We start from the raw sequence: 48,772 nt of genomic DNA on the forward strand, positions 1-48,772 counted from the left end.
GCCGGATCGCCGTGCTGCTGCCCGCGCACTGGCAGACCGCCGCGGTGCTGCTGGGGACCTGGTACATCGGCGCCGAGTTCGTCGCGAAGGAGGTTGGCGGTCTTGGCCGCCCAGTTGGCCAGCGTCACTGTCGACAGCTCGATCCGCTCGCCGGTCGCGTCGTCGTAGTAGGTGATCCGTGGGCCGACCGGATCCCTATTCAACAGTGGATCCAGCAGCGCTTCGCTCAGCGTGGACGAGCGCTCGCCGCGAGGACTGTCGGGTGAGGTCAATTCACGCAGTCGGGGTTGTCCGAGCCCGCCGTGATGATCGGCGACGGCGCCGGGGGAGCGTCTTGCCCGGTTTCTCCTGAGTTGCTGGCGGCAGGGTCGGCCGTCGCCGACAACGTGGTGTCGCTGCCGTCCAGGCCGGACCCGGGACCGGTGTAGTCGTTGCCGAGCACGACGCGCACATTCCCGGAGGGCACCGACGGATCGGCAGCCACCGGCAGGCCACCGAGGTCTTTGGCAACGGCTTGCGCGCCAAGGTCGTCGGCCTTGTCGGCCAGCACCTGGCTGGTGTCCAGCTCGCCGGCATCGTGGTTACCGACCGGCCCTGGCGCAAAACCCTTTTCGGTCAGCACGGCCGACACCGACGCGGCCAGGCCGTTGATGTCGGTGGCGTTGACCACCTCCGCGGCGGTCTTGCTCGGTGTGTAGGAGAGCTCCTCGGTCTTGCCCTGATCCTGGTCGGACAGCAGGCCGTCGACCCATTCGTGCACCTCGTTGGGATCGATCCGTACGACGCTCTGCATGCCGTCGTCGCTCCAGCCGTTCTCGTCGAGCACCGGGATGGTGGCGAACGCGACGTTGCCCGCCGCCAGTTTCTGCAGCTGTTCGGCGAATTGCATGACGTCCCAGCCGTCGGACAACACCACCGACCGCTGCACCGCCTCCTGCAGCCGATTCAGAGTGGCCGGGCTCGACAGTGTCTTACCCGAAATGACTTGGTGGGCAAGCGAAGCCATGACCACCTGCTGGCGCACGACGCGGTCGAGGTCGCCGCGCGGCAGATCATGGCGCTGACGCACGAAGCTCAAAGCCTGTGGGCCGTCGAGCTTCTGCCAGCCTGCGGGAAAGTCTGCACCCGAAAGAGGTTCGTACACAGCATCTCTCAGGCAGACGTTGACGCCGCCGAGTGCGTCGGTGATCAGCGCGAAGCCGAGCAGGCCGATCTCGGCGTAGTGGTCGACGGTGACACCGGTGAGGTTGGCCACCGTCTTGATCAATGCCTCGCGGCCCGCCTCGGTCGCTTCGTGTTCGGCGACCGACGGGTCGACGCCCTGTTGCTCGACCAGCTGCTTCAACTTCTCCAGGTGCACCGAGCCGTAAACGCCGTTGATCTTCATCTTCCCAACGCCCGGCGCCTCGACGTAGGAGTCACGCGGTATCGAGATCGCGGTAGCGGACTTCCCGTTGTTGGGGATGCGCACCAGGATGATCGTGTCGGTGTTGGTCGACTCGTCGTCGCCGGCCCGCAGCGTGGCCAGTTCCTCCTGCGACAGCGGGTTGCCGTGGGCATCGGTGCGGCTGTCCAGACCGACCAGCAGGATGTCGATCGCGCCGTCCTCGCCGCCCCCGCCCAGCGCCGCCGACGTGATGTGGTTGATGCCGGATTCGAACGAGCGGATCTTGCTCCAGGCCACCCCGGTGCCGATGACGATCGTCGACGCAACCACGACGGCGAGAATCCGGAGTAGGCGTGGAGGCATCAGCCCAGGTTACTTGTGGCGGGGGTGCAGACCGGGTAGCTGCTGCCCGGCGTGCCAGACTCGGCTCGTGGGCAATCGGATCGTAATCACGGGTGCGGGCGGACAGCTCGGGCGCTTTCTGACCGCGGAAACGGGGCGACGCAACCGCGATGCCCTGGCCATGACCTCCGCGCAATGGGACATCACCGATGCCGACGCGGCCGAGCGCATCGTCTCGTCGGGCGACATCGTGATCAACTGCGCCGCCTATACCGCCGTGGATGCCGCCGAGAGCGATCCGGAGCGGGCGTACGCCGTCAACGCGACCGGACCGGCAATTCTGGCGCGGGCGTGCGCGAAAGCGGGCGCACGGCTGATCCACGTTTCGACCGATTACGTTTTCGACGGCGTGTTCGACGACGCACCGCGGCCCTACGAAGTGGATGACGCCGCCGCGCCGTTGAATGTCTACGGCAAGTCAAAGCTTGCGGGGGAGCGGGCGGTGCACGACGAACTGCCTGCCGCCCACGTGGTGCGCACGTCGTGGGTCTATACGGGTGTGGGTTCCGATTTTGTCGGCGTCATGCGGCGGCTCGCGGCGGGCGACGGGCCGGTAGCGGTGGTGGCCGATCAAGTGGGCTCGCCCACCTATGTGGCGGACCTGGGGCTGGCGTTGCTGCAGATCGCCGAGCGTGAGTCGGCGCCGCCACTGTTGCATGTCGCCGATGAGGGTGCGGCCAGCCGATTCGAACAGGCGCGGGCGGTGTTCGAAGATGTCGGCGCCGACCCCCATCGGGTGCAGCCCGTCACGACCGAGGACGTGCCGAGGCCCGCGCCGCGTCCCCCGTACAGTGCGCTGTCGAATAGCGCTGCCGTCGCAGCGGGCCTGACGCCGCTGCGGCCCTGGCGCGATGCGCTGGCCGCGGCGTTGGCCGCAGCCGACGGAAATTGACCCTGCCGCTACCCTCAACGCCGTGAGCGACGAGATGGTGGCTGTCGCGTGAGCGACGAATTGGTGGCTGTCGCGTGAGCGACGAATTAGTGGTCGTGACGGTGACCTTTTCACCGGGTCCTCACCTGGCCCGATTTCTCGCAACGCTGTCGCACGCCACCGAGCGTCCCGTGACGGTCGTCATGGCCGATAACGGTTCGACCGACGGCAGCCCGGAGGAGGCCCTCGAGCGTTTTCCCAACACCCGATTGCTGCGTACGGGCGGCAACCCCGGCTACGGCACCGCGGTCAACCGTGCCGTCGCCAGGCTCCGCAAGGACGGCGGCGGCGACCTCGACCTCTTCATCGTCGCCAACCCCGACATCCAGTGGGGTCCGGGAAGCATCGACGCGCTGCTCGATGCCGCGGGCCGGTGGCCGAAAGCGGCCAGCCTCGGTCCGCTGATCCGGGAGCCGGACGGTTCGGTGTATCCATCGGCGCGCCATCAGCCGAGCCTCATCCGCGGCGGCATGCACGCCGTAGTGGGCCCGCTGTGGCGGTCCAACCCGTGGACGGCCGCCTACCGCCAGGACCGGCTCGAGCCCAGCGAACGCCCGGTCGGCTGGCTGTCGGGTGCGTGCCTGTTGCTGCGCGGCGCGGCATTCGATGAGGTCGGGGGCTTCGATGAGCGCTACTTCATGTACATGGAAGACGTCGACCTTGGGGATCGGTTCGGCAAGGCAGGCTGGCAGAACGTGTACGTGCCTGCGTCTGAGGTGTTGCACGACAAGGGCCACTCCACTGGCCGCGATCCCGCCCGCAACTTGGCCGCCCATCACACCAGCACCTACACTTTTTTGGCCGATCGGCACAATAAGCCGTGGCAGGCGCCGCTGCGGTGGACGATGAGGGGCGCACTGGAGGTTCGCTCGCGGCTCGTGGTCAGGAGCAGCCGGCGCCAGGGGAAAGGACGGCGGCGTGGCGGGGGCTAGTAATCCAGCGCAAGCCAGTGATCCAGCGGAAGTGGATGCCGTCATCCTTGTCGGCGGGCAGGGCACGAGACTGCGGCCGCTCACGCTGTCGGCGCCGAAACCGATGCTGCCGACCGCCGGGCTGCCGTTTCTGACCCATCTGCTGTCGCGGATCGCCGCCGCCGGTATCGAGCACGTGGTGCTGGGGACGTCGTACAAGGCGGGCGTCTTCGAATCCGAATTCGGTGACGGCTCCAAGCTGGGCCTGCAGATCGAATACGTCGTTGAAGAGGAGGCGCTGGGCACCGGCGGGGGTATCGCCAACGTGGCGCACAAGCTGCGACGCGACACAGCAGTGGTATTCAACGGCGACGTGCTGTCGGGGGCCGACCTGGGAGCGCTGCTGGCGACCCACCGCGACCACGACGCCGATGTGACGCTGCATCTGGTCCGCGTCGGTGACCCGCGGGCGTTCGGCTGCGTGCCGACCGACGCCGACGGCACCGTCACCGCGTTCCTCGAGAAAACCGCGGATCCGCCGACCGACCAGATCAACGCCGGCTGCTATGTGTTCAAGCGCGAGATCATCGACCGGCTGCCCAAGGGCAGGGCGCTGTCGGTCGAACGTGAGGTGTTCCCGCAACTGCTGGCCGACGGCTACAAGGTGTGCGGATACGTCGACGCCTCCTATTGGCGCGACATGGGTACGCCGGAGGACTTCGTGCGCGGCTCGTCGGACCTGGTTCGCGGCATCGCGCCATCACCGGCACTGCACGGCCACCGCGGTGAGTCGCTGGTGCACGACGGCGCCGCCGTCGCCCCTGGTGCCCTGCTGATCGGCGGCACGGTCGTTGGCAGGGGAGCCGAAATCGGCCCTGGCGCAAGGCTAGACGGCGCAGTGATCTTCGACGGCGTGCGCGTCGAGGCGGGATCGGTGATCGAGCGGTCGATCATCGGCTTCGGCGCCCGAATCGGTCCGCGCGCGCTGATCCGCGATGGCGTCATCGGCGATGGCGCCGACATCGGTGCACGGTGTGAACTTCTGCGCGGCGCGCGGGTGTGGCCCGGAGTAGCGATCCCCGACGGTGGCATCCGTTACTCAACCGACGTCTGACCCCGATTCTCGTCGCTCACCGCGAGCGCTGTGCGGCGGCCGCCAATTGGGCCAGACCGTAGTCCGTGTCGTGCGGCAACGCGTCGAGCGGCCACCACCGCAAATCCAATGATTCTTCGCTGCAGACGATTTCGGCGTCGGCGGGCGCGTGCACGATGAACTGCAGATCGAGGTGACGAGTGGGCACGCCCAACGAGCATGTCACCGGGTGCACGTGCAGCGCCGCGAGGTCGCGGTCGATCGTCAGCCCCGCGATGCCGGACTCTTCGGTGGCTTCGCGCAGTGCGGCAGCGACGATATCGGCGTCGCCTTGCTCGCAGTGCCCGCCGAGCTGCAGCCAGCGCCCGATCCGCGGATGCAGCGTCAGCAGCGCCTGCGTTCCGGTGGCGTCGAGCACTAGCGCCGACGCCGTCACGTGGCCGGGCACACACTCCCGCAGGCACGCGTCCTCCCGCGCCACCACGAACGACAGCACCGCATGCCGCAGTGTGTCTTGGGCCGGGTCGGGCGCGACCCAGTCGATCAGCGCCGCAATCGTCGACTCGCGCAGGTTGCTCACTTGCGCACCAGAAGTCCTTCGGTCGGTGCGGGGTCGCGCGGACCCGACGGTTCGTCGGGGTAGCCGATCGCGATGGCGCCCAACGGTTCCCAGTCGTCGGGCAGTTCTAGCTCGGAGCGGACAAGGTCGGCGGCGAAAATCGTCGAGCCGACCCAGCAGCTGCCGACACCCCGCACGGCCAGTGCGACGAGGAGCGCTTGGACGGCGGCGCCCACCGCAACGGTGAACATGGTGCGTTCGGCAGCGCTGCGCGCCGCATCGGGGTAGCTGTGTGCGCCGTCGGGTACCAAAAAGGGGATGACGAGTTCGGGTGCGTCGTACAGAATCTGGCCGCGCTCAACGCGGCGTTCGACCGCCTGCGGATCCCTGCCGTCGCCGGCGAGATCGGATCGCCACTTGTCCTTCATACGGTCCAAGAGAGCCACCCTGGTGTCGGAGTCGGCCATCCACACGAAGCGCACCGGCCGGGTGTGGTGCGGGGCGGGCGCTGTCAGCGCCTCGGCGACGGCGGCCTCGATGATGTCCGGCGGCACGGGCTCGGAGCTGAAGCGCCGCACCGACCGACGCATCAGCTGTGCCTGCGTGCGGCCCAGTGCCAGCGCCTCCTCGGTGCCCAGCCAGAACAAATCCTCCTCGCCGGGCCGCAGCAGAGCGCGAGCCGTCGATCCGTCCTCCCGCAGGGTCAGCCCGCGCACCACGGCGACCGGAACGCCGGTCAGCTTGCCCTTGACCAAATCGGCGGCGGCCGCGATCTCGTCGGCGACTGCGACCTCGGTGACGACCAGCTCGTTGCCGTGCACATCGTGCTCGCCCGCATAGCCGTGCAACACGGTCAGGCCGGCAGCGCCGATGGCGGCGTCGATCTGACCGTTGCGCCAGGCTCGGCCCATGGTGTCGGTGACGACGACGCCGACGGTCACGCCGAGCCTCTCGCGCAGACTCGCACGCAATGCGGCGGCGCTGCGGTCAGGATTTACGGGCAGCAGCGCCAATTCGGTTGCGCCGACATTGGACCCGTCCACGCCCGCCGCGGCCTGCACGATGCCGAGATCGTTCTCGGTGATCAAGGTGCGGCCCTTGCGCGCCAACACGCGCACGGCTTGCTGGTCGATCAGTTTGCGCCGCAAAGTATCCCGCTCATCAGGGTCTTCCGGTGCAGACACGATGCGGCCCTCGCACTTGGACAACACCTTGCTGGTGACCACCACGACGTCACCGTCGTGCAGCCACGGAGCAGCGGCGGCCAGCGCTTCACCCAGATCGTCGCCGGGGCGGAACTCCGGCAGGCCGGTCACCGGAAGAATCTCGATGGCGGCCGCCGAGCCGTGCTCGGTCATGGTTTGACCCCCGCGAGATCCATTCCCGCACGGACCATCTCGGCCGTCGCCGCCGGATCGGTCATCAGCAGGGGCAGCGAGCGCACCTCGACACCCGCGATCTCGGCGTGATCGCCCTCGTGCACCAGCCACCCGTCGAGAATTCCAACTCCTGAGCGGGTACCGTAGTACCCGCCGACCGCCTCCGATGTGCTGTCCACACCGATCACCGAAAGGCACTCGTCGGCCATGCCGCGCAACGGTTTTCCCGCGATGATGGGCGAGTAGCCGATCACCCGGGCCGATGTTGATCGCAACGCGCCCCGAATGCCCGGTATCGCGAGGATCGAACCGATGCTCACCACGGGGTTGGACGGCGCCACCAGCACCACGTCCGCGGAGGCAATTGCGTCGGTGACGCCAGGAGCCGCGGTGGCCTTGTCCGCCCCGACGAACGCGAAGCTGTGTGTGGGAACCTGGGCTCGGTGGCGCACCCACCACTCCTGGAAGTGAATCGCCTTGCGGTCACCGGTATCCGGATCGGTGATGACGACATGGGTTTCACTGCGGTCATCACTCGCCGGCAGCAGTCGCGCGCCGGGGGACCAACGCTTGCACAACGCCTCGGTGACATCCGACAGTGGATAGCCGGCTCGCAGCATCTGACTGCGCACCAGATGCGTGGCCAGGTCGCGGTCGCCCAGCCCGAACCAGTCCGGCTGGACCCCGTAGGCGGCGAGTTCCTCTTTGGCATGCCAGGTTTCGTTGCGGTGGCCCCAGCCCCGCTCGGGGTCGATGCCGCCGCCGAGTGTGTACATGCACGTGTCGAGATCGGGACAGATCCGTACACCGAACATCCAGGCGTCATCGCCGATGTTGACGACCGCGGTCAGCGAATGATCCGTGCCGTGATCACCGGCGAACTGGCCGAGGCCGAGCAGGTGTTGCACCCCCAAAAGGAACCGCGCACCGCCGACTCCTCCGACCAGAACCGTGACCTTCACATCAATCGACACTAGGCCCTTGGTCACGAGGCGGTCTCGGCAGCCAGACGGTATGAGGTTGTGACAGACACGCCGGAGCAGCGACGCGCCGATTTGAGATAACGAGATGGTATGAAAATCGGTTCAATCGCTTGACCGCGACAGCTAACGCGTGTGTAATCACACCAGTGTCATTTTTCGGTTGGCCGGCCGGTTCCGGTGTCGCAGACCGAGATTCGATCACTTGTTCGAATTGAGATGGCCGCACAGCGTCATCGTGGGGCTCCATAGCGGATCAGCGATACCAAGGTGAGGAGGGGGAAGATGTCTTTTGAGCAGGCCGATTTCGGCCATCACACTCGGTTCGACAATCGGGTCTTCGGCTCCGTAGGCAACATCCCGCAAGTCAATGCCGGGCCGGCGCCCATGAACTCTCTCGGCCGGCCCCAATTGAGTCTGGTGCCAGATCGTCCGGAGCTCGACGCGATTGCGCCGCTAACTCCGGACGACGAGCTGTGGCAGGAGAAGGCTCTCTGCGCACAGACCGACCCGGAGGCGTTCTTCCCCGAGAAGGGCGGCTCCACCCGCGAGGCCAAGCGCATCTGCCAGGGCTGCGAGGTGCGCGACGCGTGCCTCGAATACGCGCTGGCGCATGACGAGCGCTTCGGCATCTGGGGCGGGCTCTCCGAGCGTGAGCGCCGCCGCCTCAAGCGCGGCATTATCTGAACGCTCGCCTCACTCGTCGTCGATCGAAGGGTCGATGACCGACGGTTCGACGCCCAGATACGTCGCCACCTGGGCCACCAGAACCTCATGCAGCAGCTCGGCGAGATCGTCGGTGTCTTTAGCCCGACGCTCGATCGGCTTGCGGAACAACACAATTCGCGCACGAGTGGAATTGCCCCGGACATCTACGCCGGCAGGAATCAGCCGGGCCAGGGGGACAGGACCGTCGGCCACCACTTCAGGGGGCCACTGCACACTCTCCGGATCCTTAGGCGACATCCGCGGTATCTCGTCGACGGCGACGTCAAGCGCGCTCACCCTGTCGTGCCACCGCCGCTCGATCGGCTCATAGGCCTCCAGAACCGCCATGTCGAACCGCTCGGCGCGGCTGCGCCAGCCGGGCACGGTGGGGGGAAGCAATGGGCCGCGCATCTCGCGGCCTCGGCGTGATCGCCGGAGATTCCGCTGGGCCACTTGAGAACTGTACTGCGGAGGTGAGGAGCGAAATTATCACGGTTGGAAGTCGGCGGCCGGACCGCTGCGTGTCCCACACGGCCGCGGGGGCTCTCCCGCGATAGCCTTCCGATCGTGAATGTTCCCCGTCGCTGCTGCAGGCCCGGGTGTCCTCACTATGCGGTCGCGACGCTGACGTTCGTTTACTCCGATTCGACGGCGGTGGTGGGTCCGCTGGCCACGGTGTCGGAGCCGCACTCCTGGGATCTGTGCGTCGGCCATGCCAGCCGGATAACCGCGCCGCGAGGCTGGGAGCTGGTGCGTCACGCCGGGCCGTTGCCGACCCACCCGGACGAAGACGATCTGATCGCGCTCGCCGAAGCCGTCCGCGAGGGCCGCGAGGCCCCGGTCGGGGGCGGAATCGCCGCCGGTTTCACCGATCCCGTCACCGGTGCTCACGGGGGCGCGCTGATGGCGCCGCCGGCGGTGCGGCCCGAGGCAGGTGGCCGCAGACGCGGCCACCTGCGGGTGTTACCCGACCCTTCCGATTAGCCTGCGGGGGCCGGATAGGCTGGCGCCAGCAGTCCCGTCGTGCGAGGAGTTGTAGAACAGCCATGTCCCGGCCCGCCGCGTCAGTCCAGCGCGTCATCAAGGCGTATGACGTGCGCGGCCTCGTCGGTGAAGAGCTCGACGAGGACTTCGTCACCGACGTCGGGTCGGCGTTCGCGCGTCTGGTCCGCGACGAGGGCGCGAGCCAGACCGTGATAGGCCATGACATGCGGGCCAGCTCGCCGTCGCTGGCCAACGCGTTCGCCGACGGGGTCGTCTCGCAGGGCCTCGACGTCGTGCGGATCGGCCTCGCCTCGACCGACCAGCTTTACTTCGCGTCAGGCCTGCTGGATTGCCCGGGCGCGATGTTCACCGCGAGCCACAATCCGGCGGCTTACAACGGGATCAAGCTGTGCCGCGCCGGCGCCAAACCCGTCGGCAAGGACACCGGGCTCACGACCATCAGCGACGAGGTGATCGCCGGCATCCCGCCGTACCAGGGTGCCGCAGGCACGGTGTCCGACCGCGATGTGTTGGCCGACTACGGCGAGTTCCTGCGGTCGGTTGTCGACCTGGCAGATCTGCGCCCGCTGCGGGTCGCGGTGGATGCGGGCAACGGCATGGCCGGCCACACCGCGCCTGCGGTGCTCGGTGCGATCGACGCGCTGGAGATCCTGCCGCTGTACTTCGAACTCGACGGCACCTTTCCCAACCACGAGGCCAACCCGCTGGATCCGGCCAACCTCGTTGATCTGCAGAGGTACGTCGTTGACACCGGTGCCGACATCGGCCTGGCCTTCGACGGTGACGCCGACCGGTGTTTCGTGGTTGACGAATCGGGGCATCCGGTATCGCCGTCAGCGGTGACCGCCCTGGTCGCCGCGCGCGAATTGAGCAGGGAGATCGGCGCAACGGTGATCCACAACCTGATCACCTCACGGGCAGTACCCGAACTGGTCGTCGAGCGGGGGGGCACGCCGGTGCGGTCTCGTGTCGGCCACTCATACATCAAGGCGTTGATGGCCGAGACCGGCGCGATCTTCGGCGGTGAGCACTCGGCGCACTACTACTTCCGCGACTTCTGGGGTGCGGACTCCGGCATGCTGGCGGCGCTGCACGTCCTCTCCGCGCTCGGTGAGCAGCGCAGGCCGTTGTCCGAACTGATGGCCGACTACCAGCGCTATGAGTCCTCCGGCGAAATCAACTACACCGTCGCGGATTCGCGCAAGTGCGTGGACAGCGTGCTAAAGGCGTTCAGCGATCGCATCCAGGCCATCGACCACCTCGACGGCGTGACCGTGGATCTGGGCGACGGCAACTGGTTCAACCTGCGTACTTCCAACACCGAGCCGCTGCTGCGGCTCAACGTCGAGGGGCGCACCCTCGAGGAAGTCGACGAGGTAGTCGGCCGGGTTTCGGCCGAAATCGCCTCGCACACCGGGGCATCGGCATCGCCATGATCGCGCCGGCCACGATCGATCTCGACGACGCCGAGGGACTACTTGCCGCCGACCGCGGTGGGCTGCTGCGCGGTGCGTCGATGGCCGGGGCACAGGTACGCGCCACCGCCGCGGCGGTCGCCGAAGGTGTCTTGGAATCGGTCGCAGGCGATGCACCGCGCACGCTGATCTGGGTCGCCGGACGGGGCAACGCCGAAACCGCCGGCACAATCCTGGCTGCGGCACGGGGTGGTTCGACCACGTCGCCGATCGTCGTATGCGCTGAAGCGCCGCCCTGGATCGGCGCGTTGGACGTGCTGGTCGTCGCGGGCGATGATCCCGGCGACCCCGCACTGGTCAGTGCCGCGGCCACCGCGGTGCGCCGCGGAGCCAGGGTGGTCGTCGTTGCGCCCTACGAGGGGCCACTGCGCGACGCCACGGCAGGACGTTCGGCCCTGCTGGAACCGCGAGTATGGGTGCCCGACGACTTCACGTTGGCGCGCTATCTCGCTGCGGGGCTTGCGGTCGTGCACGTCGTCGATCCCAGCCTGCGCAACGACCTCGACGCGCTCGCCGACGAGCTCGACGCAGAAGCGTTGCGCAACAGCGCTAACCGCGAACTGTTCACTAATGCAGCCAAGACGATGGCCGACCGGATGGCCGGCCGCTCCGTGGTTTTCGCCGGCGACAACGCCGCGACACTGGCGTTGGCGCGCCACGTTGGGGCTGTCATGCTGCGGATCGCGCACCAGCCGGTGGCCACCGTCGGCCTCGCCGACGCCATCGTGGCGGCACGGACCGGCTTGGGTGTGCAATCGGACGCTCAGCGCGAGGCCGCGCTATTTCATGATGACGAGATCGACGGCCCGGCACCGGATCACGTCCGCACCATCGCACTGACATTGGATGACGAGCGCGCCGTAGTCGCGGCGCGGGTGGCCGGGCTCAGCGATGTCGACATCGTCGGAGCAGAAGATGTGCCCGACGCCGGCGACTCACCCGTGCAGTCAGGACGTGCGGAGCAGCAATTGGCGGTGCTGGCAGTGCGGCTCGAGATGGCGGCCACCTACCTGCGACTGGTTCGAGGTTAGGCGAGTGAACCTGTTAAAGGGAGCGCTGCGGACTTATGCCTGGGGATCGCGCACGGCTATCGCCGAGTTCACCGGGAGACCAAGTCCGACAGCACATCCCGAAGCCGAACTCTGGTTCGGTGCTCACCCAGGCGACCCCGCTTATCTTGAGTCCGACGCTGGGGAGACCTCGCTTCTGCAAGCCGTGCGCGACGACCCCGAGGGACAGCTGGGCCCAGCGGTCCGGAACAGCTTCGGGGATGCACTGCCGTTCCTGATGAAGGTGCTGGCCGCAGACGAGCCGCTGTCCCTGCAGGCACACCCGAGCGCCGAGCAGGCTGCCGAGGGTTTCGCGCGAGAGGACAAACTCGGTATCCCGGTGTCGTCGCCGATCCGCAACTATCGCGACCGGAGCCACAAACCCGAGCTCCTGGTGGCGTTGGAGACGTTCGACGTGCTGGCCGGGTTCCGGCCCGCGCCGGAGTCGGTCGATCTGATGAGGGCCCTTGCGGTTTCCGACCTCGACCCGTATGTCAACCTGCTGGCCGGCCAGCCCGACGCCGACGGCCTGCGCGCGTTGTTCACCACGTGGATCACCGCGCCGCAGCCCGATCTCGATGTGCTGGTGCCGGCCGTGATCGACGGCGCGATCGAATATGTCCGTTCGGGCCGAAAGCAATTCGCAGCCGAAGCCAAGACGGTGCTGGAACTGGGTGAGCGTTACCCCGGAGATGCCGGCGTGCTGGCCGCCCTGCTGCTGAACCGATTTACCCTTCGCCCCGGCGAGGGTATCTATCTGCCCGCGGGAAACCTGCACACCTATCTGCGCGGCGTCGGCATCGAGGTAATGGCCAATTCGGACAACGTGCTCCGTGGCGGCCTGACCCCCAAGCATGTCGACGTGCCGGAGTTGTTGCGGGTGCTGGATTTCACGCCCGCCAGCGAGGCGAGTTTGCGACCGAAGACGTCGACCGACGGGATGGAAACCGTGTATGAGACTGCGGCGCCAGAGTTCTCGGTGTCAGTGCTGGGGCTCGACGGCGACCGGCTCGGCCACGAAGTGGATGCCCCGTCGCGCCACGACGGCCCGCAGATCCTGTTGTGCACGCAGGGTTCGGCGGCCGTGCACGCCAAATCCGGTGTCGTGACGCTGGAACGGGGCGCAGCGGCATGGGTGCCCGCCGACGACGGCCCGATTCGACTGGTCGCGCAGCGCCCGACGAAGCTGTTCCGCGCAACCGTAGGAATCTAAAATGTCATCCGAGGGCAGCACCAGGGCGATCCTGGCGGCTCTGTTGGCCAACGCGGGTATCGCCGTGGCGAAGTTCGTCGGCTTCCTGATCACCGGCAGTTCGTCCATGCTGGCGGAGTCGGTGCACTCGGTCGCCGACACCAGTAACCAAGGCCTGCTGTTGTTGGGGCAGCGGGCATCACGCAAGCGGCCCGACCCGCTGCATCAGTTCGGCTACGGCCGCAGCCGCTTCTTCTACTCGTTTGTCGTGGCGCTGGTCTTGTTTACGCTCGGTTCGGTCTTCGCGATATACGAGGGTTACCACAAGATCTCGCACCCGGAGGAGCTGACCTCACCGACCGTGGCGATCGCAATTCTGATTGTCGCGATTTGCTTGGAGGGCTACAGCTTTCGCACTGCGGTGAAGGAGTCGCGGCCGCTAAAGGGCCGGCGCAGCTGGTGGTGGTTCATCCGGGTATCGCGTAACCCGGAGCTGCCCGTGGTATTGCTGGAGGACTCCGGTGCGCTCGTCGGTCTGCTGTTCGCGCTCATCGGTGTCGGGTTGACGATCCTGACGGGAAATCCGGCATGGGACGGTGTCGGCTCCATCGGTATCGGACTGCTGCTCGGCGTCATCGCGGTGGTGTTGATGATCGAGACGCACAGTCTGCTGATCGGCGAGGGCGCCACCGGTGACGAGGAACGGGCGATCCGGGCGGCGCTGGAGCAGACCGACAACATCGACCGGGTGATCCATTTGCGTACCCAGTATCTGGGTCCCGAACAGATGCTGGTCGGCGCCAAGATCGCGGTGCCACCGTCGACCGGACTGGCCACCGTCGCGGCCACGATTGACGCGGCCGAGGCGGCCATCCGGGAGGCGGTGCCCACCGCCGATCTCATCTACCTCGAACCCGATCTCGATCGGGCGTCGCGGACCTAGCGCGCTTGTCCGCGATGAACAGCCGCAGATTGTGCCGGATCGTGCGGCCGACCAGTCGCGCCGAAGGCACCATATAGAGGCTGTCGAGCAGGCTGAACCGACGCAGAAACCATTCGGCGAGAACGGGATCGGTCTCGGCAGCTCCGAGAAACTGATCGAAGAGGCGGCCGACCGGCGGGTACCACCACGGCGTCGGCCCGGTGGCGCCGTGCAGGACGAGGTCGCCGATGGCATTCATGGTCCACACCGGGAAGGTGGATTTCGCGACGGCGCTGTTGAATTGCGACTCCAGGTCGGTGTTCGGCGAGGCGAGCGCCCGTCGCAGATGGCCGGCGTGCAGCGAGGTCATCGACATGCCCTGTCCGAAGGTCGGGTTGAAGCTCGCGACGGCGTCGCCGAACGGGAGGATCCCCGCTGGAAACCGCGTCAGCCTGTGGTAGCGGCGCCAGCGGCTGGTCGGGTATTTGTGGAACGCGACGTCGCCGATCGGCTCGCCTTGGCGGATGGCGTCGGCGATGTGTCTGGGCACGACGTCGTCGGCCAGATCACACATTCCGGCGAAATCGTGCGGCGGCTCGACTTTGGCCACCCCGAATGTGGTCAGCGTCCACGTGCCGTCCTCGTAGCACAGCATGCCCAGCCCACGCGGCTGACCCCGGAAAGCGCCTGCGACAACGACCTTTTCGGTGAGGAGCCCCTCTGGAATGCGCAGCCGGTGGGTGGCATAGCTGATACCGACCTCCACGCTGGCCTCCGGCGGGCGGTCAAAACCCCACTGCTGCAACCACACCGGCAGTCGCGTTCCGCGTCCCGTCGTGTCGACGACGAGATCCGCGGCTATCTCCTCGCCGGTGTCGAGCTGCACGCCCGTCACCCGATCCCCGTTATAGACGGGCGCGCTCACGGCCGCATGCACGACGTCGACGTTCTCGGTCGCCCATACCCGGCGCCGGAGCTGCCATTCCAGATGCGGCCGACTCGGGATGTAGGCGGTGAACTCGTCGCGCAACCGGTGTCCCGTGCCGAGAACGTGGCCAGCGGCGCCGAAATGGATGCAGTCGGGGCGGTTCTCCAGAATCGGCACGCCCGCGGCGACCATCTCGTCGAGCAGACCAGGGAAGAGCCCGCCGAGCTCATGCGCGCCGCGTGCCATCAGCAGATGCAGATGCCGCCCCTGGGGCACCGCCACCCGGTGGGCGGGCTGCGCGGGTAGGTCGTCGCGCTCATAGACGCTCACCCGGTCGAAGAAGTCGGACAGCACCCGCGCGGCACAGAGCCCACCGATGCTCGCACCGATGACGACAGCGTGGCGCGCATTCCGCCCCATGCGCGCCGATGGTAGTGGGTACTCCTGGTGAGCTGACCCCCATTGGGCGGCATCACGAAAGGGTGAGACGCATGGCAGGCAGTTCACTGGGACGGCGAACGAAGTCGGTCGAGCAGTCGATCGAGGACACCGACGACCCCGAGACCCGGTTGCGCAAGGACCTCACCTGGTGGGACCTGATCGTGTTCGGTGTGTCCGTGGTGATCGGCGCGGGGATCTTCACTGTCACCGCCTCCACCGCAGGCGGCATCACCGGGCCCGCGATATCGGTGTCGTTCGTGATCGCGGCGATCGCCTGCGGGTTGGCGGCGCTGTGCTACGCCGAGTTCGCCTCGACCGTCCCCGTGGCGGGAAGCGCCTACACCTTCTCCTATGCGAGCTTCGGCGAGGTGGTCGCCTGGATCATCGGCTGGGATCTTGTGCTCGAATTCGCCGTGGGAGCTGCGACGGTCGCCAAGAGCTGGTCGACGTATCTGGGTGAGGTCTTCGGGTGGGCCGGTGACGTCCACGTCGGCGGGGTCGACGTCGACTGGGGCGCCGTGCTGATCGTCGCCATCGTCACGACGCTGCTGGCGCTGGGCACCAAGTTGTCGTCGAATGTCAGCGCGGTCATCACGTTGATCAAGGTGACCGTGGTGCTGATCGTGATCGTCGTGGGCGCCTTCTTCATCAAGATGGCCAATTACAGTCCGTTCATTCCGCCGTCGCAGCCGAGCGAAAGTGCGGGCGACCAGTCGCTGCTGTCACTGCTGACCGGCGCGGGCGGTAGCACCTACGGGTGGTACGGCCTGTTGGCCGGCGCTTCGATCGTGTTCTTCGCGTTCATCGGGTTCGACGTCGTCGCGACCACCGCCGAGGAAACCAAGGACCCGCAGCGCGACGTACCGCGCGGGATCTTCGGCACGCTGGCGATCGTCACCGTCCTCTACGTCGCCGTCGCGGTGGTGTTGTCCGGGATGGTGTCCTACACCGATCTGGCCAAGGCGGGCGAAGACGCCAACCTCGCAACGGCATTCGATATTCACGGAATCGATTGGGCTGCAACGCTGATCAGCATCGGCGCGCTGGCCGGGTTGACCACGGTGGTGATGGTGCTGGTGCTCGGACAGATCCGCGTGTTGTTCGCGATGTCGCGAGACAGGCTGTTACCGCGTCAGCTGGCGAGGACGGGCGAACGCGGTACGCCGGTGCGGCTGACGATCATCGTCGGCGTCGCGGTGGCGGCCGCGGCGGCGTTCTTCCCGATCGCCAAGCTCGAGGAGATGGTCAACGTCGGCACGCTGTTCGCGTTCGTGTTGGTATCCGCGGGCGTCGTCATTCTCCGGCGCAGCCGACCCGATCTGCATCGCGCATTCCGGGCGCCGCTGGTGCCGTGGCTGCCCGTCGCGGCGATCGTCGCCTGCGTGTGGCTGATGCTGAACCTTTCGACGCTGACCTGGATCCGGTTTGCGGTGTGGATGGTCATCGGCATCGCGGTCTACCTGCTGTACGGCCGCCGTCATTCGGCGCTGGCGCACCGCTCACCGACCGCGGTTTCGGCGTGACCTTCGTTTTTTACAAATTAGCGGTGTTTGTCTAGACAGCAGACAAATCAGCCTCTAGAGTAAAGCCGTCTAGGTGATGGCACTCACAGGAGGTTTGGCCGTGACAGCTCAACTGACGGCGATCGATGTTGACCAGTGGCGCGACAAGAAGCGCTATCTCTGGCTGATGGGGCTCATCGCCCCGACCTCGTTGTTCGTGATGCTGCCGCTGGTGTGGGCGTTCAACCAGGGGGGCTGGCATGCCGCCGCGCAGGTGCCGTTCTGGATCGGGCCGATCCTGCTCTACATCGTGCTGCCCGCGCTGGACCTGCGCTTCGGGCCGGACGGCCAGAACCCACCCGACGAGGTGATGGAGCGGCTGGAGAACGACAGGTACTACCGCTACTGCACCTACGTCTACATCCCGTTCCAGTACGCCAGCCTGATCCTGGGCGCCTACCTGTTCACCGCTGCAGACCTGAGCTGGCTCGGCTTCGACGGGGGACTGGGTTGGCCGGGCAAGATCGGACTTGCGCTGTCGGTGGGGGTGCTCGGAGGGGTGGGCATCAACACCGCCCACGAGATGGGCCATAAGAAGGACTCGCTGGAACGCTGGCTGAGCAAGGTCACGTTGGCCCAGACCTGCTATGGCCACTTCTACATCGAGCACAACCGCGGTCACCATGTGCGCGTTGCCACACCGGAGGATCCAGCGTCGGCCCGCTTCGGCGAGACGTTCTGGGAGTTCTTGCCGCGCAGCGTATTCGGCAGCCTGAAGTCCGCGTGGGAGCTGGAAGCCAAGCGGCTGGAGCGGAGTGGGCGCAGCACATGGGACCCAAGAACGTACTGGTCCAACGACGTGCTCAACGCGTGGGCGATGTCGGTGGTGCTCTACGGCGTGCTGATCGCCGTGTTCGGTCTAGCGCTCATCCCGTATGTCGTGATCTCCGCGGTGTTCGGCTTCACGTTGCTGGAGACCGTCAACTACCTCGAGCATTATGGCCTGCTGCGGCAGAAGACGCCGAACGGCCGCTACGAGCGCTGCGCCCCGGTGCACAGCTGGAATTCCGACCACATCGTCACCAACCTGTTCCTGTATCACCTGCAGCGGCACAGCGATCACCACGCCAACCCGACGCGGCGCTACCAGACGCTGCGCAGCATGGCCGGCGCGCCGAATCTACCCAGCGGCTACGCCTCGATGATCGCGCTGACGTACTTTCCGCCGCTGTGGCGCAAGGTGATGGATCACCGCGTGCTCGAACACTACGACGGCGACATCACGCGGGTGAACATTCATCCGCGGGTGCGCGACCGTGCGTTGTCCCAGCACGGGGCCTCAGTATGAGCGTCTACCGCTGCCCCGGCTGTGACTACGTCTACGACGAGGCCAAGGGTGCCCCGCGCGAGGGCTTCTCGGCTGGAACAGCATGGGATGAGATTCCTGACGACTGGTGCTGCCCGGACTGTGCCGTGCGCGAGAAAGTCGATTTCGAAGCCGTGTGAACCCGTTGACTGTGCGTCCACGGCGGCAAATTTCGAGTAGCCATGACCGTCTCTCCGGCGGCCCCGCGCCGCAGATCGAAACCGAGAAAGGAAACGCAATGACCGATTACAAGCTGTTCGTCTGCGTGCAGTGCGGATTCACCTACGACGAGGCCGAGGGCTGGCCGGAGGACGGCATCGCGCCGGGCACTCGGTGGGATGACATCCCCGACGACTGGAGCTGCCCGGACTGCGGCGCGGCCAAGTCCGATTTCGAGATGGTGGAGGTCGCGCGTTCGTGAGCGTTACCCTCGCGGCTGTGAGCGCACGCGTGGGGCGGATTCCGTATGCGGAGGCGTCGCGTGCGCTTTTGCGTGAGGCGATTCTCGACGGCATGCGGGATCTGCTCGTCGAACGCGACTGGTCCTCGATCACGCTGACCGACGTCGCCAAAGCGGCAGGCATCAGCAGGCAGACGATCTACAACGAGTTCGGCTCGCGGCAGGGCCTGGCGCAGGCGTACGCGATGCGGCTGGCCGACCGTCTCGTCGACGCCGTCGACAAGGCGATCGACGGCAACGTCGGCGACGTCTACGCCGCGTTTCTCGAAGGTTTCAGGGACTTCTTCGCCCAATCCGCCGCCGACCCGCTGGTGATCTCGTTGCTGACGGGCACCACCAAGCCCGACCTGCTGCAACTCATCACCACCGACAGCGGCCCGATCATCACCCATTGCTCGGCGAGGCTGACGTCGACGTTCACCCACAGCTGGATGCGCGCGAGCGACGAGGACTCCGGCGTGCTGGCCCGAGCCATCGTCCGCCTGGCGATGAGTTACGTGTCGATGCCGCCAGAAGCAGACCATGATGTCGCCGATGACCTGGCACGTCTCATGACGCCATTCGCCGAACGGTACGGTGTCATCGAGTCGACTTAGCCGTGGCTTGGAGTGGATAGGCCACGCGGGGCTAATGTGTAAACAAGCTAACTAATTGCGCGCGAGTGAAGGACAACCATGACGACGACTGAGCAGCGACTGACAGCGGACAGCCGCAACGGCATCGACTACAAGGTCGCAGACCTGTCCCTGGCGGACTTCGGCCGCAAGGAGATCCGCCTGGCCGAACACGAGATGCCGGGACTGATGGCCCTGCGCCGCGAATACGCCGACGTGCAGCCGCTCAAGGGCGCGCGCATCTCGGGTTCGCTGCACATGACGGTGCAGACCGCCGTGCTGATCGAGACCCTGGTCTCGCTGGGCGCCGAAGTGCGCTGGGCGTCCTGCAATATCTTCTCCACCCAGGACCACGCCGCCGCCGCGGTCGTCGTCGGCCCGCACGGAACACCCGAAGAGCCCAAGGGCACACCGGTATTCGCGTGGAAGGGCGAGACCCTCGAGGAGTACTGGTGGGCGGCTGAGCAGATGCTCACCTGGCCCGGTGAGCCGGCCAACATGATCCTCGACGACGGCGGCGACGCCACCATGATGGTGCTGCGCGGCGCACAGTACGAGAAGCAGGGCGTCGTGCCGCCCGCCGAGGATGACGATCCGGCCGAGTGGAAGGTGTTTCTCGGCGTGCTACGCGAGCGCTTCGAGACCGACAAGTCGAAGTGGACGAAGATCGCCGAGTCGGTCCAGGGTGTCACCGAGGAGACGACGACCGGTGTGCTGCGGCTCTACCAGTTCGCCGCCGCGGGTGAGCTCGCGTTCCCCGCGATCAACGTCAACGACTCGGTCACCAAGTCCAAGTTCGACAACAAATACGGCACTCGTCACTCGCTGATCGACGGCATCAACCGTGGCACCGACGTGCTGATCGGCGGAAAGAAGGTGCTGATCTGCGGCTACGGCGACGTCGGCAAGGGCTGCGCGGAGTCGCTGGCCGGTCAGGGCGCGCGGGTGCAGGTCACCGAGATCGACCCGATCAACGCGCTGCAAGCGCTGATGGACGGCTTCGACGTGGTCACCGTCGAGGACGCCATCGGCGGGGCCGACATCGTTGTCACCGCGACGGGCAACAAGGACATCATCACGCTCGAGCACATGAAGGCCATGAAGGACCAGGCCATCCTTGGCAACATCGGCCACTTCGACAACGAGATCGACATGGCCGCGCTCGAGCGGTCCGGCGCCAAGAAGCTGAACATCAAGCCGCAGGTCGACCAGTGGACGTTCGACGACGGCAAGTCGATCATCGTGCTGTCCGAGGGCCGGCTGCTGAACCTCGGCAATGCGACGGGCCACCCGTCGTTCGTGATGAGCAACAGCTTCAGCAACCAGGTGATCGCCCAGATCGAGCTGTGGACCAAGAACGACGAGTACGACAACGAGGTTTACCGGCTGGCCAAGCACCTCGATGAGAAGGTGGCGCGTATCCACGTGGAAGCACTGGGTGGCGCTCTCACTCGCCTCACCAAGGAGCAGGCGGAGTACATCGGCGTCGACGTCGAGGGCCCATACAAGGCGGACCACTACCGCTACTGATTCCACCGCGAAACTGCGGACAGATCGCGAACGGTTTCGCTCTGTCCGCAGTTTCGTCGTTATAGGGTCATCGCGTGGGTCGGGGAGTCGTCGGGGTTCTGCTTGCTCTGCTGCTGGTCGGCTCCATCGGGATCGCCCCGCCGGTCTTCGCCGACGATCCCACCAACGACGCGCACGATCCGTACTTCAACGAAGACGAATACCAGGAGTTCTACACACCGCCGGACCCGCTGCCGCCGGGTGCGCCCGGTGACCTGATCCGCACTGAGCCGTCGCGCCTAGTGCTCGAGCCGTCGGGCCAGCTCGGCATGATCATGGCCGACGCCACCCGAATCATGTACCGCAGCACTGATGTTCACGGCAATCCGATGGCGGTGACCGGTACCTACTTCGAGCCCTACAATGACTGGCCGGGCGGCGGTCCGCGCCCGTTGATCGTGTACGGGCCGGGCACCCAGGGCCAGGGCGACCAGTGCGCGCCGTCGCGCCAGTTCAACCAGGGCATCCACTGGCGGCCATTTCTGGATCTCGCGTTCAATTACGAGGAGTTGTTCGTCTCGACCATGGTCGCGCGCGGTTTCGCGATCGTGATGACGGATTACCAGGGCCTCGGTACGCCGGGCCTGCACACCTACGTCGGGCGCGTGCCGCAGGGCAACGCCATGCTGGACGCCGCACGCGCGGCCAAGAAGCTGCCCGGCACGTCGCTAAACCCCGAAGGGCCCATTGCGTTTTGGGGCTACTCGCAGGGCGGGGGAGCGGCGGCGTCAGCGGCTGAACTCGCGCCGTCGTATGCGCCGGAACTGAAGATCGTCGGCACCTACGCCGGGGCTCCGCCCGCCGATCTCAAGGAGCTCTTTCCCTACGCCGACGGCAGCGTACTCGTCGGAGCGGTCGGCTACGCGCTCAACTCGGTCATCACGGCCTACCCCGAGTACGCCGATGCGATCCGCTCGAAGCTCACTCCGCGCGGCGAGGACTTTCTGTTTAAGGTTCAGGACCAATGTGTCGCGGAGACGTTGACGAAGTTCATGTTCCGACACCTGCAGCCCTATTTCAACGACGACATCTACCGACTGGTCAACGAAGAACCGTTCAGCCACCTGTTCGACGAGCAGAAGATCGGCCGCTTCAAACCCAATGCGCCCGTGATGATTTTGAGCAACCGCTTCGACCCGTTGGTGCCGTGGACGGCGGCCAATCAGCTCGGTCGCGACTGGTGCGCCAAAGGCGCCGATGTGCAGTTCTGGACCAACGAGGAGCCGCCGTTCCTCAACAAGGCGATAGTCAACCACGCGCTGCCGATGCTGGTCGACGGGGAACGGGCCATGCAGTGGGTGGCCGACCGCTTCAACGGCGTGCCGACGACACCGAACTGCGGCGAATTCTGACGGCGGTTGGCCGCGATGTCACCCGATAGGCTCGCCGCGTGCTTATCGCAATCGAGGGAGTCGACGGTGCAGGCAAACGCACGCTGACCGGAGGTCTGCGGCGGGCGCTGGAGTCTCACGGCAAGACCGTCACCAGCCTGGCGTTCCCTCGCTACGGCCAGTCGGTGACGGCCGACATCGCCGCCGAAGCGCTGCACGGCGGGCACGGTGACCTCGCGACATCGGTCTACGCGATGGCGGTGCTGTTCGCGTTGGACCGCGCCAATGCACGCGATCAGATCAGCCGGCTGCAGGCCGACTATGACGTGGTGATCCTTGACCGTTACGTCGCATCCAACGCCGCCTACAGCGCCGCCCGTCTGCACCAGGGCGCCGACGGCGACGCGGTGGGCTGGGTCGGCGACCTCGAATACGGGCGGCTGCAGTTGCCCGCACCCGACTGGCAGGTGCTGCTCAACGTGCCCGCCGAACTGGCCGCCGAGCGTGCCGAACATCGCGCCAATACCGAGGCCGACCGCGCGAAGGACGTCTACGAGCGCGACGACGGCCTGCAGCGCCGCACCGGCGAGGTGTACGCCGGGCTGGCCGCCGCGCAGTGGGGCGGCCGCTGGTTCCTGGCGGGGCCCGACACCGACGGGGCGACCCTGGCCGCTGCCCTGCTCGGCGGCTAGCGGCGGGAAAAGCGAAACACCGGGCCGCCTACCGGGGTTTTCTCTCCATTCGGTGCCACCATGGTCTCTATGAGGCAAAGGATTCTGGTTGTCGACGACGACCCTTCGCTCGCGGAGATGCTGACGATCGTGCTGCGAGGTGAAGGGTTCGACACCGCAGTCATCGGTGACGGCACGCAGGCGCTCACCGCCGTGCGTGAGTTGCGGCCGGACCTGGTCCTGTTGGACCTGATGCTGCCCGGCATGAACGGGATCGACGTGTGCCGCGTGCTGCGCGCCGACTCCGGTGTGCCCATCGTCATGCTGACGGCCAAGACCGACACCGTCGACGTGGTGCTCGGCCTCGAGTCGGGTGCCGACGACTACGTGATGAAGCCCTTCAAGCCAAAGGAGCTGGTAGCACGCGTGCGCGCCCGGCTGCGCCGCAACGAAGACGAGCCCGCCGAGATGCTGTCGATTGCCGATGTCGACATCGATGTGCCCGCCCACAAGGTGACCCGGCAGGGTGAGCAGATTTCGCTGACACCACTGGAGTTCGACCTGCTGGTGGCGCTGGCACGCAAACCCCGGCAGGTGTTTACTCGTGATGTGCTTCTCGAACAGGTGTGGGGTTATCGCCACCCCGCGGACACCCGTTTGGTGAACGTGCATGTCCAACGTTTGCGGGCCAAGGTCGAGAAGGATCCTGAGAATCCGCAAGTCGTATTGACTGTTCGAGGAGTGGGATACAAGGCCGGACCGCCGTGAGCCTGCGCGGCTCGGCCGCGGTCGTGAGTTTTCACGGCCCAGCAGAGGGCGCGATCCGGACCGCTCGGCGGTCGCCGTGATCTTCGGCTCGAGGCGGCGCATTCGGGGTCGTTTCGGGCCTTCGGCACCACTGATACGCGGATTGGGTGCGCTGGGTCGAGCGTTGGGCCTGGCGTGGCGTCGCTCCCTGCAACTGCGGGTGGTTTCGCTGACCCTGGGGCTGTCCCTCGCGGTGATCCTGGTGCTGGGCTTCGTGCTGACCAGCCAGATCACCGACCGCATCCTCGAGGTCAAGGTCCGTGCGGCCACCGAGGAGATCGAACGGGCCCGCAACACCGTCAGCGGCATCGTTGGCGGCGAAGAAACCCGATCGCTCGACAGCAGCCTGCAGCTGGCCCGCAACACCCTGATCGACCGCAAGGCCGACGCCGGCGCGGGGCTTGCCGGTGCCTTCGACGCCGTCCTCGTCGTACCGGGCGACGGACCGCGCGCCGCGACCGCGGCAGGGCCCGTCGCGGAGATCCCCGGCTCGCTGCGCGACTTCGTCAAGGCTGGACAGGTCAGCTACCAGTACGCGACGGTGCACACCGACGGCTTCTCCGGACCCGCCCTGATCATCGGCAGCCCGACCTCGTCACCGGTCACCAATCTCGAGCTGTACCTCGTTTTCCCGCTGAACAACGAGGAAAGCACCATCACCCTGGTGCGCGGCACAATGCTGACCGGCGGCGTGGTACTGCTACTCATGCTCGCCGCCATCGCCCTGATCGTCGCGCGCCAGATCGTGCTTCCGGTGCGCTCGGCGTCGCGGATCGCCGAACGCTTCGCCGAGGGGCACCTCGCCGAGCGGATGCCGGTGCGCGGCGAGGATGACATGGCCCGCCTGGCGGTGTCGTTCAACGACATGGCCGAAAGCCTGTCGCGTCAGATCACCCAACTCGAAGAGTTCGGCAACCTGCAGCGCCGCTTCACCTCCGACGTGAGCCACGAGTTGCGCACGCCGCTGACCACCGTGCGCATGGCAGCCGACCTGATCCACGACCACATCCATAATTCCGGGGACGACCTCGACCCCGCGCTGCGACGATCGACCGAACTGCTGGTCGCCGAACTCGACCGGTTCGAAATGCTGCTCAACGATCTGCTCGAAATCTCCCGGCACGACGCCGGTGTCGCCGAGCTGTCGGTGGAAGCAGTCGATCTACGCAACACCGTGCAGAGCGCGCTGGACAACGTCGGACACCTCGCGGGAGACGCCCAGGTTGACCTGATCGTCGACATGCCGAACGAGGAAGTCATCGCCGAGGTGGATCCGCGCCGCGTCGAGCGCATCCTGCGCAACCTCATCGCCAACGCCATCGACCACGCCGAGCGCAAGCCGGTGCGGATCAGGATGGGCGTCGACGAAGACACGGTCGCCGTCACCATCCGCGACTACGGCGTGGGGTTGCGGCCCGGCGAGGAGAAGCTGGTATTCAGCAGATTCTGGCGCTCCGACCCGTCGCGGGTCCGTCGCTCCGGCGGCACGGGGCTCGGGCTCGCGATCAGCATCGAGGACGCCCGGCTGCACCAGGGTCGGCTCGAAGCGTGGGGCGAGCCCGGCAAGGGCGCCTGCTTCCGCCTCACCCTTCCACTGGTGCGCGGCCACAAGGTGACCACCAGTCCGCTGCCGTTGAAACCCGTTGGCCGCGAGCGTAAGCGGCGCTCAGCGAACCACCGCGAGCCGGCGGGAGAAAGCGTGTGAAGGCCCTCATCGCGGGCGCAGCGGCATGCGCGATCGTGTTGGCGGGTTGCGCCGGGGTGCCCAGTTCATCGGCGCCACAGGCCATCGGGACCGTCGACCGCCCGGCGCCGCCGAGCCTGCCCAAGCCCACACCGGGCATGGATCCCGACGTTCTGCTGCGCGAATTCATCAAGGCGACCGCCGATCCGTCCAACCGCCACCTGGCCGCCCGCCAGTTCCTCACCGAGTCGGCGTCCAACGGCTGGGACGACGCCGGCAGTGCATTGCTGATCGACCGCGTCGTTTTCGTCGAAACCCGCGGGCCCGAGCGGGTTTCGGTCGCCATGCACGCAGACATTCTTGGCTCGCTGTCGGATATGGGCGTGTTCGAGACGGGGGAGGGCGCGCTGCCCGACCAGCCGCCGATCGAGTTGGTGAAGACCGCGGACGGGTGGCGCATCGATCGGCTGCCCAACGGTGTGTTCCTCGACTGGCAACAGTTTCAGGAGACCTACAAACGCAACACCCTGTACTTCGCCGATCCGACCGGCAAGACCGTCGTCCCCGATCCGCGCTATGTCGCGGTGTCCGATCCCGACCAGCTGGCCACCGAACTTGTCACCAAGCTGATTGCCGGTCCACGCCCCGAGATGGCGAACACCGTGCGCAACCTGCTTGGCCCGCCGCTGCGCCTGCGTGGACCGGTTACCCGCGCCGACGGCGGCAAGATGGGCGTCGGCCGCGGTTACGGCGGCGCGCGCATCGACCTGGAGAACCTGTCCACCACCGACCCGCACAGCCGGCAACTGCTTGCCGCGCAGATCATTTGGACCCTGTCGCGCGCCGGCGTCAACGGTCCGTACGTCATCAACGCTGACGGCGCAGCCCTCGAGGACCGGTTCGCGGACGGCTGGCAGACGTCCGACGTCGCCGCCACTGATCCAGGCGCCGCCGACGGCGCCGCCGCGGGACTGCACGCGCTGGTCAACGGCTCGCTGGTGGCACTCGACGGGCAAGAGGCGCCGCATGTGCCGGGGCCGTTCGGTGCGACGCCCAACCAGACCGGTGCAGCCGTGTCGCGCAGCGGGCAGGACGCGGCGTCGGTGGTGACGCTGAACGCGGGCGCACCGAACATGGCGGCGTCGCTGTGGGTCGGCCCGATAGGCGGAAATCCCTTGCAGGCCATGGACGGTCGCTCGCTGTCGCGGCCGACGTGGGCGCTCGACGATGCGGTGTGGGTGGTGGTCGACGGCAACAACGTCGTGCGCACTGTCCAGGATGCGTCCGGGCAGCCGGGCCGCATACCGGTGGACACGACGGCGGTGTCGACACGGTTCCCGGGGGCTATCGCCGAGCTGCAGCTCTCCCGCGACGGCACCCGCGCGGCCATGGTGATCGAGGGTCAGGTGGTGCTGGCCAGCGTCGAGCAGACGCCCGGCGGCGGTTACGCGCTGACCTATCCGCGCCGGCTTGGCTTTGGGCTGAAGAACACCGTGGTGTCGCTGGCCTGGCGCACCGGTGACGACATCGTGGTCAGCCGCACCGACCCGCAGCATCCGGTGTCCTATGTCAACCTCGACGGCGTGAACTCCGACGGCCCGAGCCGCAACCTGGCGATGCCGGTCGGGGCCGTCGCGGCGAACCCGTCGACGGTCTATGTGGCCGACGCACGCGGTGTGCTGCAGCTGTCCGGTTCGGCGGCCGAGAACGATCCGCGCTGGCTCGAGGTGCGCCCGCTCATGACACCTGGTGCGATCCCTGTACTTCCGGGTTGAGCTGAGCTGTTTCGTCGGTTGCGCAGACAAATCACCGTTGATGGCATTTGCTATCTGACAGCTCAGCCCGCCGAAAGGATTCGCAATGCTCTTCGATGACGTTCAGGTGCCACGACAGCAGGTGATCCGGGGCGCAGGCCTCGTGCTGACCGCCGGTGCGCTCGCCGCATGCGGCAACGACAAGGGCGAGCAGGCGCCAGCGGCGAGCAGCGAGCCATCGCCGACCTCGGCTTCGGCGCCGGACGGCGCGATCGCCAAGAAATCGGAAGTGCCGGTCGGTTCGGGGGTGATCGTCGACGACGTCGTCGTGACGCAGCCCGCCGCGGGCGAATTCAAGGCGTTCTCGACGACCTGCACCCACAAGGGGTGTGCGGTCAACACGGTCGCCGACGGCACGATCAACTGTCCGTGTCACGGCAGCAAGTTCAACCTCGATGGGACGGTCGCCAACGGGCCCGCGACGTTGCCGCTGAAGGCCAAAAACATCTCGGTCGAGGGCGACTCGATCGTCCTGGTCTGAGCGTCCATCAGGTTTTCTCAGCTGGAGCTGACGCCGGGGATCCTTCCCTCGCGGAAAGCCTCCACGAAGTGCCGGTGGTCATCGCGCACGGTGTTGGCGTAATCGAGGCCGAAGTCCACTATGTCTGAGACGAATTCGTCGTCGTGGTCGCCGATCAACTCGGCGATGGCGTCCTCGGTCTGAAAGCTCACCAACTCCTGATCACTGTCGGCATCGCCGACGCAATGCACCTTGGCCACCGCCCTGCCGAGCTGCTCGATCACCTCGTTGAGTTCGTCAGGCTCGGTCAGCTCGCTCCAGTCGAGGTCGGCTTCGTAGGGCGACAGCTCGGCCACCACGAAACCGGTGCCGTCGATTTCGGTGTACCCCAGCAGTGGGTCGGCGTGGGCCTGCAACGCTCGCTGCGACACCGCCGTGCGGTGGCCGTGATGTTTGAAGTATTTGTGCACCGCGTCGTCGTCGACGACGCGGCTCGGCGCGGCCACGTTGCCCTGCTTCATCGACAACACGATGTCGTTGTCCAGCGCCTGGTTGAAGCCTTCGATCAGCACGTTGTAGCTCGGTAACCCGGCGCTGCCTATCCCGAAACCCGTTCTGCCGACGATGTCTTTGACGTCATAGGCGACCTCGCGGAAGCGCTTCGACTTCGGGATGGAGTTCTGGTAGGCCTCGAACGCCGCGTTGACCTTGTCATACTCGTCTTGATCCAGCCTGCGCACACCGGCGGTCTCGCGGAACCGGCGGTCCGACTCGTCGACGCGCGTCATCCGGTCGAGCATCTCGAAGCGCGTCGACAGTCGAGCCTCCTGCAGCGCGGCGTGCACCGCGCCCCGGCCAGTGCCAAGGTTCAACGAGAACGACGAATCGTCGTCGGTCTGCCGGAACCATCGGACCTGATCCAGATACGATCGCACAAACGTCTCGCCCAACTCGTGAATCACGCTGTCTGACAGGGCTTTCTGCCAGCACAGAAGCGCCACACTGGCGGCGAACCGCTGCAGGTCCCAAGTGAAGTGCCCGACGAAGGCCTCGTCGAAATCGTTGACGTCGAAGATCAGCACGCCGGAGCCGTCCATGTACGTGCCGAAGTTCTCCGCATGCAAATCGCCCTGGATCCAGACTCGACTCGTGCGGTCGTCGGCCCAGCGGTCGTCTCGACCGGCCACGTCGGCGTAGAACACGCATGCGCTGCCGCGGTAGAACGCGAACGGGTCGGCGGCCATCTTGCGGAATTTGGCGCGAAACGCGTCGGGATCGGCCTCCATCAGGTGGGCGAACGCATCCACGAGGCAATCGACGATGAACGACTCGCGATCGGGCATTCACAGGGAGTACCCAGACATTGGTTCGCCGAAAGGTTTCGTCGAGGGCGATCGAACGACCCTGGCGCCGACATCGGCGAGGGGCTGGGGCGAGCGACCCACGATGTCACCGCCCACCGCGACACTGGGCGGCGTGTTAGACCTGGTGCTTCCGCTGGAGTGCGGCGGCTGCGGCGCAGCGTCGATCCGCTGGTGTGACGCCTGCGCCCACCAGCTACGGGTCCGGCCCGACGAACCGCACGTCATCACCCCTCGGGTCGACCCGGGCGCGCCGGTGTTTTCGCTCGGGCGCTATGCGGGCGCGCGCCGTAACACCATCGTCGCCGTCAAAGAGCATGGCCGCGGCGACCTGATAGGGCCGTTGGCCGGCGTGCTACGTGACGGGCTACGGCGCCTGCTCGTCTGGGGCGTGGTGGCCGCGCCGCTGACGGTGGTGCCCGCGCCCACCCGTCGCCGCGCCGCCCGCAGGCGCGGCGGTGATCCGGTTGCCCGGATGGCGCTCGCGGCCACCGCCGGCGCCGCGGGGGTGACGGTCGTCGGGGCGCTGCGGATGACCGCGATGGTGCGCGACTCTGTCGGGTTGTCGAGCGCCGCGCGGCAGCGCAACATCGCCGAGCGAGTGCGGTTGACCGTTGCCCCGGATCGCCTCACGGGCGACGTGGTGATCGTCGACGACATCGTGACCACGGGCGCGACGGCCTGCGAGTCGGTCCGTGTCCTGCAAGCGTCGGGCGCGCGGGTGGTCGCCGTGCTCGCACTCGCGAACGCGTGATGTCTCCCTGACGGGTCGGCCAATTTCCCGTAGATCAAACCCACGTGAAGAACTGAAAACAGGTGCACCAAATTACTGGCACGACCGGGTGAACAGGGACTACGTTGGGGCCAACATCCGTGAACGCCTCACGGCGGCGCTGAGTCACAAGCGCCAACCAATCGCCTAGCGGTAGGGGGTGAGTATTCGACACCTTGCACCGGTGAGCGGCGAAACAAACGTGTGCCCCGTCGGTGCAGCTTTGCCCACGAAGGCACGTGCGCACGCGAGCAAGAAAATCGCAGTGCGCGTGCGACGCGAGACAGAAACGAGTCGCCAAGCATGTCAATCCGTTCCATGGAATCAGACCGCTCGATGATCGTCGACGAGGACAAGCCCGCGCCCGAGCCTTCGGCCGAGGTCGTCGTCAAGGGCCGCAACGTCGAGATCCCCGACCACTTCCGCATCTATGTCTCCGAAAAGCTCGCCCGTCTCGAGCGGTTAGACCGCAGCATCTACCTCTTCGATGTCGAACTCGACCATGAGCGCAACCGGCGCCAGCGCAAGAATTGTCAGCACGTGGAGATCACCGCGCGTGGCCGCGGACCGGTCGTGCGGGGCGAGGCGTGCGCCGACAGCTTCTATGCCGCCTTCGAAGCGGCGGTCAGCAAACTCGAAAATCGGCTACGGCGCAGCAAGGACCGGCGCAAGGTGCATTACGGCGACAAGACCCCGGTGTCGCTGGCCGAGGCCACCAAAATCTCAGCCCCCGAGGCATTCGCGCCGACCGGTGCGACCGAGGACAAGGTGCCCAACGACGGCGTCGAGATCCACGAACCCGGCCAGATCGTCCGCACCAAGGAACACCCCGCCAAGCCGATGACCGTCGACGACGCGCTCTATGAAATGGAGCTGGTGGGCCACGACTTCTTCTTGTTTCACGACAAAGACAGCGACAAGCCGTGCGTCGTCTACCGCAGGCACGCCTACGACTACGGCCTGATTCGGCTCGCCTGAGCCGGGGAGCCTGATTCGGCTCGCCTGACCTGGTCTGATCGCATTTCACCAGCCAGTTCGGCGGGTCACCTAGGATGGACCGGAGTCTCATAGGGGACGGGATCCATCAACCCACAGGGGAAATTAGCGTGCTCGATAAGTTGCTGCGGTTCGGCGAAGGCCGCATGGTCAAGCGCCTCAAGCGGGTGGCCGACTATGTCAACACCTTGTCCGACGACGTCGAGAAGCTCTCCGACGCCGAACTGCGTGCCAAGACCGACGAGTTCAAGAAGCGCTACGCCGACGGGGAAGATCTCGACGACCTGATGCCGGAGGCCTTCGCGGTGGCTCGCGAGGCCGCCTGGCGCGTGCTCGATCAGCGTCCCTACGACGTCCAGGTCATGGGCGCGGCCGCCCTGCACTTCGGCAACGTGGCCGAGATGAAGACCGGTGAGGGCAAGACCCTGACCTGTGTGCTGCCCGCCTACCTCAACGCCCTGTCCGGAAAGGGCGTCCACGTCGTCACCGTCAACGACTACCTGGCCAAACGCGACAGCGAGTGGATGGGACGCGTGCACCGTTTCCTCGGCCTCGAGGTCGGCGTCATCCTGGCCCAGATGACGCCCGATGAGCGTCGCATCTCCTACAACGCCGACATCACCTATGGCACCAACAACGAGTTCGGCTTCGACTACCTGCGCGACAACATGGCCCACTCGGTCGACGACATGGTGCAGCGCGGCCACGCCTACGCCATCGTCGACGAGGTCGACTCGATCCTGATCGACGAGGCCCGCACGCCGCTGATCATCTCGGGCCCCGCCGACGGCTCCTCGCACTGGTACACCGAGTTCGCCAGGCTGGCCCCGCTGATGGAGAAGGACAAGCACTACGAGGTCGACCTCCGCAAGCGCACCATCGGTGTCAGCGAGCTGGGCGTCGAGTTCGTCGAGGACCAGCTCGGCATCGACAACCTCTACGAGGCCGCGAATTCGCCGCTGGTGAGTTACCTCAACAACGCGATCAAGGCCAAAGAGCTGTTCATGCGCGACAAGGACTACATCGTGCGCAACGGCGAGGTCCTGATCGTCGACGAGTTCACCGGCCGAGTGCTTGTGGGCCGGCGCTACAACGAGGGCATGCACCAGGCCATCGAGGCCAAAGAGGGCGTGGAGATCAAGGCCGAGAACCAGACGCTGGCCACCATCACGCTGCAGAACTATTTCCGGCTCTACGACAAGCTCGCCGGCATGACCGGTACCGCTCAGACCGAGGCGGCCGAGCTGCACGAGATCTACAAGCTCGGCGTGGTGCCGATCCCCACCAACAAGCCGATGATCCGCGCCGACCAGTCCGACCTGATCTACAAGACCGAAGAGGCCAAGTACATCGCTGTCGTCGACGACGTCACCGAGCGCTATGAGAAGGGCCAGCCGGTGCTGATCGGCACCACCAGCGTCGAGCGGTCGGAGTACCTGTCGCGGCAGTTCCAGAAGCGCCGCATCCCGCACAACGTGCTCAACGCCAAGTACCACGAGCAGGAGGCCGGCATCATCGCCGAGGCCGGCAGGCGCGGCGCGATCACGGTGGCCACCAACATGGCCGGCCGCGGCACCGACATCGTGCTCGGCGGCAACGTCGACTTCCTCACCGACAAGCGGCTGCGTGAGCAGGGCCTCGACCCCGTCGAAACGCCCGACGAGTACGAGGGCGCCTGGCACGACCTGCGGGCGCAGGTCAAAGAGGAAGCAGCGGCGGAGGCCGAAGAGGTCATCGCCGCGGGCGGTCTGTACGTGCTCGGCACCGAACGCCACGAGTCGCGTCGCATCGACAATCAGCTGCGTGGCCGCTCGGGCCGCCAGGGTGACCCCGGCGAGTCCCGGTTCTACCTCTCGCTGGCCGACGAGCTCATGCGGCGATTCAACGGCGCCGCGCTCGAGTCGCTGCTGACCCGGTTGAGCCTGCCCGACGACGTGCCGATCGAGGCGAAGATGGTCACCAGGGCCATCAAGAGCGCGCAAACGCAGGTCGAGCAGCAGAACTTCGAAATCCGCAAGTACGTGCTGAAGTACGACGAAGTGATGAACGAGCAGCGCAAGGTCATCTACGCCGAGCGCCGCCGCATCCTGGAGGGCGAGAACCTCAAGGAGCAGGCGCACGCCATGCTCGTCGACGTCATCACCGCCTACGTCGATGGCGCTACCGTCGAGGGCTACGCCGAGGACTGGGATCTCGAGACGCTGTGGACCGCGCTGCGGACGCTCTACCCGGTCAGCATCGATCACCACGACCTCATCGACTCCGACGCGATTGGCGAGCCGGGCGAGCTGACGCGCGAGGAACTGCTCGACGCCCTGATCGCCGACGCTGAACGCGCGTATGCGGAGCGGGAGAAGCAGCTCGAGGAGCTCGCCGGTGAAGGCGCGATGCGCCAGCTCGAACGCAACGTGCTGCTCAACGTCATCGACCGCAAATGGCGCGAGCACCTCTATGAGATGGACTACCTCAAGGAAGGCATCAACCTGCGCGCCTTCGCGCAGAAGGATCCCGTCGTGGAGTACCAGCGCGAGGGCTACGACATGTTCCGGGGCATGCTCGACGCGATGAAGGAGGAGGCCGTCGGCTTCCTCTTCAACGTCACCGTCGAGGCCGCGCCGCCACAACCCGCACAGCAGGTAGCGCCCGTCGCCGCACCATCCGGACTTGCCGAGTTCGCCGAGCAGGCCGCCGCGCAGTCGAAGGAAGGCGCCGTCGCGACCAAGGAGCGTCAGCCCGCTCCGGCGTTGCACGCCAAGGGAATTGAGGATCAGGCTCCACCGCTGACCTACACCGGGCCCTCCGAAGACGGCTCAGCACAGGTGCAGCGTCAGAGCGGCAACGGTGGCGGTCACGGGACTGGTCGTCAGTCGGCACCGAGCCGTCGAGAGCGACGCGAAGCCGCTCGGCGTCAGGCCAAGGCCGCCAAGAAGGGCTAGCCACCCGGGGCGCGAGCCTCCCGGGGCTGGTCAACCTTTTTCGACGAGGGCGGCGATGCGCGCCAGCGTCGCACGCATCCCGTTCTCGGCCTGCCGCGCCATCGAGCCCATCTTCAACATCAGCCGCTGGCGGTCCTGCGACACATCCCATGTCTCGCGAACCAGCGTCCCGCCCTCGGTGGGGATGAGCTCGTAGCGCCAGATGCGGCCGCCGATGAGACCGCCCAATGCAGTGGGTTGCCAGGCGATGCGGCGATCGGGCTCGAACTCGATCACCTTGTTGTTCATCGTGTACGGCAGATACAGCGTCTCGGGCCGGCCCCGCATCCGCATCGAGAACGTGGTGCCCAGTTCCAGCGGGATGGACTCGGACGTGGTGTGATCCACCGTCCCCGACCCGTCGAAGCTGGCATGGCAACCGGCGTCTGCCAGCAACGCGAAGATCTCGCGCGCGGGCGCGTTGATGACACGCTCCACGCTGACGCTGTCTGACTGCACCGGCTCATTATCCGTTATCCGACGTGCAGGGCCACCATGCGCCATCGGCCCTCGCAGGCTTCGATGCGGCCCGCGATGGCCCGCACGCGGCAGCCACGGCTATAAGTCGCAAACACCTCGGCGGCGATCGGTTCCCGCTCGTCGACCGCAGCGGTGCGCAGCCGCACCCGCCGCAACATGGCTGCCTTGTCATCGCCACCGGTTCTGGTCAGCGTGAAGACGATGTCCAGGACCGCCGGCGTCAGCAGCGGTCGCAGCTGCGCGATGGGTCTGCGCCGGTCGATCACCTCGAGCACGCGACGGAGGGCGGCGTCGGCGAACTTCGCCGCGGCTGGAGGCGGCGCAGCCGGGGCGGCAACGTGTGGCGCCGCACGCTCGACGGGCCGTGGCGGCCTCGGCGCCCGGTGCAGCACCGCAGGGGAGGGACACGGCGGCTGACCGACGAGGTCGAACGGCGGCGGTTCGTAGTCGACGACGGGCGCGGTGAGCGCGCCAGGCTCGAAGCGGTCATGCGATGCGGTCACGACACTCTCCAGCGATCGTCACGGGCAGCGGAAGCGTCTGCTGGAGAGGAACAGACGATTCCATGATCCCACGGTTCGCGCGCCCGACATGCACCCGTGATGCGGACATACAGAATCGCCGGTTACCGTGGCGGGGTTCGGCGAGGGTTGACACAGATTTCAGGGGAGGGGTCGCCCGCACATGGTGAGCAGGTTGTCGGCGTCTGACGCGGCGTTTTTCGGCCTGGAGGACTCATCGACGCCGATGTATGTCTCGTCGCTGTCCATCCTCCGCAAGCCCCGCAACGGTCTGAGCTACGAGACGCTGCTGGAGACCGTGGAACAGCGGTTGCCGCAGATTCCGCGCTACCGGCAGAAGGTGCGGGAGGTGACGCTGGGCCTGGCGCGGCCGGTGTGGATCGACGACCGCGACTTCGACATCACCTACCACGTCCGCAGATCGGCGCTGCCGTCTCCGGGCAGCGACGCGCAACTGCACGAGCTGGTGGCGCGGCTGGGCTCGCGAGCCCTGGACAAAACGCGGCCGCTGTGGGAGATGTACCTCGTCGAGGGGCTGGCCCGCAACCGGCTGGCTATCTACACCAAGTCGCATCAGGCGCTGGTCAACGGCATGACCGCGGTCGAGATCGGCCATGTCATCGCCGACCGGACACCGAAGCCGCCACCGTTCGGCGAGGATATCTGGATCCCAGCCCGCGAGCCCAGCGATGCCGCGCTGGTGGCCGGCGCCATCGGGGAGTGGATCGCGCGTCCCGGTACACAGCTGGCCACCGTCCGGTCCGCGGTTACGGAGCTGGCCACCAACTCGGGGCAGCTGCTGGAGGTCGGTCGCCGCGTTACCGCTGCGGCCAGGACGCTGGTCCGGGGTACGGCGCCGTCGAGCCCGTTGAACAGAAAGATCTCGCGCAACCGGCGGTTCACGGTGGCCAGCGCGAAGCTGGAGGACTACCGCAACCTGCGCGCCAGATACGACTGCGATGTCAACGACGTGGTGCTCGCCGTCATCACCGGTGCACTTCGCAATTGGCTGCTCTCGCGCGGCGAGCCCGTCTCGTCGACGACGACCGTGCGGGCGATGGCGCCGATGTCGGTCTACCCCGAAGAGGAACTGGAATCCTCGGGTCCGGGCCAGGCCATCAGCGAGGTGTCGCCGTTTCTGGTCGACCTTCCTGTGGGCGAGGGAAACGCGGTGGTGCGCCTGTCCCAGATCGCCCACATGACGGAGACACACCCGACTGCGGCCAGCCTGGTCGACGCCAGGACCATCGTCACCCTGTCGGGCTTCGCGCCACCGACGTTGCACGCCATGGGAATTCGCGTGGCGACTACGTTCCCGGCGCGCCAGTTCAATCTGTTGATCACAAACGTGCCCGGCGCCCAGAAGCAGATGTACATCGCCGGCACCAAGCTGCTCGAGACCTACGCGGTGCCGCCGCTGCTGCACAACCAGGTGCTGGCCATCGGCGTCACGTCCTACAACGGCATGCTGTATTTCGGCATCAATGCCGACCGCGAGGCGATGAGCGATGTCGACGTGCTGCCGTCCCTGCTGCAGGAGTCGCTCGACGAACTGCTGGAAGCGGCGCAGTAACGCTAACCTCGCGGGGTGCGTGTCTATGTGCCTGCGACCCTGGCGATGCTGCAGCGGCTTGTCGCCGACCGGTCGATGAGCGCCGTCAACGGCACGGCCTTCGCGGTGACACCCGCGCTGCGGGAGTCCTATTCAGAAGGCGATGAGGACGAATTGGCCGACGTCGCCCTCCGTGAGGCCGCGTTGGCCTCGTTGCGGCTGCTGGCCGGCGCGGCCGACGAGGGTGACGGCGGGCTTCCGCCGCGGCGCGCGGTGCTGGTCGCCGAGGTCAACGACGCGACGCCGCGACCGGATCTGGACGACGCCGTGGTGCGGCTGGCGGGGCCGGTGGCGTTCGACAACCTGGTCGCCGCATACATCGACAACCAATCCGCGGAGCAAGCAGTGCTCTCTGCCATCGACGTCATCGACGAGGCTGATCTGGGCGACGAGGATGCCGAACTGACTGTCGGCGACGCGCAGGACCACGACCTCGCCTGGTACGCCACGCAGGAGCTGCCGTTCCTGCTGGAACTGCTGTGATCCGCACAACTGGGGTGGATACGGGACCGTAGGTTACGGTACCGTAGGTCGCGTGGCCAAGAACTCCATCAAAGTCTCGGCCAATGTCGCCGACACGGTGCGACCCAAAGTGGCCGGCGCCAGCGCGCACCCCGGCTGGAATGCCCTGCGTGCCATCGCAGGTCGCATCACCACGCCGCTGCTGCCCGACGACTACCTGAAACTGGCCAACCCGCTGTGGTCGGCGCGCGAACTGCGGGGCCGGGTGGTCGAGGTACGTCGCGAGACCGTCGATTCCGCCACGCTGGTGATCAAGCCCGGCTGGGGCTTCTCGTTCGACTATGAGCCCGGCCAGTACATCGGCATCGGACTGCTGGTGGACGGTCGTTGGCGGTGGCGGTCGTACTCCCTGACATCCACCCCGGCGAAATCGGGCCGACCCCGCACCATCACGATCACGGTGAAGGCAATGCCTGAGGGTTTCCTGTCGACGCACCTGGTGGGAGGCGTCGCGCCAGGCACGGTCGTGCGCCTGGCAGCGCCCCAGGGCAACTTCGTCATGCCCGATCCGGCGCCCGCGTCGGTCTTGTTCATCACCGGAGGCTCCGGGATCACCCCTGTGATGTCGATGCTGCGTACGCTGTCGCGGCGCGACCAGATCACCGACATCGTGCACCTGCATTCCGCACCAACGGAATCGGATGTATTGTTCGCCGCCGAGCTGGCCGCCCTTCAGCGCAGTCATCCCGGTTACCGATTGCGGGTGCGCGCAACGCGCCAGCAGGGGCGGCTCGATGTGCAACGCATCGGCGACGAGGTGCCCGACTGGCGCGAGCGGCAGACGTGGGCGTGCGGGCCGGAGGGCATGCTCACCGCAGCGGAGCACACCTGGTCGGCGGCTGGGATCGACGAGCGGTTGCATCTGGAGCGCTTCGCTGCTTCGCGGGCGCCCCTACGTGGGCGTGGAGGCACGGTTGAATTCGCTCGCAGCGGGAAGACCGTGGCGGTGGATGCCGCCACTCCGTTGATGGACGCCGGCGAACGAGTCGGAATCAGGATGCCTTTCGGGTGCCGGATGGGCATCTGTCAGTCCTGCGTCGTCGGCCTCCTGGACGGCCATGTACGCGATCTTCGGTCGGGCGTAGAGCACGAGCCTGGCAGCCGGGTCCAGACCTGCATTTCCGCAGCGTCCGGCGATTGTGTGCTCGACGTCTGAGCTTTGGAAATTTTTCACCTACGAGCCAGTAAGTTACGGTAGCGTAGGTAGGGTAGGGGGAAGGAGATAACGATGGCTATTACCGACGTTCCGGAATTCGCGCATCTGACCGGCGCCGACATCGAGCATCTCGCCGTCGAGCTGGATGCGATTCGCCAGGAGATAGAAGACTCCCTCGGTGAGCGCGACGCGCGCTACATCCGCCGCACCATCGCCGCTCAGCGCGCCCTCGAGGTTGCCGGCCGGCTGATGCTTGCCGCCAGCTCAAAGCGCTCGGCGTGGTGGGCAGGCACTCTGACGCTGGCCGCATCCAAGATCATCGAGAACATGGAGATCGGCCACAACGTCATGCACGGCCAGTGGGACTGGATGAACGATCCGGAGATCCACTCGTCGACGTGGGAGTGGGACATGAGCGGCGCCGCCAAGCACTGGCGGTTCACGCACAACTTCATGCATCACAAGTACACGAACATCCTCGGCATGGACGACGACGTGGGCTATGGCCTGCTGCGGGTGACGCGTGACCAGAAGTGGAAGCCGCACAACGTTTTCAACCTGGTCTTCAACACGATGTTGGCGAGCCTCTTCGAGTGGGGAGTCGGCCTGCAGCATCTCGAGATCGGCAAGATCTTCAAGGGTCGCGACGACCGCAAAGCCACGCTGGTGCGGCTGCGCGAGTTCAGCACGAAGGCCGGCCAGCAGGTCGCCAAGGACTACGTCGCCTACCCGGCACTGACGTCGTTGTCACCCGCTGCCACCTTCAAGTCGACGGTGAAGGCCAACGCGCTGGCCAACGTCATCCGCAACGTGTGGGCCAACGCGGTCATCTTCTGCGGCCACTTCCCCGACGGCGCAGAGAAATTCACCAAGACCGACATGGCCGGCGAGACCCAGGGCGAGTGGTACCTACGGCAGATGCTCGGCAGTGCCAACTTCGAGAACGGCCCGGTGCTGCGGTTCATGAGCGGCAACCTGTGCCACCAGATCGAGCACCACCTGTACCCCGACCTGCCGAGCAACCGGCTATACGAGATTTCTTTCCGGGTGCGCGAGCTGTGCGACAAGTACGACCTGCCGTACACCACGGGCTCGTTCCTGCTGCAGTACGGCAAGGCGTGGCGCACCATCGCCAAGCTGTCGCTGCCCGATAAGTACCTGCATGACACGGCCGACAACGCGCCAGAGACGCGCAGCGAGCGCATGTTCGACGAGCTCGGCCCGGCACCCCGGCGCGGGCTGAAGTCGGCCATCGCAGCGGTGCGTCAGCGCCGGAGCGAGAAGCGCGCGCAGAAGGTGGCGGCCAAGCTCGCTGCCTGATCCGGCTAGCTCGGGATGTAGTCGAACGTGTCAGGATTCGGACCCCGGCGGCCCTTCTCGCCATTGTCGAGTTCGGTGATGGCGTCGAAGTCGTCCTGGCTCAGCTCGAAGTCGAAGATGTCGAAGTTCTCCTTGATGCGCGCCGGGGTTACCGATTTCGGGAAGACGACGTCGCCGCGTTGAATGTGCCAGCGCAGCACCACTTGTGCCGGTGATTTACCCGTCGCCTTCGCGATGCCCTCGACGACCTGGTCGTCAAGCACGTCGCCTTGGGCAATCGGCGACCACGCCTCGGTGACGATGCCATGCTCCCGCCCATAGGCGCGGAGCTCGTCGTTGGTGAAGTACGGGTGTACCTCGATCTGGTTCACCGCAGGCACGGTGTCGGTCTCCTTGGCCAGCCGCTCGAGGTGGGCGATCTGGAAGTTCGACACCCCGATGCTGCGGGCGCGGCCGTCGCGTTTGAATTCCTCGAGAGTGCGCCACGTCGAGACGAAGTCGCCGTCGTATAGCGTCGGCAACGGCCAGTGGATCAAGAACAGGTCGACGTAGGAATCGTCACCGTCGAGGCCCAACTCGGACAGCGTCGTGTCGAAGGCGCGCCGGGCGTCGTCGGGCTTGTGAAAGCCGTTGTTGAGCTTGCTGGTGATGTACACGTCGCCGCGGTCGATCCCCGCCTCGCGGATGCCCTGCCCGACGCCGGCCTCGTTCTGATACATCTCGGCGGTGTCGATGTGGCGATAGCCAATTTCCAGCGCGGTGCGTACCGCCTCAGCGGTCTCGCCGGGCTCGATCTGGAAGACGCCGAAGCCCAGCTGGGGGATGGTCGTTCCGTCGTTGAGTTCGATGCTAGGTACGTGACTCACAGTTGATCCTCTCCGTCGTCAGGCAGCCTGCCCGGTACTCGAAACCGTCAAACACCGTGAGCCGCCGATTTATGTCCACCGATCGGGGGACACCAGGTTCATCCGATTCGGCCGCCGATCGCCCGACAGACTGCGCCGCCGTCCTCCGGCAATCTTGAGTCATCACCGGGACACACCGGTAGGCAAATGAAAAGCGCACTCTCACAAGAGGATTGGAAATGATCAAGAACGTCTTCGCCCGTTACCTCGTCTTCCTGACGGTCGGGGGAAGCCTGCTCGGCGGCGCGGCCGTCGGCCTTGCGGGCATGGCCAGCGCCGCTACCGCGACCGGGCCGAGCGGCCCCGGCTACTCCTACGCCCCGACGGTCAAGGCCACGCCGGCCCCGGAGGCCAAGCCGGGCTGGCGCGCCCACCACGGCATCTGGCACATCAATCACCTCAACGGCGTCTCATAGTCACCACCGCCCAGGCCCTCCCCGAAATGGGGAGGGCCTGATTCCTTCTCGACGAAGGTTGCGCAGGCCATATCGGGGTATATGAGCACACCTACACCCGGCTCGAACCGACAGGAGGGCGCTGATGGGGTTTCCCGAACAGCAACAGGAGCCGCCCGGAATCCAGAAGACCATGGAGCCGGTGCCGGACTGCGGTGAGAAGAGCTATCGCGGTTCGGGCCGACTCAAGGGCAAGCGCGCCATCATCACCGGCGGCGACAGCGGAATCGGCCGCGCGGTGGCCATCGCCTATGCGCGCGAGGGTGCCGATGTGCTGATCGCCTACCTCAACGAGCATGATGATGCCGAAGAGGTCGAAAAGCTGGTGCAGGATGCGGGCCAGCGCTGCGTGTTGGTGGCCGGTGACCTGTCGGACCCCGCGCACTGCCGCTCCGTCGTCGAGCGCGCCGCCGAAGAGTTCGGCGGGATCGACGTGCTCGTCAGCAATGCGGCCTACCAGATGACCCACGAGAGCCTCGACGAAATCAGCGACGAGGAGTGGGATTACACGTTCCGCTTGAACGTCGGCGCCTACTTCTACTTGGTGAAGGCAGCGGTGCCCCATATGGCTCCCGGCTCGTCGGTCATCGGCAGCTCGTCGGTCAACTCCGACATGCCGTCGCCGACGCTGGCGCCCTACGCCGCGACGAAGGCGGCCATCGCGAACTTTTCGGCCAGCCTGGCGCAGCTACTGGGGGAGAAGGGCATTCGCGTGAACAGCGTTGCGCCAGGCCCGATCTGGACACCGCTGATACCGGCGACGATGCCGGAGAAGAAGGTGGCGAACTTCGGCGACGACACGCCGCTGGGCCGTGCGGGACAGCCGGCCGAGCTCGCGCCGGTGTATGTGCTGTTGGCGTCTGACGACGGCAGCTACATCTCGGGCGCGCGGGTCGCCGTCACCGGCGGCCGCCCGATCCTCTGACGACTGCTGTCGAGCTGAAGCGGGTCAGCCCTCGCGCAATGCGGTCAGTAGTCGGCGCGCCGCCGCCACCCGCCCCGCCGCGGGCCCGGTCAGGGTGTCGAGCGCGCACTCCGGGTCGGCGGGCGGCCCGAGATGACCGCAGCCCCGCGGGCAGTCCTTGATGGCCTCAGCCAGGTCGGAAAAGGCCAGCAGCACATCGTCGGGCTCGATGTGGGCCAGCCCGAAAGAGCGGATACCCGGCGTGTCGATCACCCAGCCGCTGCCCTGCAGCGGCAACGCGATCGACTGGGTCGACGTATGCCGCCCCTTACCGACGCCGGACACCTCACCGATCGCCCGGTCCGCCTCGGGCACAAGGCGATTCACCAACGTCGACTTGCCGACGCCGGAATGGCCCAGCAGCACGGTCACCTTTTCGGCCAGCAGCCCGGCCACCGAGTCGAGCGGGTCGTCACGGCCCGCCGTCGCGATCGTCAGGTCCAGGTCGACGAACTGAGCGGCGAAGGGCTCGGCGGGTGCCAGGTCGGTCTTGGTGAGGCACAAAATGGGGGTGAGCCCGCCCGCATAGGCGGCGATCAGCGCCCTCTCGACGAAACCGGTCCGCGGCGGCGGATCGGCCAGCGCGACGACGACCAACAGCTGATCGGCGTTGGCGACGACGACGCGCTCCGTCGGATCGGTGTCGTCGGCGGTGCGCCGCAACACCGTCCGCCGCTCTCCGCGTCGCACGATGCGCGCCAGTGTGTCGGGCCGTCCGGACAGATCACCCACCACGCCGACGTCGTCACCGACGACGATCGGGGTGCGACCGAGTTCGCGCGCCCGCATCGCGGTCACTCGTCGATCGGGATCCCGGCCGAGCACGCAGCCCCACCGCCCGCGATCGACCGTCACGACCATGGCTTCCTGGGCGTCGGCGTGGTCGGGGCGGGTCTTCGTGCGTGGCCTGGATCCCCGACCCGGCCGGATGCGGACGTCGGACTCGTCGTAGTCCCTGGTGCTCACGCCCTGTGTGCCCTCATGACTGTCCGGCGAGCATGTCGGCCCACAACTGCGGAAAGTCGGGCAGCGTCTTGGCCGTGGTGCCGATGTCTTCTACCTCGACGCCGGCCACCCGCAGCCCGACGATCGCACCTGCCGTCGCCATCCGGTGGTCGGCGTAGGACCGCCATCGGCCGCCATGCAGTGGCTGGGCGGTGATGACCAGACCGTCGTCGATCTCCTCGCACTGGCCGCCGAGCCCGTTGATCTCGGCGCTCAACGCCGCAAGCCGGTCGGTTTCGTGGCCGCGCAGATGCGCGATACCCGTCAGCTGCGACACCGAGCCCGGAGTGGCCAGCGCCGCCAGCGCCGCAACCGATGGCGCCAGCTCACCGACGTCGTGCAGGTCGACGTGGAAGCCGCCATACGCCTGCGAGCCCTGCACCTCGAGGTAGGAACTGCTGCGCCGCACGATAGTGCCCAGCTTCTCCAGGATGGCGAGAATCGCGTCGGCCGGTTGCGTGCTGACCGCCGGCCAACCCGCGATCCGCACGATGCCACCGCTGGCCACGGCGGCGGCCAGGAACGGCACCGAGTTGGAGAGGTCCGGTTCAATTGCCCAGTGCCGGGGGTTAATTGGGCCGGGGGAGACGCGCCAGCGGTTGGGCTTGGTGTCGTCTACGTCGACGCCGGCGTCGCGCAACATCGACACGGTCATCGCCACGTGCGGGGCAGACGGCACCGCGTCCCCGGTGTGCATGACGGTCAGCCCCTCGGTGAACGACGCGCCCGACAGCAGCAGCCCGGAGACGAACTGTGACGACGCCGACGCGTCGATCTCCACCGTGCCGCCTGCTACCGATCCGTCGCCGCGCACCGTGAACGGCAGGCCGTCGCCGTCGATGGCCACGCCCAGCCCGCGCAGCGCGGTCAACAGCGGCGCGATCGGCCTTGCGCGCGCCTGCTCGTCACCGTCGAACACCACGGCGCGCGTGGACAGCGCCGCCACCGGCGGCAGGAAGCGCAACACCGTGCCCGCCAGCCCGCAGTCGATCGTGGCGTCGCCGGGCGGGTCGATCCGACCGCCGACCGTCAGCTCGCTGACCTCGCCGCCGACGGTGACGCCGAGGGTACGCAGCGCCCCGATCATCAGGTCGGTGTCGCGGCTACGCAGCGCGCCGCCGATCGTCGACGTGCCGTGCGGAGTGCCCAGCGCGGCCAGCACCAGCGCCCGGTTCGTCTGTGATTTGGAGCCGGGCACCGTCACCGTGGCATGCACGGGCGACGACATCGTCGGTGCCTGCCACAGTTTCATGTGCTCCTCCACGCTGCCATCCTGCCCTGTCGGACTTTTCTGCCACCATGGGAGATATGTGTGGGCGATTCGCGGTAACCACCGATCCGGCGCTGTTGGCCCAGAAGATCCAGGCCATCGACGAGACCACGGCGGCGCTCAAAGGCAAAGACGCCGCAAGCCCGAACTACAACGTCGCGCCGACCACCACGATCAGCACGGTGGTCAAACGCCACACCGAACCCGATGACGAGTCGACGCGGCGGTTGCGCTCGATGCGGTGGGGCTTGGTGCCGCCGTGGGCCAAGGAAACCAAGGACGGCAGCCCCGACACGAAGGGCCCGTTGCTGATCAATGCGCGCGCCGAGAAGGTCACCAGCTCGCCCGCGTTTCGCAACTCGGCGAAGAACAAGCGCTGCCTGGTGCCGATGGACGGCTGGTACGAATGGCGCGGTGAGAAGGGCGCCAAAACCCCCTTCTACATGTACGGCTCCGACGGCGAACCGCTGTTCATGGCGGGACTCTGGTCGACGTGGCGGCCCAAGAGCGCACCGAAGGACAGCCCGCCGTTGTTGAGCTGCACCATCATCACCACCGACGCGGCCGGTCCGCTGGCCAAGATCCACGATCGGATGCCGTTGACCATCAGCCCGGCCGACTGGGACCGCTGGCTGGACCCCGACGCGCTGATCGACGAGGGGTTGCTGCGCGGGCATGGTGACCTCGACCGCATCGAGATCCGGGAGGTCTCGCGGCTGGTGAATAGCATCCGCAACAACGGGCCCGAGCTGATCGAACCGGCCGAGCCGCAGGCCGAGCAGGCGACGTTGCTCTAGGACCTCACCGCCGCAGCGCGGTCACCACCGCGTAGGGCGCGTCGTAGGCGACGATGCCGTCGCGGCCGACATGAGCATCGAACGTCTCGGTGAAGGCGGCGATCAACCGGTCACGTCGTGAGCCGTCGACCGATGAGAACACCGACACGTGCATCGGGGACTCCTGTGTCACAAATCGAACCGCCTCGTCGAGCGTGCCCAACCGCCACGGGTGGCTGCCCCGCGCGATTTCCACGTCGACGAAATCGGCCGCGAGCCTGTCGCGGACCGTTTCGGGCTCACCCCACTGGTCGGGCGCGAACCCCGAAGTCGGTGGCGGCCCGACCACCTCGACGATCGGACCGAAGAACGGATTGTTCGCATCGCGCACCCATGACGAAAAAGCGAGCGCCCCACCAGGTTTGAGCAGCCGAGCGACTTCGGCGACCTGGGTGGTTGGTTCGACGAAGACGATCCCCATGTTCGACACGACGGTGTCAAACGACCCGCCTGGTAGACCGGTGTCGGCCGCATCGGCGGTCACCCACGCCACGGCGCGGCCGATCCGCTGGGCCTTCTGCCGGCCGATCGCGATCAACTCGGGCGTCACGTCGACGGCCGTTACGTGAGCGCCCACGGCAGCCGCCGCGAGCGCGGCGTTACCGGTGCCGCAGGCTAAGTCAGCGACCTCGTGGAACGGCCCGCGCCGCCGTGCGGCCGCGACCACCTCCGCGGCGATCGGAGCGATGCGTTCACCGACGGCGTCGTAGCGGCCGGCCGACCAGATCGTCGGGGCTGACTTCGGAGTCGACACACCCGTCAGCGTGTCACGATGTGGACGTGGATCCACTGGCCGGGTTCCCGATCACCGCGCCGGCTGTTCCGCGCCCGGCGACATTCGACCAGCAGTGGGCCGATCTGACGTTCGTGCATTGGCCGGTGCGCTCCGACGCCGTCGCTGGGCTGTTCCCGGCGGGAACCCGTCCCGATGTCGTCGACGGCCTGACGTATGCCGGGCTGGTGGCGTTCACCATGTGCCGCACGTCGATCGGCAGCGCGGTACCCCTGCCGTACTTCGGCACTTTCCACGAGACCAACGTCCGGCTGTATTCGGTCGACGACGCCGGCCGGCACGGTGTGATCTTCCGCTCGCTGGAGACGGCCCGCCTGGCGGTGGTACCCGTCGTGCGCGCGGCGCTCGGCGTGCCCTACACCTGGGCGCGGATGCGCCTCACGCGATCGGGCGACCGTGTCTCCTACGACAGCCGGCGGCGATGGCCGCAGCGCGGTCTGCGCAGCCGCCTGGAGGTGCGGATCGGCGATCCGGTCGAACCGACACCGCTGGAGACGTGGCTGACCGCGCGATGGGGCGCGCACACCCGCCGAGCCGGTCGGACCTGGTGGGTGCCCAACGAGCACGGGCAGTGGCCGCTGCGGTCGGCAGAGGTGCTCGAGCTCGACGACGACCTGATGGCCGCTGCCGGGGTGCCGGTGGCGGGTGCTGTGCTACGGGCGCTGTACTCGCCGGGTGTGCACGCGCGGTTCGGCAGACCGCTGCGGGTGAAGTAGCCAACGTTCATCGAATTCGACTAGGAGCCACGGCGTAACCGCGTCCGCACCTTCTGCGGCAGAATTCGCACCGCATCGGGCGGTGCCCACGCGAGATACAGCACGAACATCGCGTAGCTGAAGATGCCGATCTGGATCGTCAGATCGATCACCAAGTGCATGACGATGCCAGCGGCCAGCACCCACGGCCGAAACCGGGGAAACCACACCAGGATTCCCACCGCCAGCTCGATCGCGAGTACGCCCCACGTCATCGCATTCATCACAGGTGCATTCATCGCCAGCCATTGCGGCACCGGAATGCGCTTCATGTCCTCGATGCGTAACACATAGGACACCGCGGTTCCGTCGAGCCACGGCTGACCCGCCAATTTCGTTTGCACCGCAGCGAGATACACGATCGACAGCTGCACTTGCAGCAGCCTGATGGGCCAGTTCGGTCGTGTCTGGGCCGCCCAGAACGATCCCGAATGACGCCGCTCGTCGAGCGACCACGCCGCCCCAGAGGGCGCTATCGCGAGCAGAAGGGCCTCGATCCTGATCAAGGCATCACCGGAATTGAAAACCCACGGGCTACGGCGCTCGAAGGACAGCACGAGGACGAAGACAATGACGGCCGCGATCCTGCTGTGCCAGCCGACGAGCATCGCGACAGCGGCGACCAACAGCACCGCGATCCCGATAACGATCGCCTCGTCGCTGTTCCACAGCGCGAAAAGGCCCCATGTGTCCGGGATGGACGGCTGCGCAGCACTGATGCCGCTCGGACCGAGGAGCGATTTGCGGACGGGCAGCAGCCACAATGTCCACACGATGACAAGCGCGCCGAATGCGATGCGCACCAACCCCAGCGTGTACATCTGCTGCGGCTGAAACCAGAACGCCCGCCACGTTTCCCAACCCGTCGACAGCCCCCTAGCGAGCGCGCCGGCGGGCCGGGTCATCTCAGTCATCGAGGACCCGCCAAATCCTCGGTGTAGAGCGTCTCGAACCCGGTCTCAACTGTCGCTTTGCTGCCCGGCGGCGGCATGCCGACGGTCCGCAGGACCATTTCGACGTACACCGGGCGGTCACCAGCAGGAGTGAGGCTGCGGACCGCCCAATGCACGAAGTCCGGGCGCAGATTAGGCGTCGTGACAAGCGTTTCTTTGAGCTTGCGCCAGCGGTGGGCCGCCGGCACGCCGAACACCGGGTCCGCCTTCGGCAACGTCCACGTTCGGGTGGCGCCACTAGCCATCCAGACGTGCACCTCGACGTTGTCCTGGCGGGTCGGTGGCCTCGGGGCAAACAATGCCCAGTTCTGGTCAAGGCCGAGGGGCAGCGCGATCGAGTTGACCACAGGCGCCATGGCTCGCGTGATGGCGCTTGCGGGCAGGTTGAACAGCACCACGACGGCGAGGATCACGACGATCATCGCGCTGGTCGCGATCTCACGGACGCGTGACGGTATATCCGGCATCCCGCCTGCCTGCACGAAGGTTTGCTTGACAGCACGTGAATGATAAGTCGGCTCCGGCCAGATTCGGCTCACGACCTGACCGGCAAGCCGAAACATAGGGAAACGCCTCATATCTCGACGGGCCGTAGTTTGATTAGCTCACATCGTCGGGGCCCACCCCCGCTGCGTGGCATGCCTACCGCACGGCGTTTTCGGGCCACACGCGACCCAGGACTCAGCAAGGACAGACCGATGACAGGACCCAGGCCCCCCTACGGCGGCAACCCGAACGATCCCACCCAGCGATATGCCCAGGACGCGGATGCGACCAGGCGAGCGGATATGGGAGAGATGGCTACGGGAAGGGCTGACGCGCTGGCGTGGTCACATGAAGGCCCACAGTACGAGCAGCCACCCCAGAACTACGGCCCCGATCCCTATCAGCAATATCCGCCCCAGCCCTCCTACGCGCAGCCGCAGTACGCGCCGCAACCGCAGTACCTGCAAGAACCCGCGCCCGCTCCCGGCGGGGCGAAGCTGCCCATGGGCACCATTGCGATCGCAGGTGCAGTGGTTATCGCCGCCCTGGTCGGCGGCGGCCTCGCTTATACGTTGACCGGCAGCAGTGAGCAGGAGCAGCTTCCGCAGCAGGTGCAGCAGACCGTGGTGCCCCAGCAAGCGCCAGCGGGGGTGCCGCCGTCCGTGGCTCCGCCTGCTGTGTCGCCTCCGCCCGCTCTGGCGCCCAAGAGCGGCGGAAATACCGGAGGCCGCACCACGAACGGACCGTACACCGGCAGCACGACCGGCTCGACGACCGGCCGTACCGGTACGACGACGGGCGTGAACCCGGGCACGACCACGGGCGCCACGACCGGCGCTTCAACGGGGACGACAGGCACGACGACAGGGACCACGCCAGGTACCGAGGGCACGACGACCGGGACCACGACCGGGACAACGACGGGGACAACGACCGGGACAACGACGGGGACAACGACCGGGACGACGGCACGACCACCGGGACCACGACGGGCC

The 48,772-nt window shown here is 66.8% G+C and carries 47 protein-coding genes and 2 pseudogenes; 33 read left to right on the plus strand and 16 right to left on the minus strand.

All coding sequences use genetic code 11. The features are described from left to right. Both A5651_RS04590 and A5651_RS04595 read right to left on the minus strand, forming a co-directional pair. Positions 1-272: pseudogene (locus A5651_RS04590) on the minus strand (hypothetical protein); the annotation flags it as partial. Next, complete coding sequence (locus tag A5651_RS04595) at positions 269-1,750, minus strand: LCP family protein (RefSeq protein ID WP_066976008.1); 1,482 nt, start codon at positions 1,748-1,750, stop codon at positions 269-271. The gene A5651_RS04595 and the pseudogene A5651_RS04590, both read right to left, overlap by 4 nt. Positions 1,751-1,817: 67 nt before the next feature. Between A5651_RS04595 and rfbD the strand changes: the two genes are divergently transcribed. The 3 genes from rfbD (at position 1,818) to A5651_RS04610 (ending at position 4,745) form a co-directional block, all read left to right on the plus strand. After that, complete coding sequence (rfbD, locus tag A5651_RS04600; protein ID WP_066976010.1) at positions 1,818-2,681, plus strand: dTDP-4-dehydrorhamnose reductase; 864 nt, start codon at positions 1,818-1,820, stop codon at positions 2,679-2,681. Positions 2,682-2,755: 74 nt separating this feature from the next. Further along, positions 2,756-3,652, plus strand: a complete 897-nt coding sequence (locus A5651_RS04605; RefSeq protein ID WP_066976013.1) for a glycosyltransferase family 2 protein — start codon at positions 2,756-2,758, stop codon at positions 3,650-3,652. After that, the gene (locus A5651_RS04610; RefSeq protein ID WP_082943587.1) at positions 3,639-4,745 is read left to right on the plus strand and encodes a sugar phosphate nucleotidyltransferase; all 1,107 of its coding nucleotides are present in this window, start codon (positions 3,639-3,641) and stop codon (positions 4,743-4,745) included. The genes A5651_RS04605 and A5651_RS04610 overlap by 14 nt, the downstream gene beginning before the upstream one ends. Positions 4,746-4,761: 16 nt before the next feature. Here the strand turns inward: A5651_RS04610 and A5651_RS04615 are convergent, their stop codons facing one another. From A5651_RS04615 to cofD, 3 genes are read right to left on the minus strand one after another with little or no spacing between them, the layout of a single operon-like run. Then, positions 4,762-5,304: an NUDIX hydrolase gene (locus A5651_RS04615; RefSeq protein ID WP_066976017.1), complete on the minus strand. Its 543-nt coding sequence runs from the start codon at positions 5,302-5,304 to the stop codon at positions 4,762-4,764. Next, positions 5,301-6,641 (minus strand): coenzyme F420-0:L-glutamate ligase, encoded by a 1,341-nt coding sequence (locus tag A5651_RS04620; RefSeq protein ID WP_066976019.1) that lies wholly within the window; start codon positions 6,639-6,641, stop codon positions 5,301-5,303. Before A5651_RS04620 ends, A5651_RS04615 begins: the two co-directional genes overlap by 4 nt. After that, positions 6,638-7,624 (minus strand): 2-phospho-L-lactate transferase, encoded by a 987-nt coding sequence (gene cofD / locus A5651_RS04625; RefSeq protein WP_066976021.1) that lies wholly within the window; start codon positions 7,622-7,624, stop codon positions 6,638-6,640. Before cofD ends, A5651_RS04620 begins: the two co-directional genes overlap by 4 nt. A gap of 303 nt (positions 7,625-7,927) precedes the next feature. Here cofD and A5651_RS04630 point away from each other — a divergent pair, with 303 nt between their 5' ends. Continuing rightward, the gene (locus A5651_RS04630; protein ID WP_066976099.1) at positions 7,928-8,329 is read left to right on the plus strand and encodes a WhiB family transcriptional regulator; all 402 of its coding nucleotides are present in this window, start codon (positions 7,928-7,930) and stop codon (positions 8,327-8,329) included. A gap of 9 nt (positions 8,330-8,338) precedes the next feature. Here the strand turns inward: A5651_RS04630 and A5651_RS04635 are convergent, their stop codons facing one another. Further along, positions 8,339-8,761: a metallopeptidase family protein gene (locus tag A5651_RS04635; protein WP_066976023.1), complete on the minus strand. Its 423-nt coding sequence runs from the start codon at positions 8,759-8,761 to the stop codon at positions 8,339-8,341. Between the two features lie 156 nt (positions 8,762-8,917). Here A5651_RS04635 and A5651_RS04640 point away from each other — a divergent pair, with 156 nt between their 5' ends. The 5 genes from A5651_RS04640 to A5651_RS04660 all read left to right on the plus strand — a co-directional run bounded on the left by A5651_RS04640 (position 8,918) and on the right by A5651_RS04660 (position 14,014). Beyond that, complete coding sequence (locus A5651_RS04640; protein ID WP_066976025.1) at positions 8,918-9,334, plus strand: DUF3499 domain-containing protein; 417 nt, start codon at positions 8,918-8,920, stop codon at positions 9,332-9,334. A 62-nt stretch (positions 9,335-9,396) separates the two neighbouring features. Continuing rightward, a complete protein-coding gene (locus tag A5651_RS04645; protein ID WP_066976027.1) occupies positions 9,397-10,791 on the plus strand; it encodes a phosphomannomutase/phosphoglucomutase in 1,395 nt (464 codons plus the stop codon). After that, complete coding sequence (locus A5651_RS04650; protein ID WP_066976029.1) at positions 10,788-11,861, plus strand: TobH protein; 1,074 nt, start codon at positions 10,788-10,790, stop codon at positions 11,859-11,861. Before A5651_RS04645 ends, A5651_RS04650 begins: the two co-directional genes overlap by 4 nt. A gap of 4 nt (positions 11,862-11,865) precedes the next feature. Further along, entirely contained in the window at positions 11,866-13,092 is a 1,227-nt protein-coding gene (manA, locus tag A5651_RS04655; RefSeq protein WP_066976031.1) for a mannose-6-phosphate isomerase, class I, read from the plus strand. Between the two features lies 1 nt (position 13,093). Next, complete coding sequence (locus A5651_RS04660; protein ID WP_066976033.1) at positions 13,094-14,014, plus strand: cation diffusion facilitator family transporter; 921 nt, start codon at positions 13,094-13,096, stop codon at positions 14,012-14,014. Here the strand turns inward: A5651_RS04660 and A5651_RS04665 are convergent. Continuing rightward, on the minus strand, positions 13,971-15,341 hold the full coding sequence (locus A5651_RS04665) for an NAD(P)/FAD-dependent oxidoreductase (protein ID WP_066976035.1): 1,371 nt from the start codon (positions 15,339-15,341) through the stop codon (positions 13,971-13,973). The two genes, A5651_RS04660 and A5651_RS04665, sit on opposite strands and share 44 nt — an antisense overlap. 71 nt (positions 15,342-15,412) lie before the next feature. On the opposite strand from A5651_RS04665, the gene A5651_RS04670 reads away from it, so the two are divergent. The 12 genes from A5651_RS04670 (at position 15,413) to A5651_RS04725 (ending at position 27,661) form a co-directional block, all read left to right on the plus strand. Beyond that, entirely contained in the window at positions 15,413-16,885 is a 1,473-nt protein-coding gene (locus tag A5651_RS04670; protein ID WP_066976037.1) for an amino acid permease, read from the plus strand. Positions 16,886-16,961: 76 nt separating this feature from the next. Beyond that, the gene (locus A5651_RS04675; RefSeq protein WP_066976039.1) at positions 16,962-18,212 is read left to right on the plus strand and encodes an alkane 1-monooxygenase; all 1,251 of its coding nucleotides are present in this window, start codon (positions 16,962-16,964) and stop codon (positions 18,210-18,212) included. Beyond that, positions 18,209-18,370 carry a rubredoxin gene (locus tag A5651_RS04680; protein ID WP_066976041.1) on the plus strand — a complete coding sequence of 54 codons (162 nt, stop codon included), beginning with the start codon at positions 18,209-18,211 and terminating at the stop codon, positions 18,368-18,370. Before A5651_RS04675 ends, A5651_RS04680 begins: the two co-directional genes overlap by 4 nt. 98 nt (positions 18,371-18,468) lie before the next feature. After that, positions 18,469-18,651, plus strand: a complete 183-nt coding sequence (locus A5651_RS04685) for a rubredoxin (RefSeq protein ID WP_066976043.1) — start codon at positions 18,469-18,471, stop codon at positions 18,649-18,651. Between the two features lie 17 nt (positions 18,652-18,668). Continuing rightward, a complete protein-coding gene (locus A5651_RS04690; RefSeq protein ID WP_231988565.1) occupies positions 18,669-19,286 on the plus strand; it encodes a TetR/AcrR family transcriptional regulator in 618 nt (205 codons plus the stop codon). 78 nt (positions 19,287-19,364) lie between these two features. Continuing rightward, on the plus strand, positions 19,365-20,834 hold the full coding sequence (gene ahcY / locus A5651_RS04695) for an adenosylhomocysteinase (protein WP_066976047.1): 1,470 nt from the start codon (positions 19,365-19,367) through the stop codon (positions 20,832-20,834). Between the two features lie 74 nt (positions 20,835-20,908). After that, positions 20,909-22,225, plus strand: coding sequence for a lipase family protein (locus A5651_RS04700; protein ID WP_082943589.1), 1,317 nt, complete (start codon positions 20,909-20,911; stop codon positions 22,223-22,225). 38 nt (positions 22,226-22,263) lie between these two features. Continuing rightward, a complete protein-coding gene (locus A5651_RS04705; protein ID WP_066976049.1) occupies positions 22,264-22,896 on the plus strand; it encodes a dTMP kinase in 633 nt (210 codons plus the stop codon). A gap of 60 nt (positions 22,897-22,956) precedes the next feature. Beyond that, positions 22,957-23,643, plus strand: coding sequence for a two-component system response regulator MtrA (gene mtrA, locus A5651_RS04710; protein WP_066976052.1), 687 nt, complete (start codon positions 22,957-22,959; stop codon positions 23,641-23,643). A gap of 76 nt (positions 23,644-23,719) precedes the next feature. Beyond that, a complete protein-coding gene (mtrB, locus tag A5651_RS04715; RefSeq protein WP_066976054.1) occupies positions 23,720-25,387 on the plus strand; it encodes an MtrAB system histidine kinase MtrB in 1,668 nt (555 codons plus the stop codon). Positions 25,388-25,395: 8 nt separating this feature from the next. Further along, entirely contained in the window at positions 25,396-27,141 is a 1,746-nt protein-coding gene (gene lpqB, locus A5651_RS04720) for an MtrAB system accessory lipoprotein LpqB (protein WP_197496544.1), read from the plus strand. Positions 27,142-27,226: 85 nt separating this feature from the next. Continuing rightward, a complete protein-coding gene (locus A5651_RS04725) occupies positions 27,227-27,661 on the plus strand; it encodes a ubiquinol-cytochrome c reductase iron-sulfur subunit (protein WP_066976058.1) in 435 nt (144 codons plus the stop codon). A 17-nt stretch (positions 27,662-27,678) separates the two neighbouring features. On the opposite strand, the gene A5651_RS04730 is transcribed toward A5651_RS04725, so the two are convergent. Beyond that, positions 27,679-28,983 carry a DUF2252 domain-containing protein gene (locus A5651_RS04730; RefSeq protein WP_066976062.1) on the minus strand — a complete coding sequence of 435 codons (1,305 nt, stop codon included), beginning with the start codon at positions 28,981-28,983 and terminating at the stop codon, positions 27,679-27,681. A gap of 133 nt (positions 28,984-29,116) precedes the next feature. On the opposite strand from A5651_RS04730, the gene A5651_RS04735 reads away from it, so the two are divergent. The 3 genes from A5651_RS04735 (at position 29,117) to secA (ending at position 33,705) form a co-directional block, all read left to right on the plus strand. Then, positions 29,117-29,755: a ComF family protein gene (locus A5651_RS04735; protein ID WP_066976103.1), complete on the plus strand. Its 639-nt coding sequence runs from the start codon at positions 29,117-29,119 to the stop codon at positions 29,753-29,755. 354 nt (positions 29,756-30,109) lie between these two features. After that, the gene (hpf, locus tag A5651_RS04740; RefSeq protein WP_197496545.1) at positions 30,110-30,751 is read left to right on the plus strand and encodes a ribosome hibernation-promoting factor, HPF/YfiA family; all 642 of its coding nucleotides are present in this window, start codon (positions 30,110-30,112) and stop codon (positions 30,749-30,751) included. Between the two features lie 128 nt (positions 30,752-30,879). Further along, complete coding sequence (gene secA / locus A5651_RS04745) at positions 30,880-33,705, plus strand: preprotein translocase subunit SecA (RefSeq protein ID WP_066976066.1); 2,826 nt, start codon at positions 30,880-30,882, stop codon at positions 33,703-33,705. A gap of 30 nt (positions 33,706-33,735) precedes the next feature. On the opposite strand, the gene A5651_RS04750 is transcribed toward secA, so the two are convergent. Then, the gene (locus A5651_RS04750) at positions 33,736-34,203 is read right to left on the minus strand and encodes an SRPBCC family protein (RefSeq protein ID WP_156662610.1); all 468 of its coding nucleotides are present in this window, start codon (positions 34,201-34,203) and stop codon (positions 33,736-33,738) included. 14 nt (positions 34,204-34,217) lie between these two features. Beyond that, positions 34,218-34,727 (minus strand): Rv3235 family protein, encoded by a 510-nt coding sequence (locus A5651_RS04755; protein WP_197496541.1) that lies wholly within the window; start codon positions 34,725-34,727, stop codon positions 34,218-34,220. Between the two features lie 181 nt (positions 34,728-34,908). Between A5651_RS04755 and A5651_RS04760 the strand changes: the two genes are divergently transcribed. The 4 genes from A5651_RS04760 (at position 34,909) to A5651_RS04775 (ending at position 39,355) form a co-directional block, all read left to right on the plus strand. After that, a complete protein-coding gene (locus A5651_RS04760) occupies positions 34,909-36,318 on the plus strand; it encodes a wax ester/triacylglycerol synthase family O-acyltransferase (protein ID WP_066976071.1) in 1,410 nt (469 codons plus the stop codon). A gap of 45 nt (positions 36,319-36,363) precedes the next feature. Beyond that, on the plus strand, positions 36,364-36,840 hold the full coding sequence (locus A5651_RS04765; RefSeq protein ID WP_156662616.1) for a hypothetical protein: 477 nt from the start codon (positions 36,364-36,366) through the stop codon (positions 36,838-36,840). Between the two features lie 52 nt (positions 36,841-36,892). Further along, positions 36,893-38,035, plus strand: coding sequence for a ferredoxin reductase (locus tag A5651_RS04770; RefSeq protein WP_066976075.1), 1,143 nt, complete (start codon positions 36,893-36,895; stop codon positions 38,033-38,035). Positions 38,036-38,107: 72 nt separating this feature from the next. Then, complete coding sequence (locus tag A5651_RS04775; protein WP_066976077.1) at positions 38,108-39,355, plus strand: fatty acid desaturase; 1,248 nt, start codon at positions 38,108-38,110, stop codon at positions 39,353-39,355. Between the two features lie 5 nt (positions 39,356-39,360). On the opposite strand, the gene A5651_RS04780 is transcribed toward A5651_RS04775, so the two are convergent. Then, on the minus strand, positions 39,361-40,221 hold the full coding sequence (locus tag A5651_RS04780; protein ID WP_066976079.1) for an aldo/keto reductase: 861 nt from the start codon (positions 40,219-40,221) through the stop codon (positions 39,361-39,363). Positions 40,222-40,439: 218 nt separating this feature from the next. Between A5651_RS04780 and A5651_RS04785 the strand changes: the two genes are divergently transcribed. Continuing rightward, positions 40,440-40,676, plus strand: coding sequence for a hypothetical protein (locus A5651_RS04785; RefSeq protein ID WP_066976081.1), 237 nt, complete (start codon positions 40,440-40,442; stop codon positions 40,674-40,676). Between the two features lie 124 nt (positions 40,677-40,800). Then, positions 40,801-41,640, plus strand: coding sequence for an SDR family oxidoreductase (locus tag A5651_RS04790; RefSeq protein ID WP_066976083.1), 840 nt, complete (start codon positions 40,801-40,803; stop codon positions 41,638-41,640). Between the two features lie 24 nt (positions 41,641-41,664). Here the strand turns inward: A5651_RS04790 and rsgA are convergent, their stop codons facing one another. After that, positions 41,665-42,645 carry a ribosome small subunit-dependent GTPase A gene (gene rsgA, locus A5651_RS04795; protein WP_066976085.1) on the minus strand — a complete coding sequence of 327 codons (981 nt, stop codon included), beginning with the start codon at positions 42,643-42,645 and terminating at the stop codon, positions 41,665-41,667. A 13-nt stretch (positions 42,646-42,658) separates the two neighbouring features. Further along, positions 42,659-43,936 carry a 3-phosphoshikimate 1-carboxyvinyltransferase gene (gene aroA / locus A5651_RS04800; protein ID WP_066976087.1) on the minus strand — a complete coding sequence of 426 codons (1,278 nt, stop codon included), beginning with the start codon at positions 43,934-43,936 and terminating at the stop codon, positions 42,659-42,661. 56 nt (positions 43,937-43,992) lie between these two features. On the opposite strand from aroA, the gene A5651_RS04805 reads away from it, so the two are divergent. Then, the gene (locus A5651_RS04805; protein WP_197496542.1) at positions 43,993-44,751 is read left to right on the plus strand and encodes an SOS response-associated peptidase; all 759 of its coding nucleotides are present in this window, start codon (positions 43,993-43,995) and stop codon (positions 44,749-44,751) included. A gap of 4 nt (positions 44,752-44,755) precedes the next feature. Here A5651_RS04805 and A5651_RS04810 read toward each other — a convergent pair whose 3' ends face one another. Beyond that, positions 44,756-45,544 (minus strand): class I SAM-dependent methyltransferase, encoded by a 789-nt coding sequence (locus A5651_RS04810; RefSeq protein ID WP_066976091.1) that lies wholly within the window; start codon positions 45,542-45,544, stop codon positions 44,756-44,758. 20 nt (positions 45,545-45,564) lie between these two features. On the opposite strand from A5651_RS04810, the gene A5651_RS04815 reads away from it, so the two are divergent. Continuing rightward, the gene (locus A5651_RS04815) at positions 45,565-46,299 is read left to right on the plus strand and encodes a YqjF family protein (protein ID WP_369803911.1); all 735 of its coding nucleotides are present in this window, start codon (positions 45,565-45,567) and stop codon (positions 46,297-46,299) included. A 20-nt stretch (positions 46,300-46,319) separates the two neighbouring features. Here the strand turns inward: A5651_RS04815 and A5651_RS04820 are convergent, their stop codons facing one another. After that, positions 46,320-47,252 carry an HTTM domain-containing protein gene (locus A5651_RS04820; RefSeq protein ID WP_066976093.1) on the minus strand — a complete coding sequence of 311 codons (933 nt, stop codon included), beginning with the start codon at positions 47,250-47,252 and terminating at the stop codon, positions 46,320-46,322. Then, positions 47,249-47,758 carry a hypothetical protein gene (locus A5651_RS04825; RefSeq protein WP_156662612.1) on the minus strand — a complete coding sequence of 170 codons (510 nt, stop codon included), beginning with the start codon at positions 47,756-47,758 and terminating at the stop codon, positions 47,249-47,251. Before A5651_RS04825 ends, A5651_RS04820 begins: the two co-directional genes overlap by 4 nt. 231 nt (positions 47,759-47,989) lie before the next feature. Between A5651_RS04825 and A5651_RS25640 the strand changes: the two are divergent. Then, positions 47,990-48,772 (plus strand): annotated as a pseudogene (locus A5651_RS25640) (hypothetical protein); the annotation flags it as partial.

Origin of the sequence: Mycobacterium sp. 1274761.0 (assembly GCF_001668615.1) — a bacterium.
Lineage (GTDB): Bacteria > Actinomycetota > Actinomycetes > Mycobacteriales > Mycobacteriaceae > Mycobacterium.

What these genes read in the sequence shown, in the direction of transcription:
- A5651_RS04595 (WP_066976008.1), bottom strand. Translation starts at nt 1,750, where the DNA reads ATGCCTCCACGCCTACTCCGGATTCTCGCCGTCGTGGTTGCGTCGACG.
- A5651_RS04620 (WP_066976019.1), bottom strand. Translation starts at nt 6,641, where the DNA reads ATGACCGAGCACGGCTCGGCGGCCGCCATCGAGATTCTTCCGGTGACC.
- A5651_RS04630 (WP_066976099.1), top strand. Translation starts at nt 7,928, where the DNA reads ATGTCTTTTGAGCAGGCCGATTTCGGCCATCACACTCGGTTCGACAAT.
- A5651_RS04635 (WP_066976023.1), bottom strand. Translation starts at nt 8,761, where the DNA reads ATGCGCGGCCCATTGCTTCCCCCCACCGTGCCCGGCTGGCGCAGCCGC.
- A5651_RS04645 (WP_066976027.1), top strand. Translation starts at nt 9,397, where the DNA reads ATGTCCCGGCCCGCCGCGTCAGTCCAGCGCGTCATCAAGGCGTATGAC.
- A5651_RS04650 (WP_066976029.1), top strand. Translation starts at nt 10,788, where the DNA reads ATGATCGCGCCGGCCACGATCGATCTCGACGACGCCGAGGGACTACTT.
- A5651_RS04660 (WP_066976033.1), top strand. Translation starts at nt 13,094, where the DNA reads ATGTCATCCGAGGGCAGCACCAGGGCGATCCTGGCGGCTCTGTTGGCC.
- A5651_RS04665 (WP_066976035.1), bottom strand. Translation starts at nt 15,341, where the DNA reads ATGGGGCGGAATGCGCGCCACGCTGTCGTCATCGGTGCGAGCATCGGT.
- A5651_RS04670 (WP_066976037.1), top strand. Translation starts at nt 15,413, where the DNA reads ATGGCAGGCAGTTCACTGGGACGGCGAACGAAGTCGGTCGAGCAGTCG.
- A5651_RS04675 (WP_066976039.1), top strand. Translation starts at nt 16,962, where the DNA reads ATGGCACTCACAGGAGGTTTGGCCGTGACAGCTCAACTGACGGCGATC.
- A5651_RS04680 (WP_066976041.1), top strand. Translation starts at nt 18,209, where the DNA reads ATGAGCGTCTACCGCTGCCCCGGCTGTGACTACGTCTACGACGAGGCC.
- A5651_RS04685 (WP_066976043.1), top strand. Translation starts at nt 18,469, where the DNA reads ATGACCGATTACAAGCTGTTCGTCTGCGTGCAGTGCGGATTCACCTAC.
- ahcY (WP_066976047.1), top strand. Translation starts at nt 19,365, where the DNA reads ATGACGACGACTGAGCAGCGACTGACAGCGGACAGCCGCAACGGCATC.
- mtrA (WP_066976052.1), top strand. Translation starts at nt 22,957, where the DNA reads ATGGTCTCTATGAGGCAAAGGATTCTGGTTGTCGACGACGACCCTTCG.
- A5651_RS04725 (WP_066976058.1), top strand. Translation starts at nt 27,227, where the DNA reads ATGCTCTTCGATGACGTTCAGGTGCCACGACAGCAGGTGATCCGGGGC.
- A5651_RS04730 (WP_066976062.1), bottom strand. Translation starts at nt 28,983, where the DNA reads ATGCCCGATCGCGAGTCGTTCATCGTCGATTGCCTCGTGGATGCGTTC.
- hpf (WP_197496545.1), top strand. Translation starts at nt 30,110, where the DNA reads ATGATCGTCGACGAGGACAAGCCCGCGCCCGAGCCTTCGGCCGAGGTC.
- A5651_RS04760 (WP_066976071.1), top strand. Translation starts at nt 34,909, where the DNA reads ATGGTGAGCAGGTTGTCGGCGTCTGACGCGGCGTTTTTCGGCCTGGAG.
- A5651_RS04765 (WP_156662616.1), top strand. Translation starts at nt 36,364, where the DNA reads ATGCTGCAGCGGCTTGTCGCCGACCGGTCGATGAGCGCCGTCAACGGC.
- A5651_RS04775 (WP_066976077.1), top strand. Translation starts at nt 38,108, where the DNA reads ATGGCTATTACCGACGTTCCGGAATTCGCGCATCTGACCGGCGCCGAC.
- A5651_RS04785 (WP_066976081.1), top strand. Translation starts at nt 40,440, where the DNA reads ATGATCAAGAACGTCTTCGCCCGTTACCTCGTCTTCCTGACGGTCGGG.
- A5651_RS04790 (WP_066976083.1), top strand. Translation starts at nt 40,801, where the DNA reads ATGGGGTTTCCCGAACAGCAACAGGAGCCGCCCGGAATCCAGAAGACC.
- aroA (WP_066976087.1), bottom strand. Translation starts at nt 43,936, where the DNA reads ATGAAACTGTGGCAGGCACCGACGATGTCGTCGCCCGTGCATGCCACG.
- A5651_RS04805 (WP_197496542.1), top strand. Translation starts at nt 43,993, where the DNA reads ATGTGTGGGCGATTCGCGGTAACCACCGATCCGGCGCTGTTGGCCCAG.
- A5651_RS04820 (WP_066976093.1), bottom strand. Translation starts at nt 47,252, where the DNA reads ATGACTGAGATGACCCGGCCCGCCGGCGCGCTCGCTAGGGGGCTGTCG.
- A5651_RS04825 (WP_156662612.1), bottom strand. Translation starts at nt 47,758, where the DNA reads ATGCCGGATATACCGTCACGCGTCCGTGAGATCGCGACCAGCGCGATG.